Source organism: Stenotrophomonas sp. YJH_SMC_21 (genome assembly GCF_059369555.1).
This window is the reverse complement of the sequence record NZ_JCAFSU010000003.1, coordinates 273,293-329,630: the sequence shown is the minus strand read 5'-3', so window position 1 is coordinate 329,630 and position 56,338 is coordinate 273,293. Positions and strand designations below refer to the sequence as shown.

The 56,338-nt window shown below is 67.2% G+C and carries 47 protein-coding genes, 3 tRNA genes and 2 pseudogenes (2 of these 52 cut by a window edge); 22 read left to right on the top strand and 30 right to left on the bottom strand.

Annotation, left to right across the window (positions count from 1 at the left end; all coding sequences use genetic code 11):
* The 3 genes in view from AC5P67_RS07110 to AC5P67_RS07100 are tightly spaced (at most 7 nt apart) and all read right to left on the bottom strand, a layout consistent with a single transcriptional unit that may run on beyond the window.
* Positions 1-6 carry the 5' portion of a fimbria/pilus outer membrane usher protein gene (locus AC5P67_RS07110; protein WP_100438041.1) on the bottom strand. The gene continues 2,373 nt to the left of window position 1, outside the view, so only the first 6 of its 2,379 coding nucleotides appear in the window; the start codon lies at positions 4-6; its stop codon lies beyond the left edge, outside the window.
* Positions 7-13: 7 nt separating this feature from the next.
* Entirely contained in the window at positions 14-763 is a 750-nt protein-coding gene (locus AC5P67_RS07105) for a fimbrial biogenesis chaperone (protein WP_043034861.1), read from the bottom strand.
* Positions 763-1,293, bottom strand: a complete 531-nt coding sequence (locus AC5P67_RS07100; RefSeq protein WP_043034862.1) for a Csu type fimbrial protein — start codon at positions 1,291-1,293, stop codon at positions 763-765. Before AC5P67_RS07100 ends, AC5P67_RS07105 begins: the two co-directional genes overlap by 1 nt.
* A 173-nt stretch (positions 1,294-1,466) precedes the next feature.
* On the opposite strand from AC5P67_RS07100, the gene map reads away from it, so the two are divergent.
* The 6 genes and pseudogenes from map to dapE all read left to right on the top strand — a co-directional run bounded on the left by map (position 1,467) and on the right by dapE (position 7,930).
* Entirely contained in the window at positions 1,467-2,309 is an 843-nt protein-coding gene (map, locus tag AC5P67_RS07095) for a type I methionyl aminopeptidase (protein WP_005408754.1), read from the top strand.
* A 20-nt stretch (positions 2,310-2,329) separates the two neighbouring features.
* Positions 2,330-4,939 carry a [protein-PII] uridylyltransferase gene (locus AC5P67_RS07090; RefSeq protein WP_446001643.1) on the top strand — a complete coding sequence of 870 codons (2,610 nt, stop codon included), beginning with the start codon at positions 2,330-2,332 and terminating at the stop codon, positions 4,937-4,939.
* Positions 4,939-6,000, top strand: a complete 1,062-nt coding sequence (gene dapD / locus AC5P67_RS07085; RefSeq protein WP_005408756.1) for a 2,3,4,5-tetrahydropyridine-2,6-dicarboxylate N-succinyltransferase — start codon at positions 4,939-4,941, stop codon at positions 5,998-6,000. Before AC5P67_RS07090 ends, dapD begins: the two co-directional genes overlap by 1 nt.
* A 136-nt stretch (positions 6,001-6,136) precedes the next feature.
* Positions 6,137-6,403, top strand: a pseudogene (locus AC5P67_RS07080) (hypothetical protein); the annotation flags it as partial.
* Positions 6,404-6,434: 31 nt separating this feature from the next.
* A complete protein-coding gene (locus AC5P67_RS07075) occupies positions 6,435-6,806 on the top strand; it encodes an arsenate reductase (protein WP_172961840.1) in 372 nt (123 codons plus the stop codon).
* Positions 6,803-7,930, top strand: a complete 1,128-nt coding sequence (gene dapE / locus AC5P67_RS07070) for a succinyl-diaminopimelate desuccinylase (protein WP_099527848.1) — start codon at positions 6,803-6,805, stop codon at positions 7,928-7,930. The genes AC5P67_RS07075 and dapE overlap by 4 nt, the downstream gene beginning before the upstream one ends.
* A gap of 156 nt (positions 7,931-8,086) precedes the next feature.
* Here dapE and AC5P67_RS07065 read toward each other — a convergent pair.
* Positions 8,087-8,953: pseudogene (locus AC5P67_RS07065) on the bottom strand (tetratricopeptide repeat protein); the annotation flags it as partial.
* Between the two features lie 338 nt (positions 8,954-9,291).
* Here AC5P67_RS07065 and asnB point away from each other — a divergent pair.
* Positions 9,292-10,983 (top strand): asparagine synthase B, encoded by a 1,692-nt coding sequence (gene asnB / locus AC5P67_RS07060; protein ID WP_005408760.1) that lies wholly within the window; start codon positions 9,292-9,294, stop codon positions 10,981-10,983.
* Positions 10,984-11,082: 99 nt separating this feature from the next.
* Positions 11,083-12,471 (top strand): cation:proton antiporter domain-containing protein, encoded by a 1,389-nt coding sequence (locus AC5P67_RS07055; RefSeq protein ID WP_495204614.1) that lies wholly within the window; start codon positions 11,083-11,085, stop codon positions 12,469-12,471.
* An 82-nt stretch (positions 12,472-12,553) separates the two neighbouring features.
* Here AC5P67_RS07055 and AC5P67_RS07050 read toward each other — a convergent pair whose 3' ends face one another.
* Complete coding sequence (locus AC5P67_RS07050; protein WP_495214421.1) at positions 12,554-14,881, bottom strand: penicillin acylase family protein; 2,328 nt, start codon at positions 14,879-14,881, stop codon at positions 12,554-12,556.
* 123 nt (positions 14,882-15,004) lie between these two features.
* Between AC5P67_RS07050 and bfr the strand changes: the two genes are divergently transcribed.
* Positions 15,005-15,493, top strand: a complete 489-nt coding sequence (gene bfr / locus AC5P67_RS07045) for a bacterioferritin (protein WP_005408763.1) — start codon at positions 15,005-15,007, stop codon at positions 15,491-15,493.
* Positions 15,494-15,910: 417 nt separating this feature from the next.
* Here the strand turns inward: bfr and parC are convergent, their stop codons facing one another.
* Together parC and AC5P67_RS07035 are read right to left on the bottom strand one after the other, a co-directional pair.
* Positions 15,911-18,154, bottom strand: coding sequence for a DNA topoisomerase IV subunit A (parC, locus tag AC5P67_RS07040; RefSeq protein WP_005408764.1), 2,244 nt, complete (start codon positions 18,152-18,154; stop codon positions 15,911-15,913).
* A 59-nt stretch (positions 18,155-18,213) separates the two neighbouring features.
* Positions 18,214-19,095, bottom strand: coding sequence for a helix-turn-helix domain-containing protein (locus AC5P67_RS07035; protein ID WP_005408765.1), 882 nt, complete (start codon positions 19,093-19,095; stop codon positions 18,214-18,216).
* Between the two features lie 172 nt (positions 19,096-19,267).
* Between AC5P67_RS07035 and emrR the strand changes: the two genes are divergently transcribed.
* The 4 genes from emrR to emrB are packed head-to-tail and all read left to right on the top strand — an operon-like array spanning position 19,268 to position 23,988.
* Entirely contained in the window at positions 19,268-19,711 is a 444-nt protein-coding gene (gene emrR, locus AC5P67_RS07030) for a multidrug efflux system transcriptional regulator EmrR (RefSeq protein ID WP_005408766.1), read from the top strand.
* The gene (gene emrC / locus AC5P67_RS07025; protein ID WP_033834101.1) at positions 19,708-21,201 is read left to right on the top strand and encodes a multidrug efflux transporter outer membrane subunit EmrC; all 1,494 of its coding nucleotides are present in this window, start codon (positions 19,708-19,710) and stop codon (positions 21,199-21,201) included. Before emrR ends, emrC begins: the two co-directional genes overlap by 4 nt.
* Positions 21,202-21,212: 11 nt before the next feature.
* Positions 21,213-22,394, top strand: coding sequence for a multidrug efflux MFS transporter periplasmic adaptor subunit EmrA (emrA, locus tag AC5P67_RS07020; RefSeq protein ID WP_021204129.1), 1,182 nt, complete (start codon positions 21,213-21,215; stop codon positions 22,392-22,394).
* 7 nt (positions 22,395-22,401) lie between these two features.
* On the top strand, positions 22,402-23,988 hold the full coding sequence (emrB, locus tag AC5P67_RS07015) for a multidrug efflux MFS transporter permease subunit EmrB (RefSeq protein ID WP_005408769.1): 1,587 nt from the start codon (positions 22,402-22,404) through the stop codon (positions 23,986-23,988).
* Positions 23,989-24,099: 111 nt separating this feature from the next.
* On the opposite strand, the gene AC5P67_RS07010 is transcribed toward emrB, so the two are convergent.
* The 3 genes from AC5P67_RS07010 to AC5P67_RS07000 all read right to left on the bottom strand — a co-directional run bounded on the left by AC5P67_RS07010 (position 24,100) and on the right by AC5P67_RS07000 (position 25,734).
* The gene (locus tag AC5P67_RS07010) at positions 24,100-24,378 is read right to left on the bottom strand and encodes a hypothetical protein (protein ID WP_060380684.1); all 279 of its coding nucleotides are present in this window, start codon (positions 24,376-24,378) and stop codon (positions 24,100-24,102) included.
* A gap of 321 nt (positions 24,379-24,699) precedes the next feature.
* A tRNA-Leu gene (locus tag AC5P67_RS07005) sits at positions 24,700-24,784 on the bottom strand.
* A gap of 50 nt (positions 24,785-24,834) precedes the next feature.
* On the bottom strand, positions 24,835-25,734 hold the full coding sequence (locus AC5P67_RS07000; RefSeq protein WP_060380514.1) for a LysR family transcriptional regulator: 900 nt from the start codon (positions 25,732-25,734) through the stop codon (positions 24,835-24,837).
* 99 nt (positions 25,735-25,833) lie between these two features.
* Between AC5P67_RS07000 and AC5P67_RS06995 the strand changes: the two genes are divergently transcribed.
* Positions 25,834-26,580 carry a sulfite exporter TauE/SafE family protein gene (locus AC5P67_RS06995; RefSeq protein ID WP_049395410.1) on the top strand — a complete coding sequence of 249 codons (747 nt, stop codon included), beginning with the start codon at positions 25,834-25,836 and terminating at the stop codon, positions 26,578-26,580.
* A 49-nt stretch (positions 26,581-26,629) separates the two neighbouring features.
* Here the strand turns inward: AC5P67_RS06995 and AC5P67_RS06990 are convergent.
* Both AC5P67_RS06990 and AC5P67_RS06985 read right to left on the bottom strand, forming a co-directional pair.
* Positions 26,630-26,714, bottom strand: a tRNA-Leu gene (locus AC5P67_RS06990).
* 205 nt (positions 26,715-26,919) lie between these two features.
* Positions 26,920-27,004 (bottom strand) — tRNA-Leu (locus tag AC5P67_RS06985).
* A gap of 128 nt (positions 27,005-27,132) precedes the next feature.
* Here AC5P67_RS06985 and rnr point away from each other — a divergent pair.
* From rnr to rlmB, 3 genes are all read left to right on the top strand, one after another.
* Positions 27,133-29,592 (top strand): ribonuclease R, encoded by a 2,460-nt coding sequence (rnr, locus tag AC5P67_RS06980; RefSeq protein ID WP_060380821.1) that lies wholly within the window; start codon positions 27,133-27,135, stop codon positions 29,590-29,592.
* 94 nt (positions 29,593-29,686) lie between these two features.
* On the top strand, positions 29,687-30,169 hold the full coding sequence (locus tag AC5P67_RS06975; protein WP_005408774.1) for a GFA family protein: 483 nt from the start codon (positions 29,687-29,689) through the stop codon (positions 30,167-30,169).
* A gap of 151 nt (positions 30,170-30,320) precedes the next feature.
* Complete coding sequence (rlmB, locus tag AC5P67_RS06970; protein ID WP_005408775.1) at positions 30,321-31,064, top strand: 23S rRNA (guanosine(2251)-2'-O)-methyltransferase RlmB; 744 nt, start codon at positions 30,321-30,323, stop codon at positions 31,062-31,064.
* 163 nt (positions 31,065-31,227) lie between these two features.
* Here rlmB and AC5P67_RS06965 read toward each other — a convergent pair whose 3' ends face one another.
* From AC5P67_RS06965 to AC5P67_RS06955, 3 genes are read right to left on the bottom strand one after another with little or no spacing between them, the layout of a single operon-like run.
* Complete coding sequence (locus AC5P67_RS06965; RefSeq protein WP_495214420.1) at positions 31,228-32,667, bottom strand: efflux transporter outer membrane subunit; 1,440 nt, start codon at positions 32,665-32,667, stop codon at positions 31,228-31,230.
* The gene (locus tag AC5P67_RS06960; protein WP_495214419.1) at positions 32,664-34,622 is read right to left on the bottom strand and encodes a MacB family efflux pump subunit; all 1,959 of its coding nucleotides are present in this window, start codon (positions 34,620-34,622) and stop codon (positions 32,664-32,666) included. The genes AC5P67_RS06965 and AC5P67_RS06960 overlap by 4 nt, the downstream gene beginning before the upstream one ends.
* Positions 34,619-35,863, bottom strand: coding sequence for an efflux RND transporter periplasmic adaptor subunit (locus AC5P67_RS06955; protein ID WP_005408778.1), 1,245 nt, complete (start codon positions 35,861-35,863; stop codon positions 34,619-34,621). The genes AC5P67_RS06960 and AC5P67_RS06955 overlap by 4 nt, the downstream gene beginning before the upstream one ends.
* Before the next feature lie 204 nt (positions 35,864-36,067).
* On the opposite strand from AC5P67_RS06955, the gene AC5P67_RS06950 reads away from it, so the two are divergent.
* The 3 genes from AC5P67_RS06950 to AC5P67_RS06940 all read left to right on the top strand — a co-directional run bounded on the left by AC5P67_RS06950 (position 36,068) and on the right by AC5P67_RS06940 (position 41,416).
* The gene (locus tag AC5P67_RS06950; protein ID WP_005408779.1) at positions 36,068-36,796 is read left to right on the top strand and encodes a response regulator; all 729 of its coding nucleotides are present in this window, start codon (positions 36,068-36,070) and stop codon (positions 36,794-36,796) included.
* A 6-nt stretch (positions 36,797-36,802) separates the two neighbouring features.
* Entirely contained in the window at positions 36,803-38,212 is a 1,410-nt protein-coding gene (locus AC5P67_RS06945; RefSeq protein WP_005408780.1) for an ATP-binding protein, read from the top strand.
* A gap of 177 nt (positions 38,213-38,389) precedes the next feature.
* The gene (locus AC5P67_RS06940) at positions 38,390-41,416 is read left to right on the top strand and encodes a ligand-binding sensor domain-containing diguanylate cyclase (RefSeq protein WP_076739123.1); all 3,027 of its coding nucleotides are present in this window, start codon (positions 38,390-38,392) and stop codon (positions 41,414-41,416) included.
* Between the two features lie 191 nt (positions 41,417-41,607).
* Here AC5P67_RS06940 and rnt read toward each other — a convergent pair whose 3' ends face one another.
* The 15 genes from rnt to AC5P67_RS06865 form a co-directional block, all read right to left on the bottom strand.
* Complete coding sequence (gene rnt / locus AC5P67_RS06935; RefSeq protein WP_032965690.1) at positions 41,608-42,258, bottom strand: ribonuclease T; 651 nt, start codon at positions 42,256-42,258, stop codon at positions 41,608-41,610.
* Between the two features lie 169 nt (positions 42,259-42,427).
* Positions 42,428-42,949 carry an HvfX family Cu-binding RiPP maturation protein gene (locus AC5P67_RS06930; protein ID WP_005408783.1) on the bottom strand — a complete coding sequence of 174 codons (522 nt, stop codon included), beginning with the start codon at positions 42,947-42,949 and terminating at the stop codon, positions 42,428-42,430.
* A gap of 26 nt (positions 42,950-42,975) precedes the next feature.
* A complete protein-coding gene (locus AC5P67_RS06925) occupies positions 42,976-43,731 on the bottom strand; it encodes an HvfC family RiPP maturation protein (RefSeq protein ID WP_005408784.1) in 756 nt (251 codons plus the stop codon).
* Entirely contained in the window at positions 43,724-44,599 is an 876-nt protein-coding gene (locus AC5P67_RS06920) for an HvfB family MNIO-type RiPP peptide maturase (protein WP_005408785.1), read from the bottom strand. Before AC5P67_RS06920 ends, AC5P67_RS06925 begins: the two co-directional genes overlap by 8 nt.
* Positions 44,586-44,942, bottom strand: a complete 357-nt coding sequence (locus tag AC5P67_RS06915) for an HvfA family oxazolone/thioamide-modified RiPP metallophore (protein WP_005408786.1) — start codon at positions 44,940-44,942, stop codon at positions 44,586-44,588. Before AC5P67_RS06915 ends, AC5P67_RS06920 begins: the two co-directional genes overlap by 14 nt.
* A 258-nt stretch (positions 44,943-45,200) precedes the next feature.
* Complete coding sequence (gene phoU, locus AC5P67_RS06910; RefSeq protein ID WP_005408787.1) at positions 45,201-45,908, bottom strand: phosphate signaling complex protein PhoU; 708 nt, start codon at positions 45,906-45,908, stop codon at positions 45,201-45,203.
* Positions 45,909-45,969: 61 nt separating this feature from the next.
* Positions 45,970-46,800 (bottom strand): phosphate ABC transporter ATP-binding protein PstB, encoded by an 831-nt coding sequence (gene pstB, locus AC5P67_RS06905; RefSeq protein WP_005408788.1) that lies wholly within the window; start codon positions 46,798-46,800, stop codon positions 45,970-45,972.
* Between the two features lie 19 nt (positions 46,801-46,819).
* Positions 46,820-47,683: a phosphate ABC transporter permease PstA gene (pstA, locus tag AC5P67_RS06900; RefSeq protein WP_005408789.1), complete on the bottom strand. Its 864-nt coding sequence runs from the start codon at positions 47,681-47,683 to the stop codon at positions 46,820-46,822.
* Positions 47,683-48,651 carry a phosphate ABC transporter permease subunit PstC gene (gene pstC, locus AC5P67_RS06895; protein WP_005412771.1) on the bottom strand — a complete coding sequence of 323 codons (969 nt, stop codon included), beginning with the start codon at positions 48,649-48,651 and terminating at the stop codon, positions 47,683-47,685. The genes pstA and pstC overlap by 1 nt, the downstream gene beginning before the upstream one ends.
* 82 nt (positions 48,652-48,733) lie before the next feature.
* Positions 48,734-49,822 carry a phosphate ABC transporter substrate-binding protein PstS gene (pstS, locus tag AC5P67_RS06890; protein ID WP_005408791.1) on the bottom strand — a complete coding sequence of 363 codons (1,089 nt, stop codon included), beginning with the start codon at positions 49,820-49,822 and terminating at the stop codon, positions 48,734-48,736.
* A 686-nt stretch (positions 49,823-50,508) separates the two neighbouring features.
* Positions 50,509-51,525: a phosphate ABC transporter substrate-binding protein PstS gene (gene pstS, locus AC5P67_RS06885; RefSeq protein WP_012479636.1), complete on the bottom strand. Its 1,017-nt coding sequence runs from the start codon at positions 51,523-51,525 to the stop codon at positions 50,509-50,511.
* Between the two features lie 222 nt (positions 51,526-51,747).
* Positions 51,748-52,959 carry an OprO/OprP family phosphate-selective porin gene (locus AC5P67_RS06880; protein WP_005408793.1) on the bottom strand — a complete coding sequence of 404 codons (1,212 nt, stop codon included), beginning with the start codon at positions 52,957-52,959 and terminating at the stop codon, positions 51,748-51,750.
* Between the two features lie 196 nt (positions 52,960-53,155).
* Positions 53,156-53,845, bottom strand: coding sequence for an endonuclease III (nth, locus tag AC5P67_RS06875; RefSeq protein ID WP_012479638.1), 690 nt, complete (start codon positions 53,843-53,845; stop codon positions 53,156-53,158).
* Positions 53,845-54,198 carry a hypothetical protein gene (locus AC5P67_RS06870; RefSeq protein WP_005408795.1) on the bottom strand — a complete coding sequence of 118 codons (354 nt, stop codon included), beginning with the start codon at positions 54,196-54,198 and terminating at the stop codon, positions 53,845-53,847. The genes nth and AC5P67_RS06870 overlap by 1 nt, the downstream gene beginning before the upstream one ends.
* Positions 54,199-54,202: 4 nt before the next feature.
* A complete protein-coding gene (locus tag AC5P67_RS06865) occupies positions 54,203-54,985 on the bottom strand; it encodes an enoyl-CoA hydratase/isomerase family protein (protein ID WP_012479639.1) in 783 nt (260 codons plus the stop codon).
* Positions 54,986-55,152: 167 nt separating this feature from the next.
* Between AC5P67_RS06865 and AC5P67_RS06860 the strand changes: the two genes are divergently transcribed.
* Both AC5P67_RS06860 and AC5P67_RS06855 read left to right on the top strand, forming a co-directional pair.
* A complete protein-coding gene (locus tag AC5P67_RS06860; RefSeq protein ID WP_005408797.1) occupies positions 55,153-55,854 on the top strand; it encodes an FKBP-type peptidyl-prolyl cis-trans isomerase in 702 nt (233 codons plus the stop codon).
* 217 nt (positions 55,855-56,071) lie between these two features.
* Positions 56,072-56,338 carry the 5' portion of a CoA pyrophosphatase gene (locus AC5P67_RS06855; protein WP_049395294.1) on the top strand. It continues 537 nt past the right edge of the window, so 267 of the gene's 804 nt are visible here — the first part of the coding sequence; its start codon is at positions 56,072-56,074; its stop codon lies off the right edge, out of view.

Below are 56,338 nucleotides of genomic sequence, written 5' to 3'. Positions count from 1 at the left end.
GCCCATCAACGCCTCAGCGAGCCGGTGGCGGCGACAGCGGCGTCTGTTCCGACTCGCCATTGAGCTTGGCCGTGATCTGGTCGTTGTCGCGGTCGATGGCCGTGCGCTCGATCGGCCAGCGCATCACCTGCCCGGGCAGTACATAGCCCAGCAGGCCGGGGTGCACGATGCGCGGGCGCTGGACGCTGCCCAGCGCCAGGTCGGCGATCTGTGCATAGCTGTTGCCGGTGTTGGCCACCTCCACGCCGTTGCGTCCGTCCTGCAGCCGGACCAGGCTGGCCTGCAGGCGCGGCGCCAGCTTGCCGCCCGAGGGTTGCACGAACACCGGGATCGAATAGCGCAGCACGAACTGCATGCCGTTGGCGCGGGTCGCCAGATCAGGCACCTCGTCGACGATCAGCCGGTAGTACTGCTGTGTCGCAGGCGGTTCGTGGTTCGGGCGCATGACCCGTACCAGCTGCTGCTGGCCCGCGCCCAGTTCCTGCATCGGAGGGGTGGCCAGCAGTTCCTCGGTGGGCAGCAGTTGTTCCTGGCCATCCTGCTGTACCCAGCGGAAGACCCGCACCTGCAGCCTGACCGGCGAGGTGCCACTGTTGGTCAGCCACAGTTCGCCGGCGCGCTGGCGGGCCTCAAGCTGCAGGCTGGTGGGGGCGACCTGGAGGCTGGTGGCACCGGCAGGGGCTGCGGCCAGCAGGGAGAGGGCGAGCAGCGCCACGCCGGTGGCGCGCCACGGGCGGGGTCCGGCCATGCGGGCGTGCTCCATCAATAGGTGATCGTGGCGGTGACCGTATCCAGGTAGTTGCCGGTGGCCGGGTTGTTGGTGCTCAGGTTCAGGATCTGGCCGTAGACGATGTAGGGCACGGCCAGGCCAGTGCCGATGCCGGCCTGGGTGTTGGTGCCCGAGGTTGCACCCCAGACCAGGGTATGAGCGGCGTCCTGGTAGAGCTGGTAGCCAACGAAGTTGTTGGCGGTCACCGCGGCGTTGGTGTTCTTCATCCGGCGGGTGGTGACGTCGTTGGCGGTGCTGGCATTGGCGCCCGCGTTCAGCGAAATCGTGTACGGGGTCAGGGCCGAGCACTGGGCGGTCACCGTGCCCTGGCCCAGGGTGGGGGTCGCCGTGGTCGAGGCCGCCGTGCCGAAGTCAACGTTGGTGGCCGCCGCCGCCGTGATGGTGCAGGCCTTGGTGACCACCAGGGTCACGTTGAAGGTCGTGGTGTCGGCGGCCAGTGCGGGGCCGGCCAGCAACAGTCCGGTCAGGACCCAGGCGAGCGGTGAGCGGAGCGTGGATCGCATGGACAACCTCCCTGACCCGAAGGTCTGTTGAACAAGGCGAAGGCGGCAGGTTCGGGGCCGCTTTGACAACGGTCGTAGCCAGCTTCTGCGGGTAAGTGTCTGTAATCCGTGATAAACAGGCGTGCGAAAGGGTGGAGATCGTCACGCTTTCACTTTCCTTGCCGGAACCGTGCATGCCCCGGATCGCCAGTTGGGTGGCGTTCGTTCAGATTGCAGCGGGATCGGCGATAATGGGCGCCATGAGCGTGAATCTGAAAACCCCGCAGGAAATCGAGATGATGCGCATCGCCGGCCGCCTGGCCAGCGAAGTGCTCGACATCGTCACCCCCCACGTCAAGCCCGGTGTCACCACCGAGGAGCTGGACCGCATCTGCCACGACCACATCGTGAACGTGCAGGGCGCGATTCCGGCCAACGTCGGCTACCGCGGCTTCCCGAAGACCGTGTGCACCTCGGTCAACAACGTCATCTGCCACGGTATTCCCAGCGAAGGGAAGGTGCTGAAGGATGGCGACATCATCAATATCGACGTTACCGTCATCAAGGACGGCTGGCACGGCGACACCAGCCGCATGTACTTCGTCGGCACGCCGTCGGTGATGGCCCGCCGCCTGGTGGAAACCACCTACGAAGCGATGTGGCGCGGCATCCGTGCGGTGCGTCCGGGCGCAACCCTGGGCGACATCGGCCATGCCATCCAGAGCTATGCCGAAGGCGAGCGTTTCAGCGTGGTGCGCGAGTACTGCGGCCACGGCATCGGCAAGGTCTACCACGACGAGCCGCAGGTGGTGCATTACGGCCGCCCGGGCCAGGGCCTGGTGCTGCAGCCGGGCATGACCTTCACCATCGAACCGATGATCAACGAGGGCACCCGTTACAACAAGGTGCTGCCGGATGGCTGGACCGTGGTGACCAAGGACCGCAAGCTGTCGGCGCAATGGGAGCACATGATCGCGGTCACCGAGACCGGCGTCGACGTGCTGACGCTGTCGCCGGGCGAGTCGCAGGTCTCCTGAGGATGCTGCCGGCGAGTTCGCTGCTGGACACGCCGGCCGCGTCGCTCAACGACCCGGACTGGGCTGCTGCCGCGCGCCAGGCGCTGCAGCAGGCTGACGCGCGCCTGTACCGCCGTTTCGACCAGGGCGACAACATCGAGCGCCTGCTGGCGTTGCGCGCGCGTGCCGCCGACCATCTGATCCGCCTGGCGTGGCAGCGCTGCCTGCCAGTCGAGAGTGGCCTGTCGCTGTTCGCGGTGGGCGGCTATGGGCGCGGTGAGCTGTTCCCTCGCTCGGACATCGACCTGCTGGTGTTCGGCGGCCCGCCGGCACAGCTGGCGCACGAAGCGGCACTGGCGCGCCTGTTTGCGCTGCTGTGGGATTGCGGGCTGGCGGTCAGCCATGCGGTGCGTTCTGCATCCCAGTGCCGCGAGGCGGCGACGGACCAGACCGTGCTGACCGCGCTGATCGAGGCGCGCCCGATCCTGGCTGATGATGCGGCGCGCCGCGCGCTGCGCGAGGCCATCGACGACCGCGAACTGTGGCCGGCACGCGCGTTCTTCCTGGCCAAGCTGGAAGAGCTGCGCAACCGGCACCAGCGTTTCGGCGATACCGCCGACAACCTGGAGCCGGACCTGAAGGATGGCCCCGGTGGCCTGCGCGATCTCAACACGCTGGGCTGGATGGCACTGCGCGCCTTCGGCGTGCGCGACCTGGAAGCCCTGGTCGGGCTCGGCCATCTGGGTGCCGACGAAGCCGCGGCGCTCAAGCGCGAACGTGCGGTGCTGGCGCGGTTGCGCTTCGGCCTGCACCTGGTAGCACGTCGCCCGGAAGAGCGCCTGCGTTTCGATTACCAGAAGACCCTGGCCGCGCGCCTGGGCTTCGAAGACGACGCCGAGAACCTCGGTGTCGAGAAGATGATGCAGGGCTTCTACCGCGCCGCGCTGGTGGTGCGGCGGATCAGCGACCGCCTGCTGCAGCGCTTCGAGGAACAGTTCGATGGCGAAGCGCAGCCGGAACCGCTGACCGTGGGCTTCTCCCTGCGCCGCGGCTACCTGGCCGCCAACGAGGCCGACTGGCCGCGTGGCGATATCGGCCAGGTGTTTGCGCTGTTCTCCAGCTGGGCCAACAATCCGCAGGTACGCGGCCTGCATTCGCTGACCGCGCGCGCGCTGGCCGAAGCGCTGCCGCTGCTGCCAGCCTACGACCAGGCCGACACCGACGCGCGCGAGCAGTTCATGACCCTGCTGCGTGGTCAACGCCCGGTCGATACGCTTTCGCGCATGGCGCGGCTGGGCGTGCTCGGCCAGTGGATTCCCGCGTTCGCCCAGGTCAGCGGGCGCATGCAGTTCGACCTGTTCCATGTCTATACCGTCGACCAGCACACGCTGATGGTCCTGCGCAACATCGGCCTGTTCGCCAGCAGCCGTGCCGACGAACGCTTCTCGATCGCCCATGAAGTCTGGCCGCGCCTGCGCAAGCCGGAGCTGCTGCTGCTGGCCGGCCTGTTCCATGACATTGCCAAGGGCCGCGGCGGCGACCATTCCGAACTGGGCGCGGTCGATGCGCGCGCGTTCTGCCAGGCGCATGCGCTGAGCACGTCCGATACCGAACTGGTGGCGTGGCTGGTCGAACAGCACCTGCGCATGTCGGTGACCGCGCAGAAGCAGGACATCGCCGACCCGGTGGTAATCCATCGCTTCGCCACCCTGGTGGGCAGCCGCGACCGCCTCGACTATCTGTACCTGCTGACCTGCGCTGATATCGCCGGCACCAGCCCGAAACTGTGGAACGCGTGGAAGGACCGCCTGCTGGCCGATCTGTATTTCGCCACCCGGCGCGCGCTGCGCGAAGGGCTCGAGCACCCGGTACCGGCGGCCGAGCGCGTGGCCGAGGCGCGTGACAGCGTGCGCGCACTGGTGCGCGAGCAGGGTTACGACGACGCCACCATCGACCGCCAGTTCGCCGTGATGCCGGATGAGGGCTTCATTCGCCTGCGCCCTGAGCAGCTGGCCTGGCAGGCCGCGGCGCTGGTACCGGTGAAACAGGGCCAGACGCTGGTGAAGGTGCGCCGCATCAGTGTCGACGACCCGGCACTGGAAGTGTTCGTGCATTCGCCGGACCGCGACGGCCTGTTTGCCGCCATCGTGATGACCCTGGACCGCAAGGGCTACGGGATCCATCGCGCGCGCGTGCTGGATGGCCCGGCCGACACCATTTTCGATACCTTCGAAGTGAACCCGGCCGACAGCTTCGCCGATGGCAGCAGCGCCAACCTGGAGGCCGCGCTGCGCGAGGCACTCAGTGGTGACCTGTCGCGCCTGCGCCCGTCGCGTCGGGTGGTGCCACGCCAGCTGCGCCATTTCCGCTTCGCGCCGCGCATCGAGTTCCGCGATGAACCGGGCGCAACCCGTTTTGCCCTGGTCGCACCCGACCGCCCCGGCCTGCTGGCCGACGTGGCGTTCGTGCTGCGCAACCAGGGCCTGCGCGTGCATGATGCACGCATTGCCACGTTCGGCGAACGCGCCGAAGACACCTTCGTGATCAGTGACGAACACGACCTCCCCCTGACTGAACCTGCCCGGCAGCAGCTGCATGACGCGATGCTGGCCTGCCTGGACCCTGATCGAAACGCCGGAGACCCCGCCTGATGGCCACCAAGCCTGTTAAGAAGACTGCTGCCACCGCCAAGAGCGCAGCGGCCAAGAAAACTGCCGCCGTGCCGGCCGCGAAGAAGGCTGCCGCGCCGAAGAAAGCCGCGGTGGTGAAGGCGCCGGCGAAGAAGGTGGCGGCACCGAAGAAGGCCCCGGCCAAGAGCGCAGAAGCCGCACGCGCCGAAACCATCGCCCGCAAGTCGCTGCGCAAGCCGGCCGCGCCGGGCGTGGAAGAACTGAAGTTCGGCATCGAAAGTGCCTTCGAACGCCGCGCCACGCTGACCCTTCACGAACTGGAAGGCTCGACCAGGCCGCTGGTCAACCGTGTGATCGATGGCCTGGAAAGCGGCGAATTCCGCGTTGCCGAACCGGACGGCCACGGTGGCTGGAAGGTCAACGAGTGGCTGAAGAAGGCCGTGCTGCTGTATTTCCGCGTCAACGACATGGCCGTGGTCGACGCACGTCCGGCGCCGTTCTGGGACAAGGTCGAATCGCGTTTTGCCGGTTATGACGAAGCGAAGTTCCGCCGTGGTGGCGTGCGCGTGGTGCCGGGCGCCATTGCCCGCCGCGGTACGTACTTCGGCAAGGACGTGGTGCTGATGCCGAGCTTCACCAACATCGGTGCCTATGTCGGTGAGGGCACCATGGTCGATACCTGGGCCACCGTGGGTTCGTGCGCGCAGATCGGCCAGCACTGCCACCTGTCCGGCGGTGCCGGCATTGGCGGCGTGCTGGAACCCCTGCAGGCCAGCCCGACCATCATTGAAGACCACTGCTTCATCGGTGCGCGTTCGGAAGTGGTGGAAGGCGTGGTGGTCGGACACCACAGCGTGATCGGCATGGGCGTGTTCCTCAGCCAGAGCACCCGCATCTACAACCGTGCCACCGGCGAGATCACCTACGGCTACATCCCGCCGTACAGCGTGGTGGTGTCCGGCTCGCTGCCGAGCAAGGACGGTACGCATTCGCTGTACTGCGCGGTGATCGTCAAGCAGGTTGATGCCAGGACCCGCAGCAAGACCAGCGTCAACGACCTGCTGCGCGGCCTGGCCGACTGAAGGTGGCTGCGCCGGAGGATCTGGCGCAGTCCGCGATCTACCGGCATCCGTCCGACACCCTGTTGGGGCGGATGCTGCCGCGCCTGCTGCACGCCATGCGCTGGACCCGACTGCGCCGCGCACTGTCGCGGCGCTGGCCGATGCCGGCGCCGCCTTCGGTGGCCATCAGGCCCTCCTGCGTTTCCTCACCTGCCAGGACGAGGCCATCGCCCGCACCTGCGACTGTCGCTGGGCCAGCACCCGCGTCGCGCTGCCGGTAGACCTCGACAACCTGCAGCCGCTGCGCCTGGAACGCGACCTGCAGTGCCCGCGCCTGCAGGCGATGGGCGTGGCGCTTGCATCGGGCCTGGCCTTCCGCTTGCCGAGAGTGCCGTTCCGGGTCGTGTCCGAGCGCCTGTTGTGAGATTCTGGCCCTCTGTTTTCCAGCATCACAGATGGCCATGAGCACCACTGTCTACGGTTTAAAGAACTGCGATACCTGCAAGAAGGCGACCAAGTGGCTGGACCGCTTCGGCGTGCCGTACACCTTCGTCGACTACCGCGAGAACAAACCCAGCCCGGAAATGCTGCTGGAATGGGCCGCGCAGCTGGGGGGGCTGGCGGCGATGGTCAACAAGTCCTCCACCACCTGGCGGCAGCTGCCGGACAACCGTAAGGCTGCGGACTCCGAGGCCGAATGGAAGCTGCTGCTGCGCGAGTATCCGCAGTTGATCAAGCGCCCGCTGGTGGTCACCGCCGACGGCACGGTCAGCCAGGGTTTCAGTGACAACGGCTTCAAGGCCCGCTTCGGCGTGGGTGCCGCGTGAGCGCGGTCCTCGACCTGACCTGCGAGCTGATCGCGCGACCTTCGGTAACGCCGGACGATGCTGGTTGCCAGGCGCTGTTGGCGGCGCGGCTGAAGCAGGCCGGATTCCAGTGCGATCATCTGCGTCTGGGCGACGTTGACAATCTGTGGGCGACCCATGGCCAGGGCGCGCCGGTGCTGGTTCTGCTGGGCCACACTGACGTGGTGCCCACCGGCCCGCGCGAGACCTGGACCAGCGACCCGTTCACCCCACAGATCCGCGATGGCGTGCTGTATGGGCGCGGTGCCGCCGACATGAAAGGCAGCGTGGCGGCGTTCGTGGTGGCCGCCGAGCAGTTCGTCGCCGACCATCCCGACCATCCCGGCACGCTGGCGGTACTGCTGACCAGCGACGAGGAGGGCGATGCCATCGATGGCGTGCGCCACGTTGCACGCCTGTTCGCCGCACGCGGGCAGCGCATCGACTGGTGCATCACCGGTGAGCCGTCGTCGACCGCGACGCTGGGCGATCTGCTGCGCGTGGGACGTCGCGGCAGCCTGTCGGCCAAACTGCGCGTCCAAGGCGTGCAGGGCCACGTGGCGTATCCGGAAAAGGCACGCAACCCGATTCACCAGGCGGCGCCGGCCCTGGCAGAACTATGCGCGCGGCGCTGGGACGAAGGCTACGAGAGTTTCCCGCCGACCAGCCTGCAGATCTCCAACATCCACGCCGGCACCGGTGCCAACAACGTGATTCCCGGTGAGCTCGACGTGGATTTCAACATCCGCTACAACCCGCACTGGGATGCGCCGAAGCTGGAGGCGGAGATCACCGCACTGCTGGAACGGCATGGCCTGCAGTACACGCTGAAGTGGCATCGCAGCGGCGAGCCGTTCTACACCCCGGAAGGCACGCTGCGCGCCATCGCCCGTGCGGTGCTGGCCGAGCACATCGGCCGCGCGCCAGAAGAAAGCACCGGCGGCGGCACCTCCGATGCACGCTTCATCGCGCCATTGGGCGCGCAATGCATCGAAGTAGGCCCGGTCAATGCCAGCATCCACCAGGTGGACGAGAATGTGCGCGTGGACGATCTGGAAGCGTTGCCGGGGCTGTACCAGCGGCTGGTGGAACGGCTGCTGGTGTGAGGAGGGCGGGTGCCGACCGTTGGTCGGCACGACTTTCGCCGGCATTGCTTTCCTGTAGGGCCGAGCCATGCTCGGTTGGCTTATCCCGGCAGGAGCAGCCGAGCATGGCTTGGCTCTACAGAACTGCAGCCGGGCCCTACTCAAAAATGAAGAACGGGGCTTGATCGCTTTTTCCCAGTAGCTCGGTGCCGCCATGTAGAAGCGCTGCGCCTCGGCCCGGGCGAACCAGCGTGCGGCTGCGTCGGTGTCCTTCTCCACGCCCGGTGCACCGCGGCCCAGCAGCAGTCCGGCGAAGTACTGGCCGAACACATTGCCCTTCTCGCCGGCACGCTGGTACAGCTGCAGCGCACGTGCGGGATCGCGCGGCAGTCCCATGCCCTTTTCCAGCAGCGCGCCCAGGTCTACCTGCGCTTCGGCATCGCCACGTTCGGCGCGACGCTGGATCTGCGCAACCCGCGGATGCACGGTGTCACCCTGTGCGGCCACCGCATCCGGTAGCCGTGACGATGAACTCGGGTAGCGCTCGTAGATCATTCCGCGCAGGTCCCAGCGCAGTGCCTGTTGCGCGTCGCCACGCTGACGATAGGCCTTGGCGAGTTCGTAGAACGCATAGGGATTGCCGTGGTAGGCCGCCGCCAGATAGGCGCGTTCGCCACGTCGCCAGGACGCGCGCAGCACCGGTGCCGGATTGATGTGGGGGCTGTCGGCATACCGCAGCGTGCCGGAGATCCAGATCCGTCCCAGTGCTTCTTCCGCCTTGGTGTTGTGGAAGGTCCAGGGTGTGACCGCGGCGGCACGCTCGTAGTAGGCGATGGCACGTGGATCGTTGAAGCGCTCGAAGGTTTGCGCAGTGTCAAAGGCACCCTCGAAGCTGCCGTCGGTGCCGCGTTGTTCCAGGCCCTGCAGCTGGGCCGGCGGCAGGGCCGGCGGCAGGGGCGACGGTGGGGGCAGGGTCCGGCAGGCGGCCAGGCCCAGGCTGAGCAGGGCGGCCAGCGCCGCGTTGCGTCCAGTGCGGTGTTGCATTTCCATTACACGTTTCACGGCGCGCCATTATGCGCGCCGGGGAGTGGTTGCCAACGCAACGGTTGCACCATGCCGGAAACCGGGGTAGGGTCAATGCCATGTCGATCCGCCTGGCCACCGCCGTCAACAACAACAACCGCAATAATCTGCGCGCGAATAATCGTGCGCGGCCGATGCGGGACTGCGCCCTGGGTAGATAGACAGCAACACACGCCCGGACACCAGAAAACCCGCATCAGCCGATGCGGGTTTTTTTGTGCCCGGGCGCAGCCTACCCGGGCCTGGATGGCCGGTCGAACACCTTCCCACCCGTGAAATTCCCCAACAGGAGCTCCCTCATGTGTTCGATCTTCGGAATCTTCGGCCTGCAGGCCGGTGACGATCTTCCCACCCTGCGCCGCCACGCGCTGGAACTGTCGCAACGCCAGCGCCACCGTGGCCCGGACTGGAGCGGCGTGTACCTCGACGAAGGTGCGCTGCTGGTCCATGAACGGCTGGCCATCGTCGATCCGGCCGGTGGTTCGCAGCCGCTGCTGTCGGCCGATGGCCAGCTGGCGCTGGCGGTGAACGGCGAGATCTACAACCACCAGGCGTTGAAGGCGGCGCTGACCACCACCTACGACTTCCAGACCGGCTCGGACTGCGAGGTGATCAACGCGCTCTACCGCCAGGGCGGCGCGCCGGCGCAGTGGCTGGAACAGCTCAACGGCATCTTCGCCTTCGCGCTGTGGGACCGTGACAGTGGACGCGTGCTGGTGGCGCGCGACCCGGTCGGTGTGGTGCCGCTGTACTGGGGCCACGACGCCCAGGGGCGCTTGCGCGTGGCCTCGGAAATGAAGGCGCTGGTCGATACCTGTGCCGATGTCGCGCAGTTCCCGCCGGGCCACTATTTCGACAGTGCCAGCGGTGAACTGGTGCGCTACTACCAGCAACCGTGGCGTGACTATGCCGACGTGCAGGGTCGCCAGGCCGATCTGGCCGAACTGCGCCAGGCCTTCGAGCATGCAGTGGAACGCCAGTTGATGAGTGACGTGCCGTACGGCGTGCTGCTGTCCGGTGGCCTGGACTCGTCGCTGGTGGCGGCGGTAGCCGCGCGCTATGCACGTCGCCGCATCGAGGATGGCGGGCAGACCGAAGCCTGGTGGCCGCGCCTGCATTCGTTCGCGATCGGCTTGAAGGGCTCGCCCGATCTGGCTGCCGCTGCCATTGCTGCCGAAGCGCTGGGCACCGTGCATCACGGTTTCGAGTACACCTTCGAGGAAGGCCTCGATGCGCTGCCGGAAGTGATCCGCCACATCGAAACCTACGACGTCACCACCATCCGCGCCTCCACGCCGATGTTCCTGCTGGCGCGGCGGATCAAGGCGATGGGGGTGAAGATGGTGCTCTCCGGCGAGGGCAGCGACGAGATCTTTGGTGGCTACCTGTATTTCCACAAGGCACCGGATGCGCGTGAATTCCACGAGGAGCTGGTGCGCAAGCTCGACGCGCTGCACAACTACGACTGCCTGCGTGCCAACAAGTCGATGATGGCCTGGGGCGTGGAGCCGCGCGTGCCGTTCCTGGATCGTGAATTCCTCGACGTGGCGATGCGCTTCGATGCCGCGCACAAGATGGTGGGCGCCGGGTTCGGTGGCCGTCGCATCGAGAAGGCGGTGCTGCGCGAGGCGTTCGACGGCTACCTGCCGGACAGCATCCTGTGGCGTCAGAAGGAGCAGTTCAGCGATGGCGTCGGCTATGGATGGATCGACGGCCTGAAGGCGCATGCCGAGGCGCAGGTGAGTGACCGCGTGCTGGCGGCGGCCGACAAGCGCTTCCCGCACAACCCGCCGCAGACCAAGGAGGCGTATTACTACCGCCACCTGTTCGAGCAGTTCTTCCCAAGCCGTGCGGCAGCGGAGACCGTGCCGGGCGGCAAGTCGATCGCCTGCTCGTCGCCGGCGGCCATTGCCTGGGACGCCAGCTTCGCCGCAGCTGCCGACCCTTCGGGACGCGCGATCGCCGGCGTGCACGAGCAGGCACTGGCCTAAGCCCCAAAAAGGGGACGGAGGGGATTAAGTCGTAAGTGGCATAAACGACTTAATCCCCTCCGTCCCCTTTTTGTATGATCGCCCCCTGCGCATTGGGGAATGTTCATGGACGTACAGGCAGGCGGCAACGCGCCGCCCACGAAATGGGGATGGCGTTATCTGGCGTGGGCCGGGGTGCCGTTGCTGGCCGGGGTGCTGCTGGCGCGGTATGCCGGGCCGGCGGCCCCCGAGATGGTCGCCCGTGCCACGGTTGCTGCCGAAGGCAGCTGGGCGCAGCATCTGGCGTCTCCGCTGGGCCTGTTCCTGCTGCAGCTGCTGGTACTGCTGCTGGTAGCCAAGGGCGCCGGTGCGCTGCTCAAGCGCTTTGGACAACCGGCGGTGATTGGCGAGATGGCGGCCGGCCTGATGATGGGCCCGCTGGTGCTCGGCAGCCTGCTGCCGCAGTTGCATGGTGCGTTGTTCCCGGCCAGCTCGTTGGGGCCGCTGGGCATGCTCAGCCAGCTGGGCGTGCTGATGTTCCTGCTGGTGGCCGGTGCCGAGCTGGACCTGGCGGCACTGCGCGGCCGCCGGCGTTTCGCCTTCACGGTCAGCCATGCCGGCATCGCGGTGCCGTTCGTGCTCGGCGTCGCGTTGGCGATCTGGCTGTATCCGCAGCACGGCCCGCAGGGCGTGGGCTTCACTGCCTTCGCACTTTTCGTCGGCATCTCGATGAGCATCACCGCGTTCCCGGTGCTGCTGCGCATCCTTGCCGACCGCGGCATCGCGCAGACGTCGCTGGGGCAGACCGCCATCGCCTGCGCGGCATTGGGCGATGCCACCGCATGGTGCCTGCTGGCATTGATCGTCGCGGCTGCACAGGCCAGTGGATGGCTGCCGGCCAGCCTCAACCTGCTGTGCGTGGTCGCCTTCGTGGCGCTGATGCTGGGGCTGGTGAAGCCGTGGTTCGCCCGCCAGCAGATCGCGCCGGGCCGTGAGGGGCGCTGGCTGCTCGGCATCCTGCTGCTGTCGCTGGGTAGTGCCCTGATCACCGAAATGCTGGGCATCCACGCGCTGTTCGGTGCCTTCGCTGCGGGCGTCGCGGTATCGTCCAACGTGCAGCTGCGCGACCTGTTGATGGCCCGCGTCGAACCGTTTGCGGTGACCCTGCTGCTGCCGTTGTTCTTCGCCATGACCGGCCTGCGCATGCGTGCCGATTCGCTGCAGGCCAGCGACATCGTGTTGTGCGGGGTGGTGATCGTGGTGGCTACGGCCGGCAAGCTGCTGGGCACCTTCAGTGCTGCACGCAGTGCCGGCATGCCCACGCGCGAGGCGTGGCGGTTGGGCGCGTTGATGAACACCCGTGGCCTGATGGAGCTGATCGTGCTCAACCTGGGTTACGAGCTGGGCCTGCTCGGCGACCGCCTGTTCGCGGTGCTGGTGGTCATGGCGCTGGTGACCACGGCGATGACCGGGCCGCTGCTGAACCTGATCGAGCGTCGCAGGGCTTGAGCGTTGAACGGTGGTGCCGGCCGCTGGCCGGCATCCACGCAGGTGTGCTCAGCAGCAAGAGGTTGCCGGCCAGCGGCCGGCACTACCGCGCCGGCACCAGTGTCATCACGTGCTGTGCCTTGCCAGGCAGGAAGGGCGTCGGCCGTCCATGCACCCAGTCCTCGTGGCCGGCGCCCCAGTAGGGTGACAGTGGATGGCCGCTCTGGCCGCCCGGCATGTGCACGATGCCGTCGGCCTCGTGGCCGGGCGAGACCACCATGCGCTCGGAAGCACCGAAGTTCGGCGTCTGCACGCGTGGCATGTCACGGTCGCCGGGCAGCTGGTCGGCGGGCATGCACAGCCAGCGCTTGGCGATGCCCGGCAGCGCCCGTGCGATGGGGTGGCAGATCGCCGCAGTGTTGCGTTCGCCCCAGGTGCGCTTGGACAGCGGTCCCTGCTTGGCCAGCTCGCTCTCGGTACGGCGTGCCGCGTCGATCAGCAGCGCATCCCAGCTGTCGAAGGCCGGTGGCAGCAGATGGGCCGGACGCTGTTGCAGCATCGGCCAGGCCACGCCTTCCAGCTGCGCCAGTCGCGGGTCGAGGTAGTCATCACCCAGCTGCGCATGGGCCGGTGCCAGCAGTGCATCGGACAACGTCTCCATCACCTGGGTGCGGAATTCACGTACTACCCGGTAGCTGACCGAACTGGCCGCGGCACGACCGCCCCATTGATGGCTGACTTCCCTCAAACGCTTCAGTGCAGGGTCGTCACTGCGCTCGATGACGTCGTGCAGCAGGGCCCACCAGCGCTGCAGGAACACCGCGCGATCGTCGAGCTGGATCGCCAGCAGGTCGTGCTCGTCGAAACGGTCCTGGATGGCGAGCAGATCGCGGATCTGCCGCGCGCGGGCGCCAAGGTCATAACCACCGTTGCCGACATTGGCCAGTGCCTCGCCGTCGAGGACGCGGCCGTTGGCGGTCCACAGGCGATGGTTCGGTGGGTCGATCAATGCCGGCGAGGCGTCGCTGCGGATCGGCCAGGGGGCGCAGTCCTGGTTGTGGGCGGCGGTGAAGCCGGCCGGTGCACAGCCCGGACCGCGGTCGGGGCGGGCGCCGATCAGGCGCCAGGCGATGCGTCCGCTGCGGTCGCCGACCACCAGGTTCTGTGCGGGGATGCCGGCGTGGTCGGCGAATTGCAGGGCACTGTCCAGGTCACCGGCGCGGGCCAGGTCACCGAAGTCCAGGCGCACCGCGCCGGGCAGGTGGGCGACCCAGCGCAGCGCGTCGCCGCTGCCATCGGCATGCGTGTGCAGGATCGGCCCCCAGTCGGTTTCGCGCACCGGGAACAGCACGTCGGCCTGGCCGGCCACCGCAATCCGCTCTTCATGCACGGTCACTGCGGCGTTGGCTGGTTCAGTGCGGTAATCGGCGGTATCGATGTAACTGTTGGTGAAGCCCCAGGCGACGTGGCCGTTGCTGCCGACGATCACCGCTGGCAGGCCGGGCAGTGAGAAGCCGGTGACGTCAACCTGTCCGCCCGCGGCCTGCGGGTCGGGGTAGCGCAGGCGCACGCGGAACCACAGACCCGGCGCGCGCAGGCCGAGATGCATGTCGTCGGCGACGATCGCGCGACCGTCGGCGGTGAGCGCGCCGGCCACGGCGAAGTTGTTGCTGCCGATGACATCGGCCTCTTCCTGCTCGGTGCCCGGTTTCGCGTGCAATGTGCGCAGATCCAGCTGGCTGGCATCGGGCAGGGCAGCGTTGCCGGTGGGTTCGCCGAACAGCGGCGCATCCCATTCGGTGCCGTCGTGGGCGATCAATGCGTACAGCGCCGGCGGCACCACTGCGCGGATGCGGCTCAGTGCAAGCTCGGTCTGGTTGCCGGGGTCCTGCAGGTCGGCGTACATGGCCAGCCCGGTCAGCACGCTGTCGCTGGCCTGCCACGGTTGCGGCGACTGCCGCAGCAGCAGGTAGGCCCATGGCCGCACGGAGAGGCCGGCCAGGCCCTCATTGACCCCACCGACATAGGCGCTCACGGCTTCGACGTTGTCGCCCAGCGCAGCCTGCATGTTCGCCTCGGTGCGCGCGCGCAGCCGATGCACGCGCATGCGCTTGTCGGCATCGATCGCCTTCGGGCCAAACAGTGCGGACAGTTCGCCGGCGGCGCTACGGCGCATCAGGTCCATCTCGAAATAGCGTTCCTGCGCATGCACGCGGCCCAATGCGCGCATCGCGTCGGCCTGGCTGGTGGCGGTGATGGTGACCACGCCCAGCGCATCGCGCTCGATGGTGACCGGCCTGGCCAGGCCGGGCAGCGCATGCTCGCCGTCCAGGTCGGCCAGGCTGCCGCGCAGCAGCAGCCACAGGACCAGTGCGGTGACCAGCACGATGGCGACCAACACGCCCAGCACCCAACGCCATGTACGTCGCATCGCACGTCCTTTCCGAACTCGTGGGCCGATTGTAGCCGCAGGCGCAACTGCGACTGATTCCGATTAGATCACCGTATTTTGAAATGCGGCACCCTATGCCGCATCGATTCACAGGAGCCCCCCATGAAAGGCAACCCGGACGTCATCGCCTGCCTGAAGGAACTGCTGCGCGGCGAGCTTGCTGCCCGCGACCAGTACTTCATCCATTCCCGCCGCTACGAGGACCAGGGCCTGTTCGCGCTGTACGAACGCCTGAACCACGAGATGGAAGAGGAAACCCAGCACGCCGATGCGCTGCTGCGCCGGATCCTGTTCCTGGGCGGCGACCCGGACATGCGCCCGCATGCCACCGAGCCGGGCAAGACCGTGGAAGAGATGCTGCAGAAGGATCTCGACACTGAATACGCGGTTCGGAACAATCTCGCCGCCGGCATGAAGCTGTGCGAGGAGAAGGGTGACTACGTGAGCCGCGACATCCTGCTGGCCCAGCTGAAGGACACCGAGGAAGACCACGCCTGGTGGCTGGAACAGCAGCTGGGCCTGATCAAGCGCATCGGCCTGGAGCTGTACCAGCTGAGCAAGATCGACGGCAACGGCGCCCCGGCGCACTGAGCCGGAGGTGGCGCCGGGCAATTCCCGGCGACCACCCGGTAGAGCCGACCGCTGGTCGGCTGCTTTTCGGTAGAGCAGCCGACTGACAGTCGGCTCTACCAGGAGCAAAAGAGCAGCCGACCAGCGGTCGGCTCTACCAGCAGCACAGCGTTCTGTCGCCCGCCAGCACCGGAGCACCGCCAGCCAGCCTTCGCCAGCCAGCTGCTCCATCGCCCGCCAGCCGACAACGAAAAAGCCGGGGAATTCCCCGGCTTTTTCGTGTCCGGGGTCGGATCCGTTTTCAACGAAAACGGCTCTGACCCCATTGGGATCGAAAACGCCAACCGAGGTTGGCGTTTGCCGGGGGTAATGCGTGTCAACCAAGGTTGACACCCACCTCAACCAAGGTTGACACCCGCCAGGGGCAGGGCCCAGCCCTTATTCCACCGACAACCCTTCCACCTTCTGCCAGCCGCGCGGCAGCAGGTGGCCGCGGGTGGCGCGGGCGCCGAGGTAGGCGTCGAGCTCGTTGAACTTCAGCCCCATCGTGCGCTGGCCGCTGCGCACCTGCAGGGTCTGCCCCGGGCTGATCGCCACGATGGCGACCACGCGTTCAGTGGCGAGCTTGGCCTTCGGGATCTCGATGATCTTGTTGCCCTTGCCCTTGTCCAGTTCCGGCAGGTCGTTGGCGGCGATCGCCAGCAGGTTGCCGGAACTGGTCACCGCCACGATGCGGTCGGTGGCCACGTTGGCGACCATCGACGGGGTGAGCACCGACGAGCCGGACGACAGGTTCAGCATCGCCTTGCCGGCCTTGTTGCGGCCGATCAGGTTCTCGAAGCGGGTGACGAAGCCGTAGCCATGGCTGGAGGCCAGCACGAAGCGGGCATCCGGCTCGGCACTGGCCAGGGTCACGAAGCTGGTACCCGCTGCCGGCGAGAAGCGGCCGGTCAGCGGCTCGCCGTTGCCACGCGCGGAGGGCAGGGTGTGCACCGGCGTCGAGTAGGCGCGGCCCTCGCTGTCGAGGAACGCGACCTGCTGGGTGCTGCGCGCACGCACCGCGCCCTGCAGGGCATCACCGTCGCGGTAGGAGAGGGCGGACGCATCGACGTCATGGCCCTTGGCGGCACGGATCCAGCCCTTTTCCGACAGCACCACGGTCATCGGCTCGCTCGGCACCAGCTCGGTCTCGTCGATGGCCTGCGCGGCCTGGCGCTGCACCAGCGGCGAACGGCGCGCGTCGCCGAACTTCTTGGCGTCGGCCGTCAGTTCGTCGCGGATCAGCTTCTTCAGCTTGGCCTTGCTGTCGAGGATGCCGAGGATCTTCTCACGTTCCTTGGCCAGCTCGTCCTGCTCGCCGCGGATCTTCATCTCTTCCAGGCGGGCCAGCTGCTTCAGCTTGGTTTCCAGGATGTACTCGGCCTGTTCCTCGGACAGGCCGAAGCGCGCGATCAGCGCCGCCTTCGGTTCGTCCTCGGTACGGATGATGTGGATCACCTCGTCCAGGTTGAGGAAGGCGACCAGCAGGCCTTCCAGCAGGTGCAGGCGGCGCTCGACCTTCTGCAGGCGGTGCTGCAGGCGGCGGGTGACGGTGTTGCTGCGGAAGGTCAGCCATTCGCTGAGCAGCATCTTCAGGTTCTTCACCTGCGGACGGCCGTCCAGCCCGATCACGTTGAGGTTGACGCGGTAGCTGCGCTCCAGGTCCGTGGTCGCGAACAGGTGGCCCATCAGCTGGTCGGCGTCGACGCGGTTGGAACGTGGCACCAGCACCACGCGCACCGGGTTGGCGTGGTCGGATTCGTCGCGGATGTCTTCCAGCCACGGCAGCTTCTTGGCGCGCATCTGCGCGGCGATCTGCTCGATCACCTTCGACGGCGACACCTGGAACGGCAGCGCCGTCACCACGATGTTGTTGGCTTCCTTGTTGAAGGTCGCACGCGCACGCACGCTGCCGTTGCCGGTCTCGTAGATGTTCCGCAGATCGTTGGCGGCGGTGATGATCTCGGCGCTGGACGGGTAGTCCGGGCCCTGCACGTGCTCGCACAGGTCGCGCACGGTCGCATCGGGGTTGTCCAGCAGGTGCAGCAGTGCGCTGACGATCTCGTTGAGATTGTGCGGCGGCACGTCGGTGGCCATGCCCACGGCGATGCCGGTGGTGCCGTTCAGCAGCAGGTGCGGCAGCCGCGCTGGCATCCAGGTCGGTTCCTGCAGGGTGCCGTCGAAGTTCGGTGCCCAGTCGGTGGTGCCCTGGCCCAGCTCGCCCAGCAGTACTTCGGCGATCGGGGTCAGCTTGGATTCGGTGTAACGCATCGCCGCGAACGACTTCGGGTCATCGCTGGAGCCGAAGTTGCCCTGGCCCTCGATCAGCGGGTAGCGGTACGAGAACGGCTGCGCCATCAGCACCAGCGCCTCGTAGCACGCGCTGTCGCCGTGCGGGTGGTACTTACCGATGACGTCACCGACGGTGCGCGCGGACTTCTTCGGCTTGGACGCAGCATTCAGGCCCAGCTCGCTCATCGAATAGATGATGCGGCGCTGCACCGGCTTCAGGCCGTCGCCGATGAACGGCAGAGCGCGGTCCAGGACCACGTACATCGAGTAGTCGAGGTAGGCGCGTTCGGCGTACTCGCGCAGCGGCAGTTGTTCGAATCCGTGGAACACGGGGCGGGCAAGTTCGGTCATGCGGCGTTGTTACCTATGTCGGGAGGCGGCGACGGCGGTCGCCGCTCGCAATCCTGTGATTATCCGGATGCGGCGGGGGATGCCAAGCCACGTGCAGGGTCCAGCCCGGTTTCCAGGCCGTGGCCGGCCCGCGCCAGGTAGCGCCCCGGTGGCAGCCCGAAGTGGCGGCGGAACACGGTGACGAAGGCACTGGCGCTGCTGAAGCCCAGTGCATGGGCGATGTCGGCCACGCTGCGGCCATCGGTCAGCTGGCGCAGGGCTTCGGACAGGCGGGCCTGTTGCCGCCACTGGGCGAAGCTGAGCGTGGTCTCGTCGCGGAAGTGACGGGTCAGGCTGCGCGGCGACAGGCCGGCCCAATGCGCCCATTCGGCCAGGCTGCGCTCGTCGGATGGGTCGGCCAGCAGCTGCGAGGCGATCTTCAGCAGGCGCCGGTCGTGCGGCATCGGCAGGTGCATGCGCTGGCGCGGCGCGGTGCGGATCTCGTCCAGCAGCACCTCGATGATGTGCTGGCGCTCGGGCGTGGTGTCATAGCCCAGCGGCCATTCGCAGATGCGGTCGGCCAGCGCCTGCGCCAGCTTGGACAGGCCCAGTACGCAGGGATCGGCGGGCAGGGTGGCGCAGGCCGGCGCGGCCAGCGCCATGCCCCAGCCGCGCAGCGGACCGTCCAGGGTCACCGTATGCGGCTCCAGCGGCGGCATCCAGCCGGCCGAACCCGGCGCCAGCGACCACGTCCCGTGCGAGGTGCGGGTGGTCAGCAGGCCACGCTCGACACAGATCAGCTGGGCGCGCTGGTGGTGGTGCCAGTCCACCTCCCGGACCAGCCCCTGCGGGCTGTCAAAGCGGAAAGCGACCACCGGTGGGCCATCGTTGCGCTCGAACCAATCCAGTGCGTCGTCCCTGAGCAGGCGCTTGGGAGCGGGAATTTCTGCCTTGTTCATCATGTCCGCTGGCTGAAATGTGTCATCCATTGGCTGAATTGTACTACCGGGCCACCTGACCAGATCATTAAGGTAGGCGCCTTCATTGATCCAGCCCACTGCTGCAACACAGCATTCGATGCCAGATCGAATATTTCCATTGAGAAATATTTTTTTTGGAAGAGAATGCTCCCCCATGATCTGTCCTGCAACCACTCCCCCCAGTTTCGGCCTGCTGCTGCGCCAGGTGCGCGACGGCCTGGTCCGGCAACTCGACGCGTCCATGGCTGAAGAAGACCTGGGTATCGGCTTCACCCACTACATCGGGTTGAAGGTGCTCTCGCACATGGCCCCGTGCACGGCCAACGAACTGGCCCAGGCCATCGACCAGGTACCCAGCGCAGTCACCCGCCTGCTGGACAAGCTCGAGGCACTGGGCTGCGTCCGCCGCGAACCGCATGCGCAGGACCGGCGTGCGCTGCAGATCGTGCTGACCGATGAAGGCCGCGCATTGTGGGCGCGGTTGAAGCTGCGTGGCGACGCGGTGATGGATTACGCCCTGCGTGATCTTTCCGCCGACGAGCGCACGCTGCTGCTGTCCCTCCTTACCCGAATCCGCGATTCCCTGACGACCCCATGAACCCGATCCCGCATTCCACTCTCCGCCGGTCCGGGCGCGCGCTGCTGGTGTCAGCGCTGGCCCTGGCCCTGGCCGCCTGCGCCAGCAGTCGTGGTCTCAACCCGCAGGGCCACGTGCTTGACGTGGACAGCCTGCACAGCGAACGCACCCTGGCCGACACCGACCTCAGCGCCACCGGCTTCCCGGCGCAGGACTGGTGGAAGGCGCTGGGCGATGCGCAGCTGGACGCGCTGGTCGCCGAGGGCCTGGCCGGCCACCCGAGCCTGGACGCCGCCGACGCGCGCCTGCGCCAGGCCCAGGCCCAGGTCGGCACCGCACGTGCCGATGAGCTGCCCAGCCTGTCGGTGTCCGGTGGATATACCGGGCTGCGCCTGCCTGAGTCGATGGCAGGCAGCGAGATCGGTGGCCATTACGCCGGCAGCAGCCAGGTCGCCTTCGACTTCAGCTATGGCGTGGACCTGTGGGGCGGCAAGCGCGCCGCTTGGGAAGCGGCCGTGGACGGCGCGCATGCGGCCACCGTCGAGGCCCAGGCCGCACGCCTGAACCTCTCCACCGGCATCACCCAGGCCTATGCCGACCTGGCCTACGCCTGGCAGCTCAACGATGTGGCCGAGGAAGAGCTGGCCCGTTCGCAGAAGTCGCTGGAACTGACCCGCCAGCGCCGCCGCGCCGGCATCGACAGCGATCTGCAGGTGCGCCAGGCCGAGGCCCGCGTACCGGCCGCGCAGCAGCAGGTGCAGGCCGCACAGCAGCGGATCGACGCGGCCCGCACCGCACTGGCCGCGCTGGTCGGCAAGGGCCCGGACCGTGGCCTGTCGATCCAGCGCCCGCAGCCGCTGAACCCGGTGGCGCTGCAGCTGCCGGGCGTGCTGCCCAGCGAACTGCTGGGCCGTCGCCCCGACATCGTTGCCGCACGCTGGCGCGTTGAAGCGGCCGACAAGCAGATCAAGGTTGCCAAGACCAGGTTCTACCCGAGCTTCAACCTGACCGCGCTGGCCGGCGTGGTCGCCCCGAACGTGGGCGACCTGCTGAAGAGCAGCTCCACCTTCGCCTACATCGGCCCGGCGCTGAGCCTGCCGATCTTCGAAGGCGGCAAGCTGCGCGCCAACCTCGCCAACACCGATGCGCAGTACGACCTGGCGGTGGCCAACTACAACCAGGCCGTGCTCGACGCACTGCGCGACGTCGCCGACCAGGTCAACGCGGTGCGCTCGCTGGCGCAGCAGGCGCACTCGCAGCAGCAGGCGGTGGATACCGCACGCTCGGCCTTCGACCTGGCCCAGCAGCGTTACCGCGCCGGCATCGGCAGCTACCTGGACGTGCTGACCGCGCAGTCCACCCTGCTGCAGTCGCAGCAGCAGCTGGCCGGCCTGCAGTCGCAGCAGGTGCAGTCCTCGGTGCGCCTGAGCAAGGCGCTGGGCGGTGGTTTCCAGCCCGCTGACGCCGACCGCGCACCGATCGCCTCCCATTCCGATTCCTCGCATTCCTGAAGATCTCCGACATGAGCCAGACCCAAGACACCGCGGCCCCGGCCGCCCCCAACCGCCGCGGCAACCTGCTGCGCGGCCTGTTCGTGATCGTCGTGCTGCTGCTTGCCGCTTTGGCGCTGTGGTACTTCATGTTCGGCCGTTGGTTCGAAGAGACCGACGATGCCTACGTGCAGGGCAACCAGGTGCAGATCACCCCGCTGGTGGCCGGCACCGTGGTCGCCATCAATGCCGATGACGGCATGCGCGTGGAGCGCGGCCAGCTGCTGGTGCAGCTGGACCCGTCCGACACCGCAGTGGCGCTGCAGCAGGCCGAAGCCAACCTGGCCAAGACCGTGCGCCAGACCCGCGGCCTGTACCGCAGCGTGGAAGGCGCGCAGGCGGACCTGAACGCCCGCCAGGTGACCCTGAAGCGCGTGCGCGAAGACTACGCCCGCCGCAAGGACCTGGCCGCCACCGGCGCCATCTCCAACGAAGAACTGGCCCACGCCCGCGACGAGCTGGCCGCGGCCGAAGCCGCCGTGGCCGGTTCACGCGAGACCGTCGAGCGCAACCGCGCGCTGGTCGACGACACCGTGATCGCCACCCAGCCGGATGTGCAGGCCGCCGCTGCGCAGCTGCGCCAGGCCTTCCTCAACAATGCCCGCGCCGGCATCGTTGCGCCGGTCTCCGGCTACGTCGCCCGTCGTTCGGTGCAGGTCGGCCAGCGCGTGCAGCCGGGCAATGCGCTGATGGCCGTGGTGCCGACCGAGCAGATGTGGGTCGAGGCCAACTTCAAGGAAACCCAGCTGCGCCACATGCGCCTGGGCCAGGAAGTGGAGCTGAAGTCGGACCTGTACGCCGGCGACGTGAAGTACAAGGGGCGCATCCAGAGCCTGGGCCTGGGCACCGGCTCGGCGTTCTCGCTGCTGCCGGCGCAGAACGCCAGCGGCAACTGGATCAAGATCGTGCAGCGCGTACCGGTGCGCATCGCCATCGATGCCAAGCAGCTGGCTGAACACCCGCTGCGCATCGGCCTGTCGATGAAGGCTGAAGTGAGCCTGCGCGACCAGAAGGGCGAAGTGCTGCCGAGCACTCCGGCCAAGGGCACGGTGTTCGACACCGACGTGTATGCCAAGCAGCTGCATGATGCCGACGAGGTGATCCACACGATCATCCAGGGCAACTTGCCGCAGCAGCAGGCGAAGGTGGGCTGAGGTCGCCATGTCCGCACAAGCTCCAGCCGCGCCCGGCGCTCCGGGCGCACCGGCGGCGCCGGGTGCGGCCTCCGGGTTCCTGCCGCCCAGCGTCGCACTGTGCACTGTGGGCCTGGCGATGGCCTCGTTCATGCAGGTGCTCGACACCACCATCGCCAACGTCTCGCTGCCGACCATCGCCGGCAATCTCGGCGCCAGTTCGCAGCAGGCGACCTGGGTCATCACCTCGTTCGCGGTCAGCACGGCCATCGCGCTGCCGCTGACCGGCTGGCTCAGCCGCCGTTTCGGCGAACGCAAGCTGTTCGTCTGGGCCACGCTGGCCTTTGTCATCACCTCGCTGCTGTGCGGCCTGGCGCAGAGCATGGGAATGCTGGTGCTGTCGCGTGCGCTGCAGGGGTTCGTGGCCGGCCCGATGTACCCGATCACGCAGTCGCTGCTGGTCTCGATCTATCCGCGCGAGAAACGCGGGCAGGCATTGGCACTGCTGGCGATGATCACGGTGGTTGCGCCGATCTGTGGCCCGATCCTCGGTGGCTGGATCACCGACAACTACAGCTGGGAGTGGATCTTCCTGATCAACGTGCCGCTGGGCATCTTCGCTGCGCTGGTGGTGGGCAACCAGCTGAAGGGGCGCCCGGAGCAGATCGAGAAGCCGAAGATGGACTACGTCGGCCTGGTCACCCTGGTGATCGGCGTCGGTGCGCTTCAGCTGGTCCTCGACCTGGGCAACGACGAGGACTGGTTCTCGTCGATGAAGATCGTGGTGCTGGCCTGCGTGGCGGTGGTGACACTGACGGTGTTCCTGATCTGGGAGCTGACCGACAAGGATCCGATCGTTGACCTGAAGCTGTTCCGGCACCGCAACTTCCGCGCCGGTACGCTGGCGATGGTGGTGGCCTACGCAGCGTTCTTCAGCGTGGCGCTGCTGATCCCGCAGTGGCTGCAGCGTGACATGGGCTACACCGCGATCTGGGCGGGCCTGGCGACGGCGCCGATCGGCATCCTGCCGGTGATCATGACCCCGTTCGTGGGCAAGTATGCGTCGCGCTTCGATATGCGCATGCTGGCCACGGTCGCGTTCATCGTGTTGTCGATGACCAGCTTCCTGCGATCGAACTTCAACCTGCAGGTGGACTACATGCACGTGGCCGGCGTACAGCTGATCATGGGCATCGGCGTCGCGCTGTTCTTCATGCCGGTGCTGCAGATCCTGCTGTCGGACCTGGATGGACGCGAGATCGCGGCGGGCTCCGGCCTGGCCACGTTCCTGCGTACGCTGGGTGGCAGTTTCGCGGCGTCGCTGACGACGTGGCTGTGGGCGCGGCGCACCCAGGTGCACCATGCCGACCTGACCGAGCATATCTCGGCCTATCAGCCGGGCATGCAGGACCAGGTCACCGCGATGGGGCAGGGCGACCTGCAACATGGCGCAGCGGTACTGAACAACATGATCAACCACCAGGCATCGCAGATGGGCTTCAACGACATCTTCTTCCTGCTGGGCTGGATCTTCCTGGCGATCATTACGTTCCTGTGGCTGGCCAAGCCGCCATTCGGCGCAGGCGCAGGTGCGGCCGCCGGTGGTGGACACTGAAACTCCCTGGAAACACCGTGCTGTATTTTGACCCCGCCGCGAGGCGGGGTTTTTGTTGGGGTGACGCTGGTCGCACGGGCATTGCCATCGGGCTGGTGCAGCGGCGCAGGTTCAGCGCGTGCGATAGACGCGCTTGAACACCAACCGATCACGGAACAATCGGGAAATGGCCCACATGCCCGCCACAAGTACGGCGCCACACGTGAGCCAGCCGGCAGTGGCCTGCAATCGGCTGCCGACCAGGGCGCCGCAGATGATGGCGGCGACAAAGACCAGCATTACGGCCTCCTTCGATGCGCCGTAGTGGACCTCGGCCTGGCATCCCACGCATACGCGTACGCCGTGATTCGAGCCGGTGTGGCAGTGAGGGCAGATGATATTGCGCTGCATGGAGGCATCCTTTTGGGGAAGGGGGCGCTGGTCAGGTCGTGGCGATAGACCTGCAACCGGCTCCCGTAAATCTGCCTCCCGCCGAAAAGGAATCGGGTGGATCTCGACTAGGAAAAGTACGAATTGAACGGGGAACGTGAAGTGCGCCCCAAAAGGGGGCCGTTCAAGGTCTGGTGACGACGCGCCGGGAGGAGGTATGCACCAGCAGGCGACGCCTGGGTGGTGCGAGATACGACAGTCCGAGTGGCGGTTGCGATGCCAGGATCGCCAAACCCCGGAAACGAAAAAACCCGCTTTCGCGGGTTTGATCATCTTGAGTCGTGGTGCCCAGGAGAGGACTCGAACCTCCACGGTTTTACCCGCTAGTACCTGAAACTAGTGCGTCTACCAATTCCGCCACCTGGGCGACTCAGGAGATGAATTGTGCGGGACGGCAGAGAGTGTGTCAACAACATTTCACACTTTTTTCTGAGGCTGCACGCCCAGGTGATGCAGCAGGCTGCGCATCGCCGGTGACAGCTGCGGCCACTCGGCGAAACAGGCGCACAGGCGGCGTTGTGCCCACGCATCTGCAAGCGGCACCGCAATGGTATGCGTACTGCGTCGATGCTGGCGCGCAATGGTACGCGGCACGATACCGACACCAATGCCGTGGCCGACCATGATGCAAACGCCGTCGAAGGTCTTCATGCGGATGCGCACGTCCAGCCGGCGACCGATGTCGTGCGCCTGGTCTTCGATGTAGGTCTGCAGTGCATTGCCATCGGCCAGGGCAACGAAGGTCTCGCCGGCAACATCGGCGAAGGCCACGCTGCGCCGCGATGCGAAGCGATGGTCTGCGGGCAGCAGCATCACCAGCGGATCTTCGGCGACCACATGCTGCTGCAGGCCGGCAGCGTCGACGGCATCGCTGATGATGCCGGCCTCGGCCTGGCCAGCACTGATCGCACGCACGACTTCAGGGCTGGTGCGCTCCAGCAGTTCCACGTGCAGGCGCGGGCGTTCGGCCAGCCATGGCGCGAGCCGCGAGGGCAGGTAGTTGGTCAGCGCTGCGGTGTTGGCATACAGATGCAGGGTGCCGCGCGCACCGTGTGCAAACGCCTGCAGTTCACCGCGCAGCTGTGCCTGCTGCTGCAGGATCAGGCGTGCATGGTGGGCGAGGGCGGCACCGGCTTCGGTCAGGCTGACACCGCGCGGATGCCGGTTCAACAACGCGGTGCCGGCATCGGCTTCGATCGTGCGCAGGCGTTCGCTGGCCGACGCCAGTGCCAGGTTTGCCTGCGCTGCGCCGGCCGTGATGCTGCCCGCCTCGGCAATCGCCAGGAACAGGCGCAGGTCGGCGATATCCATCCGCATGTGATGCCCTCATCGCAACGGCTGCGCCTTCGGATCAGCCGAAGGCGAGGCCGGGAAGACCGCATTGTGCGCCTGGCTACGGCCCGATCCAATGACGGCATGAATGAATCGACGTACTTCTATCTGTTGCTGGTGGTGGTGTTCGTGCTGGCCGGTGTGGTCAAGGGTGTGACTGGGATGGGGTTGCCGACGGTGGCGATGGGGCTGCTCGGCAGTACGCTGTCGCCGGTGGCGGCGGCGTCGATGCTGTTCATTCCCACCTTCGTCACCAATGCGTGGCAGCTGTTGTCGGGGCCGTCGCTGGGCCACATCGTTCGGCGGCTGTGGCCGATGATGCTGGCGGTGGTGATGGTGACGCTGGGCTCGGCCGCGCTGCTGGTGCGGGTCGATCGCACCTGGTCGCGCGTTGCGCTGGGCGTGGCATTGGTGGTCTATGCCGCCTATGCGTTGCTTGCGCCGGTGTTCCGCGTGCAGCAGCGGCGCGAGCGTTGGCTGGGGCCGCTGGTGGGGGCGTTGTCGGGCGTGGTGACCGGCGCCACCGGCGTGTTCGTGATGCCGGCGGTGCCGTACCTGCAGTCGCTGGGGTTGCAGCGCGAGGAGCTGGTGCAGGCGTTGGGGCTGGCGTTCACGGTGTCAACGATTTCGCTGACCGCCGGCCTGGTGCTGCATGGCGCATTCGGCATCCAGCAGCTGGGGCTGAGTGCGCTGGCGGTGCTGCCGGCATTGCTGGGCATGTGGCTGGGGCAGGTGATCCGGCAGCGCATCAGTGCGCGGGTGTTCCGGGGCTGCTTCCTGGGTTTCCTGCTGCTGCTCGGGCTGGAACTGGTGCTGCGGCCGCTGCTCTGATGCCGGGCATGAAAAAACCCGCTCTCGCGGGTTTTTCTCATTCTCGACGTGGTGCCCAGGAGAGGACTCGAACCTCCACGGTTTTACCCGCTAGTACCTGAAACTAGTGCGTCTACCAATTCCGCCACCTGGGCGTCGAGGAGCGAGATTATGGGGTGTTGTTACGGGGGTGTCAACACTTTTTCTGGATCCGGTGTCGGACGTCGTTTCGCCTGCGGAGCGGGCTCTGACCCCATCTCACTCGCTTGGGGTCGGAGCGCTTTCCTTCGGAAAGGAATTCGGCCCCGTTGCTGGATTGCAGGCAAAAAAAATCCCCGCCGAAGCGAGGAGTTTTTTCGTTGGTGCCCAGGAGAGGACTCGAACCTCCACGGTTTTACCCGCTAGTACCTGAAACTAGTGCGTCTACCAATTCCGCCACCTGGGCGTTCCAGAGGCGCAATTGTGAAGATGAATCCGCAGGCTGTCAACGACTTCCTGAATATTTTTCACGCAAGGCCTTCAGGACGGCCACTGACCCGTTCTGCACGCCGTCAACGGCTACCATGTAGGGCGATGACTACCAAAAAACCAAGCAAGGGCGGGAGCACCTCCCGCGGCCAGGCCCCGAAGAAGGGCGCCAAGGCGGGCACGGCCCGCGCCACCAAGCCGGGCAAGCCGTTGCCGGGCTGGTTCCCTGAATTGAATGAAGGCGGCGCACCGCCGCGTGGCCGCAAGGTCCGCAGCAGCGACGCACCGGGCCCGGCCCCGGGCCGCAAGTTGCCGCCGACCGGCAAGGTGATCGACGATCCCTATGCCGCCCGCGAAGCAGAGAAGTACGAACAGCCCATCGCCAGCCGCGAAGCCATCCTGGCCCTGCTGGAGCGTTGCGAAGGGCCGCAGACGGCAGAGGAACTGGGCGCACGCCTGGGCCTGACCGCCCCGGACCGTGCCGAAGCACTGTCGCGCCGGCTCGGCGCCATGGTCCGCGACGGCCAGCTGGTGCAGAACCGCCGCGGCGGCTTCGCCCCTATCCAGACCCTGAACCTGGTCACCGGCGTGGTGATCGCCAACCCGGAGGGGTTCGGCTTCCTGCGCCCGGTCGAGGGCGGCGACGACCTGTTCCTGCCGCCGTATGAAATGCGCAAGGTCATGCACGGCGACAAGGTGCTGGCCCGCGTGACCGGCATCGACCACCGTGGCCGCCGCGAAGGCAGCATCGCCCGCGTGCTGGAGCGCGGCATGACCCGCCTGATCGGTCGCTTCAGCATCGAGATGGGCATCAACTATGTGGTGCCCGACGACAAGCGCGTGCAGCGCAACGTGCAGGTGCCGCCGGACCAGACCGGTGGTGCGCGCGACGGCCAGCTGGTGGTCTGCGAACTGACCCAGGCGCCGGACAGCCGTCGCCCGCCGATCGGCCGCATCATCGCCGTGCTCGGCGACAAGCTGACCGCCTCGCTGGTGGTGGAGACCGCCATCCACGGCCATGAACTGCCGTTCGAGTTCCCGCAGGAAGTGCTGGACGAAGCCGCCTCGGTGCCGCTGGTGGTCGAGCCGGCGATGATCGGCGACCGCGTGGACCTGCGCAGCATGCCGCTGGTCACCATCGACGGTGAAGATGCCAAGGACTTCGACGACGCGGTGTACTGCGAGCCGAACGCCGATGGCTTCCGGCTGGTGGTGGCGATTGCCGATGTCTCCAACTACGTCCGGCCCGGCACGCCACTGGACGAAGAGGCGCAGAAGCGTGCCACCTCGGTGTACTTCCCGGGCTTCGTAGTGCCGATGCTGCCGGAGACGCTCTCCAACGGCATCTGTTCGCTGATGCCGAAGGTCGACCGCATGTGCTTCGTCTGCGACATGCAGATCGACCGCGACGGCCTGGTCACGCATTCGCGCTTCTACGAAGCGGTGATGAACTCGCATGCGCGCCTGACCTACACCCAGGTGTGGAAGGCGGTGGGTGAGGACGATGCCGATACCAAAGCCTGGATGGGCGACCTGCTGCCGCAGGTGCAGCGCCTGCACCAGCTGTACAAGGTCCTGTCCAAGGCGCGTGCCAAGCGTGGCGCCATCGAGTTCGAAAGCAGCGAAGTGCGCTTCGTGCTGGACAACCGAGGTGAAGTGACCCAGGCCGGCATGCTGGTGCGCAATGACGCGCACAAGCTGATCGAGGAATGCATGATCGCGGCCAATGTGGAGGCGGCGAAGTACCTGCTGTCGCGCCATGTGCCGGCCCCGTACCGCATCCACGAAAAGCCGCCGGAAACCAAGTACGCCGACCTGCTGGAATTCCTCAAGGAGTTCAAGCTGAGCCTGCCGCCATGGTCGAAGGTGCGCCCGGGCGATTACACCAAGCTGCTGAAGAAGATCCGCGACCGCCCCGATGCCACGCTGCTGGAATCGGTGCTGCTGCGCAGCCAGAGCCTGGCGATCTACAGCCCGGAAAACCACGGTCACTTCGGCCTGGCGCTGGAGGCGTACGCGCACTTCACCTCGCCGATCCGCCGTTACCCCGACCTGCTGGTGCACCGCGCGATCAAGCACGCGCTGTCCGGCAAGCCGCTGGACAAGTTCACCTACAACGCGCGCGAAATGGCCGCGCTGGCGCTGCAGTGCTCCGAGCGCGAGCGCCGTGCCGATGAAGCCGAGCGCGAGGTCGACGAACGTTACCGCGCGGCGTGGATGGAAAAGCACGTGGGTGGCCAGTTCGATGGCGTGATCAGCGGCGTGACCAGCTTCGGCCTGTTCGTGGAGCTGGATGAGTCGAAGGTGCAGGGCCTGGTGCACGTGACCCAGCTGCCGCAGGACTATTACAAGTTCGACGCCACGCGCAAGACGCTGACCGGCGAGCGCCGCGGCAGCAGCTACCGGCTGGGTGACCGCGTGCGGATCCTGGTACTGAAGGCCAGCATGGAAGAGCGCAAGATCGACTTCCGCCTGGTCGAACACAAGGGCGAGGACGAAGGCGATGGCCTGCCGCCGCTGCCGGAGCGTGGCAAGCCGGCCAAGCGGAAGAAAGAGAAATACTGATGACCGTGGTAGTGCCGGCCGCTGGCCGGCATCCATGGCACCCTCGGCACCGACGGGTTGCCGGCCAGCGGCCGGCACCACCAGGAGACATCGCATGCAAGGCCAACCCGAATACAGTGGCGGCTGCCAGTGCGGCGCGATCCGCTTCCAGGTGCGTGGCGCGCTGACCGACAGTTCGATCTGTCATTGCCGGATGTGCCAGAAGGCCTTCGGTGCCTACTACGCACCGCTGGTGTCGGTGCGTGGCGTGCAGTTCAGCTGGACCCGTGGCCAGCCGCGCTATTTCCAGTCCTCCAACGTGGTGCGCCGGGGCTTCTGTGCCGACTGCGGTACGCCGCTGAGCTACGAGGCGCCGGACGGCGTGGCGGTGGCGGCCGGCGCCTTTGACGAACCCGAGCGCCTGCCGCCGACGATCCAGTACGGGGTCGAGCGCAAGCTGCCGTTCGTCGATACGCTGGCCAGCCTGCCGGCCCGTCGTACCGAGGAAGACATCGCGGCGCTGGAGTTCCTGGCCACCATCGTGTCCCATCAGCACCCGGACCACGACACGCCGCACTGGCCGCCGCGCAGCCGGTAACGCCCCTGTAGCGCCGAGCCCAGGCTCGGCTGGCAGGTCGCCGCGGCCTCAGCCCGGCAGCGAGCGCAGGCTCGGCTCAACAGGGGCCCCGCCGCAGCGCCCGGCCCGCCGATGCTCTACCATAGCCACCCCCTTTCCGGTCCCCGCCCGCATGAGCAAGAACAGCCAGTGGATCGTCGGCGTCAACGCCGTCGCCTCCTCCATCGAGAACGACGCCGAGAACGTCCGCGAAGTGCTGGTCGAGGCCGGTGCGAAGAACCCGCGCCTGACCGAGATCGAGGAAAACGCCCGCCGCAAGGGCATCGACGTGCGCAAGGTGAACAGCCAGGCGCTGGACGGTGTCGGCGGTTCGGTACGCCACCAGGGCGTGGCCGCGCGCTATGCCGCCGCCCGCACTTACAGCGAGAACGAGCTGGAGGGCCTGGTCACCGCAGCCGAGGGCAAGGCCCTGCTGCTGGTGCTGGACGAAGTGCAGGACCCGCACAACCTTGGCGCTTGCCTGCGCTCGGCGGCTGCCGCAGGCGCCACTGCCGTGATCATCCCCAAGGACAAGTCGGCCACGGTGAACGCGACCGTGCGCAAGACTTCGGCCGGTGCCGCCGATCTGATCCCGGTGGTGGCGGTGACCAACCTGTCGCGCTGCCTGAAGGACCTGCAGAAGCAGGGCGTGTGGATCTACGGCCTGGCCGGCGAAGCCACCGCTTCGCTCTACCAGCTGGACCTGAAGGGCAACATTGCCCTGGTGCTGGGTGGCGAGGCCGATGGCCTGCGCCGCCTGACCCGCGAGAACTGCGATGGCCTGGTCAAGATCCCGATGCCGGGCGAGATCGAGAGCCTGAATGTTTCCGTCGCCGCGGGCGTCAGCCTGTTCGAGGCCGTGCGCCAGCGCGGTTGATTTCGGGGTCGGATCTCTTTTCCATGTGCCGTGTCGACCAAGGTCGACACCTACCGGGCCGTTGCCGTGTCGGCCAAGGTCGACACCTACCGGGTCGTTGCCGTGTCGACCAAGGTCGACACCCACCGGGTAGTCGCCAACCCGGGTTGGCGCCCTTGCCGCCTCACCCCGCGCTGCCGCCCAGTGCCTTGAACAGGGTGACGTCGTTGTTCAGCTGGCCCTGGCGCACGCGCGCCAGCGACAGCTCGGCATCACGCCGGGTCTGCTGCGCTTCCAGCCAGGTGCGCAGGTCGGTGGCACCTACGCGGTAGCGCACTTCCTGCGCGCGCTCCACTTCCACTGCTTCGTCGTACGACGCCTGCGAGGCCGCCACCTGGCGCGCCAGCTGCTCTCGTGCCGACAGCGCGTTGTCCACTTCCGACAGCGCGGTGTACAGCGTCTTGCGGAAATTGGTCGCGGCGATCTGATAGCTGGTGCCGGCGATGTCGGTATCCAGCTGTGCGCGCTGCAGGTTGAGGAACGGCAGCGACAGGCCGGCGCCCAGCGTGGCCACCGGGTTGCGCAGCACGTCACCCAGCGACGTTGCACTGGAGCCGAGGCTGCCGGTCAGGCTCAGCGCCGGGTAGTACTGGGTAGCGGTCACCTTGATGGTCTTCAGGCTGTTGCGCAGGCGAAGTTCGGCCGCGCGCAGGTCGGGACGGCGGCCGAGCAGCTCGGCCGGCAGGCCTTCGTTGATCCCGGGGCTGCGTGCGCCCAACAGGTCCTGCGGTTCGTCCTGCTGCGGCCAGGGCGTGCCGTCCAGCAGCACGGTCAGTGCATTGCGCACCTCCACCCGCTGCTGTTCCAGCGCGCTCTGCGAGGAGCGCTGCGACTGCAGGTTCTGCAGCGCCTGGCGCACTTCCAGGCGCGATACCGCACCAGCATCGAAGCGGGCCTGCACCAGGTCGCGGGTGCGCTCCAGCCGCTCCAGGTTGGCCTGGCCGGTGGCGATGGACTGGTTGAGATAGGCCAAGTTCCAGTACTGGGTGATGGTGTCGCCGATCACCAGCAGCGCGGTGTTCTGCCGGTCTTCCTCGCTGGCCTCGGCTTCCCAGCGGGCGATGTCGCGCTGGGTGCGCAGACGGCCCCACAGATCGACCTCCCAGCCCAGCGAGACGCCGGTGGAATAGCTGCGGCGCCAGTCGTCGGCCTGATCGGTGGCGCGGCTGGCATTGCCGCTGACGCCGGACGACGAAGGCTGCGGCCACAGCGCATTGCTGGCCAGGCCGGCCTGCAGGCGCGACCGCTGCACGGCCAGGCCAGCGGCGGCCAGATCGCTGTTGGCGGCCAGCGCCTGCGCCACCAGGCGGTTCAGTCGTTCATCGCCGAAGCCCGTCCACCAGCTGTCCTGGCGGATGTCGCGGCCCGGTGTATCCAGGCTGCTGCGCGGGTCGTTGGCCGGTGCGTTGAGGGTGGCATCGCCACGGCCGTAGCTGGCCGCCACGTCGGGGGCCTGCACCGGGTAGCGGCCCACCGAGGCACAGCCTGAGAGGGCAAGCAGAACAGCGCCCACCAGCAGCAGGCGCGAGGGAGCAGGGAAGGGCAGTCGGGTCATCATCTTCATTCGCGGGCCAGGGCCTCCACCGGGTCCAGCTGCGCGGCGTTGCGCGCGGGCAGGAAGCCGAATGCCACGCCGATCAGGGTCGAGCAGGCGAACGCGGCAATGATCGAGGCGGTGGAGAACAGCACCTGGAAGTCACTGGCGAAGCGGCCGATCATCGAGCCCAGCAGCAGGGCCAGGCCGATGCCGAGCAGACCACCGAGCAGGCACACCAGCACCGCTTCGATCAGGAACTGCTGGCGGATGTCACTCTGCCGTGCCCCCACCGCCATGCGCACGCCGATTTCGCGGGTGCGCTCGGTCACCGAGACCAGCATGATGTTCATCACGCCGATGCCGCCGACCAGCAGCGCGATGGCGGCGATGGCGCCGATCAGCAGGGTCATCGTGCGCGTGGTCTGCTCGATGGTCTGGCGGATCTCGGCGCTGTTGCTGAGGAAGAAGTCCTCGGTGCCGTGGCGCAGGGTCAGCAGGCGGGTGATCGCTTCCTGCGCCGCATCCATCGGCGTGTCGTCGTCCACGCGCACGGTGATGCTGGAAACGTGGCTCTGGCCGAGCATGCGCGACATCACCGTGGTGTAGGGCACCCACACGCTGAGGCTGGTGCTGCCACCAAAGCCGAAGCTCTGGCGCTTGGCCACGCCGACCACGCGTGCCGGTACGTTGCCGAGCAGGATCACCTGGCCGACCGGATCGACATCGGGGAAGAACTGGGTCTGGGTGTTCTCGTCGATCACCGCCACCTGGCCGAGGCCCTTCACCGCATCGGTATCGAAGAAGCTGCCGCTGAGCAGGGTCACGCCCTTGACCCGGAAGAACTGCTCGCCGACGCCACTGACCTGGGCGGTGGAGGACTGGTTGCGGTAACGCGCGGTGACCGAGGTCGACACGCTGGGGGTGGCGCTGTCCACGTAGCTCTGCTTTGCCAGTGCATCGGCATCGCTGGCCTTGAGCGTCTGTACCCGCGCTGAGCGCATGTCACCGAAACCACGGCCGGGATAGACGTCGATGGTGTTGGTGCCGAGCGCGCTGATGTTCTGCAGGATCTGCTGCTGCGAGCCATTGCCCAGCGCCACCACCGAGACCACCGAGGCGATGCCGATGATGATGCCGAGCATGGTCAGGAAGGTGCGCAGCCGATGTGCGTTCATCGCCAGCAGGGCCATGCGGAACGCTTCGGTGAAGCGGTCACGGGCCGCCCGCCAGCTGTTGCCGCGGGCCACGCCGGTGCTGGCCTCGCGCTGCGCGCGGTAGGTCGGTGCGTTCGGATTGGTGCGGTCGGCGATGATCTCGCCATCGCGGATTTCGATGATGCGCTGCGCGTGTTCGGCCACGCTCATGTCGTGGGTGACGATGATGATGGTGTGGCCTTCGGCGTGCAGCTCGCCGAGGATCGCCATCACTTCCTCGCCGGATTTCGTGTCGAGCGCGCCGGTCGGTTCGTCGGCCAGGATCACCTCGCCGCCGTTCATCAGCGCACGTGCGATCGACACGCGCTGCTGCTGGCCACCGGACAGCTGGCCCGGCTTGTGGTGCATGCGGTCGCCCAGGCCCAGCCGCTGCAGCAGCTGCTCGGCGCGCGCGTTGCGCACTGCGCCCGGGCTGCCGGCATACACGGCCGGTACCTCCACGTTGCCGCGCGCATCCAGGTCGCCCAGCAGGTGGTAGCGCTGGAAGATGAAGCCGAAATGCTCGCGGCGCAGTTCGGCCAGTTCATCCGGCGCCATCCTGCCGGTTTCGCGGCCGGCCACCTGGTAGCTGCCGCGGGTAGGGCGATCGAGGCAGCCGAGGATGTTCATCAGCGTCGACTTGCCCGAGCCGGACTGGCCGACGATCGCCACCATCTCGCCGGCGTGGATATCCAGGTTGACGTCGCGCAGGACGGCGATCACATCATCGCCTGCCGGGAATTCGCGCCGCAGGTCGCGCAGGCGCAGCAGCGGCGCCTTCGTGCTCATCGGCGCGGACCCATGCCCGGGCCGCCGACCCGCATCTGCATGCCGCCGCGGTTGCCGCCGCCGGCGCTGGCACCGGCCGCACCGGCTTCGCCCACCACCACGCGTTCGCCTTCCTTCAGCCCGGACAGGATTTCGGCCGAGGCGCCGTTGTTGATGCCCACGGTGACCTTGCGCGGTTGCGGCTGGCCCTTGTCGTCCAGCACCCTCACCATGCGCTCGTCGCCGCGGCGCTTCGGTCCCAGCGCCACCGCCGGCACCATCAGCACGTCCTTGGCCTGCTTGAGCAGTACCGAGACCTGCGCGGTCATGTCGATGCGCAGGGTGCCGTCCGGGTTTTCCACGTCGAACAGCGCGTTGTAGTAGACCGCGCTGCTGGAACTGGAGCTGGACGAACTGCTGGAGCTGGACGAGTTCTCGTTGGCGATCGAGGCCGGCGCCGGATTGATCTGGCGCAGCGTGGCGTGGTACTTGCGGTCGGGGTCACCCAGGGTGGTGAAGTACACCGGCATGCCGGCCTTGATCTTGACCACGTCGGCCTCGGAGATCTCGGCGTTGACCGTGACCACGTCCAGCCGCGCCAGCATCACGATGGTGGGCGCGGTCTGGTTGGCGTTCACGGTGCGGCCTTCCTCGGCCACCACCGCCACCACGGTGCCATCCATCGGCGCGGTGATGCGGGTGTAGGCCAGGTTGGCGCGGGCGGTGCCCAGCTCGGTCTGGCGGCCCTTGATCTGCGCCTCGTAGGACTGCAGCTGGGCGCGGGCAGTTTTCAGCTGTGCTTCGGCGGCATCGTATTCCTGGCGCGAGGTGGCCTCGGCCGCCAGCATCTGCTGCTGGCGTGCGAACTCCAGTTCGGCCTGGCGCAGGGTGGCCTGCTGCACGGCGCGCTGGGCGGTGACCTGGTCCAGCGAAGCCTGCGCGTTGAGCACCTGGTTCTGCTGGGTGGTGGCATCGATCTCGGCGATCAGGTCGCCTTCCTTCACGGTATCGCCCAGCTGTACCTTCAGCGACTTGATCTGGCCCGAGGCCTGCGCGCCGACGCTGACCAGCTTGTAGGCGTCGATCACGCCGGTGGCTTCCACGGTCTGCTCGATGTCGCCGCGGCTGACCGGCGTGGTCGCCACCGCCGGGGCGGCGGGTTTGCGCAGCAGCCACCAGGCGGCGACGGCCACGATGAGGGCGAGCAGGGCGATCAGTATCAAGCGACCACGGCGGGTCGCGGGCAACAGGCGGAACGTCACGTCGTGGCTTCACTCTCGGGGCCGCGGCGGCGGCGTTGGTGGGCATTGTGAAGACCGGGCGACAGGCGGCTCAATCCTCGGGGTATGTCTCTATGTAACACTGTCGGTGAATACGCGTAACCACAGGTATCCCGCTCATGGCTGGATACACTGGTACGCATTGCCCCGGATGCGGTTCAGCTGCCGACACGGGATGATCGCGACATGGAGACTGAAAACACGATGCATCGACTGCTGATCGTCGACGACGACAACGACATCCGCACCCTGCTGGCCGAGCAGCTCGGCCGTGCCGGCTACCAGGTGAGCACGGCCGCAGACGGCACCGCCATGCGCCAGCTGCTGGACCGCGAGCACGTGGACCTGATCGTGCTCGACCTCAACCTGCCGCGCGAGGATGGCCTGACCCTGTGCCGCGACCTGCGGGCGCGCTCGAACACCCCGGTGATCATGCTGACCGCGCGCGCCGAGCCGATCGACCGCGTGCTCGGCCTGGAAATGGGCGCCGACGACTACCTGGCCAAGCCGTTCGAACCGCGCGAGCTGCTGGCGCGCATCCGCAACGTGCTGCGCCGGACCGAGGCGCTGCCGGCCAACCTGGAGCCGCTGGCGGTGCGCCGTGCGCGTTTCTCGCGCTGGGTGTTCGACCTGGAGCATCGCCACCTGGTCGATCCGGACGACCGCGTGGTGGTGCTGTCCGGTGCCGAGTTCCGCCTGCTGCGAGTGTTCATCGCCCATGCCAACAAGGTGCTGTCGCGCGAACAGCTGGTCGCGCTCAGCAGCGGCCGCAACTACGAGGCGCAGGATCGCGCGATCGACCTGCAGGTCAGCCGCCTGCGCAACAAGCTGGGCGATGACGGTGGGCCGGATGGCTTGATCAAGACCGTGCGCAACGAAGGCTACGTGCTGGCCTCCTCGGTGAACCTGGAATAAGCCGTCATGAAGCGCCTGCGCCATTTCCTGTCCTCGATGGTCGGGCGGTTGTTCGTCATCCTGCTGTTGGGCATGAGCGTGGCTGCGATCGGCGCGACCATGCTGGCCACCTCCAAACGCCAGCAGGAGTTCGAGCGGCAGAACCTGAACCGCATCGCCGACCGCCTGCAGGGCTACGTCAACCTGCTCGATGGCAATCCCGAACTGCGCGAGCGACTGCTTGAGATCGGTGGGCCCAGCGTGCGTGCGCTGCAGCCCGGCGCGCGCCTGGGGCGGGCGGATACCGCACTGATGGAAGTCCTGGATGACCGGCCCGGCCCGGTGTCGCGCGCGCATGTGCATTTCACCTCGTTCCGTTCCTGCATTCCCAAGCTGCAGGATCTGCTGCCGCCACCGCCGCCGGGGCACCGACGGCATCCGCGTGAGCGCGATCCGGCCTTCATTCCGCCCAAGTGCCGCGCGGTTGATGTGACGCTCAACGACGGTACGCTGCTGAAGCTGGCGCTGGATTCGCCAGCAGTGGCCCACAACGGCATTCTGGCCGTGGACCCGTGGTTCCTGACCCTGCTGGTGCTGGCGATTGCCGTGCTGGCCTATATCGTTGCGCGCATGGCCAGTGCGCCGCTGCAGGAGCTGGCGGCGGCCGCGGAGGATCTCGGCGACGATCTGCAGCGCGATCCACTGCCGTTGCGCGGGCCGCGCGAGGTGCAGCGCGCCGCCGAGGCCTTCAATGCCATGCAGCACCGCCTGCAGCGGCACCTGGCCGAACGCACGCAGATGCTGGCGGCGATCACCCATGACCTGCAGACCCCGTTGACCCGCCTGCGCCTGCGCCTGGAGAACGTCAGCGACGAGGTGCTGCGCGAGCGCCTGATCGGCGATCTGGCGGCGATGCAGGCACTGGTGCGCGAAGGCCTGGAGCTGGCCCGCAGTGCCGAGAGCGCCGAGCAGCGCGCCGCGCTGGATCTGGATTCGCTGCTGGAAAGCATCGTGGAAGACGCCGCAGAGGGTGGTGCCGACGTGGTCTTCGAGGGCGGCACCGGTGCGGTGCTGATGTTGCGCCCGCTGGCCATGCACCGGCTGTTCTCCAACCTGGTGGATAACGCCGTGATGTATGCCCACCGCGTGCGCGTGCGGGTGGAACGCAGCGGCGGCACGATCACGGCGATGGTGTCCGACGATGGCCCGGGCCTGGCGGAAGACCAGCTGGAGGCCGTGTTCGACCCGTTCGTGCGGGTGGAAACCTCGCGTTCGCGGGAAACCGGCGGCGCCGGGCTGGGCCTGACCATCGCGCGCGCCCTGGCCGAGAAGGATGGCGCGCGGCTGTGGCTGCGCAACCGTGCCGAGGGCGGTCTGGAGGCGGTGGTGCAGTGGCCGGCCAGTGCGCAGGTGGTGCCGCCTGGCCGGCCCGGCTGAGCCCCGCCGGACGCACGCGATGACGCCGGGGCCAGGGTTTGGCCTATCATCTGCGCATCTCCCCAGTTTCTCCCCGATGAGTCAGCCCGTTCCTGACGGCACGCCGTTCCGCGTTGCCCGGTCGTTCCCGCTTGCTGTCATGCCCTGCAGCCGCTACCGGCCACTGCCGCCGAGCTGATGGGCAGGTCAGGGGACAACGGGTGCTGGGTGGAGCGCCGCGTTTCGAAGGCCAGGCAGGCACTGCAGCGCGGTCTGCTCTGGCTGTTGCTGGTGCTGGCGTTGCCGCTGGCCGCGCAGGAGGGCGCGCCGCCGCTGCGCGACTACGCCATCGACGTGTGGACCTCGCGCAATGGCCTGCCGCACAACTCGCTGCGCGATATCGCGCAGACTCCCGAGGGGCACCTGTGGTTTGCCACCTGGGAAGGCCTGGTCCGCTACAACGGCCTGGATTTCACCGTGTTCGACCGCAGCACCCGCCCGGGGCTGCGCGACAACGGCATCGGCGCACTGCTGGTCGATCGGCAGGGAGGGCTGTGGATCAGTGATTCGCGCGGTAACGTCAGCCATCGTGGCAACGACGGCCAGTGGCGGGTCTGGGAGCATCAGGCCGACACCCCGCAGGTGCTGATCCAGTCCATGCAGATGGACAGCCAGGGGCGCCTGTGGCTGCTGTACGAAGGCAAGGGCATCGGCTATCTCACGCCGGACAAGGGCATCGTCTACCAGGCGCCGGCGGCCGACCTGCCGATGGCGATGAGCTTCACCAAGCTGGTGGTCGATGCGCAGGACCGGGTCTGGGTTGGCACGCTTGACGGGCTGGTGCTGCGCGACAACGACGGCGTGCTCAAGCGCGCGCCCGCGGCGTGGGGCCTGGGTGCCGGCACCGGCCTGTCCTGGCCGTACCGGGCTCCTGATGGCGCGCTGTGGATCGTCGCTGGCGAGCGCCTGTACCGCGTGGAGGACGATCAGCTGGTGCTGGTGCACCGGCTGCCGGGACAGCTGCACATGACCTCGATGCTGCAGGACCGGCACGGCGACCTGTGGCTGGGAACCGAGAACCAGGGCCTGCTGCGGATCTCGGCGCATGGCCTGGAACGATTGCCGGCCGGCCTGAACCTGCCGGGCGGGCGCGTGGTCAGCCTGCGCGAGGATGCCGAAGGCAGCATCTGGGTGGGGGCCAACGGTGGCCTGTACCGCCTGCGCGAAACACTGTTCAGCAGCTACACCGAGCGCGATGGCCTCAGTGGCGACTATGTGCGCACGGTGCTGGAGGACCGCGACCGCCAGTTGTGGGTCGGTAGTGCCAGTGGTCTCGACCTGCAGACACCCGATGGCCGCTTCCGCGCGGTTCCCCTGCACAACCGCGGCGGCAAGGCGCCATCGGTATTGAGTCTGGCGCAGGGGCCGGACGGCGACCTGTGGGTCGGTACGTTCGGCGACGGCGTTTACCGGCTGGACCGCGATGGCAGTCTCCGCCACAACTATGCGGCAGCCGACGGCATGCCGGGTGGCAACATCCGCGCGATCAGTGTCGATCCGCAGGGCAGGGTCTGGGCGGGTACGCAGAAGGGCGTGGTACGCATCGACGGCGACCGAGTGCAGGTGTCGACTGCCCCGGGCATGCCCGGTGGCCTCATCACCGCACTCGAGCATGACCACCAGGGCAACCTGTGGATCGGCACCATCGAGGGCATCCGCGTGCTGCGTGGCGACCACGTCCAGTCGATCGACCTGGCACCGATGGGCGGGGGCCGCAGTGTGTTCGGTTTCCACCAGCTGGGCGACGCGATGTGGATCAGCAGCGACCGCGGCCTGTACCGTTGGCTCGACGGAAAGCTGGCGCGCGTCGGCCTGGAGCAGGGCATGCCGGTGGATGCGGTGTTCCAGCTGGTGCCGGATCGTCTTGGCAACGTGTGGATCAGCAGCAACCGCGGCGTGCTGCGCACCGACATGGCGACCCTCAATGCCGTGGCAGATGGCCGCGCACCACGAGTGGTGGTGGAGCGCTACAACGAGATCGACGGCATGGCCAACGCGCAGGCCAACGGCAGCTCCGGGCCATCGGCCATCCTGCGCCAGGACGGCACCTTCTGGGTGGTCACCGCCGGAGGCCTGAGCACCGTCGACCCGCAACGCCTGCAGCGCTTCCGCGAGCGCCCATCACCGCCGGCAGCGATCGAGAGCGTGCAGGTGGATGGCGCACCCGTGCATTGGGAGGGCCCGGATCGCAACTACATTCCCGGCGGCCGACGTCTGGCGGTGAGCTATGTGGGCCTGAGTTACCTGATGTCGGACCGGATCCGCTATCGCACGCGGCTGGATGGCCTGGACACCGGCTGGGTCGAGCGCGGCCCGCAGCGCAGCGTCGAGTTCGTCGGCCTGCCTCCGGGTGACTACACCCTGCACGTGTCGGCGGCGCATCCAGGCGGGGCCTGGGGCCAGCAGGAAGCCGTGTGGAGCTTCACGGTGGAGCCGTTCTGGTGGCAACGCCGCAGCGTGCAGCTGCTGGGCGGGTTGTTGCTGCTGGCTGGGCTGGTGGTGCTGTACCGCCTGCTGCTGCAGCAGCTGAAGGCCAGCAACCTGCGCCTGGCACGGCGCGTGGACGAGGCAACCTTCGACCTGCAGGCCAAGACCGTGCACCTGCAGGCGCTGAACCAGGAAAAGACCGAGCTGGCCGAGCGCCTTGCACGGCAGGCCGAGGCCTTTGAGCGGCAGGCGCGCGAGGATGCGCTGACCGGGCTGGCCAATCGCCGTGCCTTCGATGAAACGCTGGCGCGCGACTTCGCCCGTTCACAGCGCAGCGGCCACCCGCTGTGCCTGGTGGTGCTGGACATCGACCACTTCAAGGACGTCAACGACCGCCACAGCCACAGCATCGGCGATGCGGTGCTGGTGCAGGTGGCCAGGCTGATCGCCGCGGCCTGCCGTGACTCGGACCTGCCCGCGCGTACCGGTGGCGAGGAGTTCGCGCTGCTGCTCAACGACACCCGCCTGGAAGAAGCCGCGCAGCTGTGCGCGCGCCTGCGCGGCCTGTTCCATGACCACCCCGACTGGGCCGGTGTAGCGGGCCTGCGCGTGACCTTCAGCGCAGGCCTGGTGGAACTGGATGCCGATGACCGCACCCCGGCGCTGCTGTACCAGCGCGCCGACCGCGCGCTGTACCGCGCCAAGAGCGACGGCCGCGATCGTACGAGTATTGGTTGATCGCATCCACGCATGGCGTGGATCTACTGGTGTTGTCGTACCAACCGGCGGTGCCGACCAACGGTCGGCACCCACCAGAGAAGTGCGGCTAAGCCCCCAGGGGCGGGTTCACGGCGTCCCCCGCGAACCCACCTTGTCCGGCCCGACCGCTGATTTGCTTCACGCCACGAGGGGCTCCGCCGCTGGCTGTCTTACCGCGGCCAGGCGTTGGCGATGGTGCAGAACAATCGTGCGGTCTGTTCGGTGTCATACACCGCGCTGTGTGCTTCGTTCGCATCCCAGCCCAACCCGGCGGCCGTGGCTGCACGCGCCAGCACCGTCTGCCCGTAGGCGATGCCGGCCAGGGTGACGGTGTCGAACACGCTGAACGGATGGAACGGATTGCGCTTGTGGCCGGTCCGGGCCACGGCGGCGTTGACGAAGCCCAGGTCGAAATGGGCGTTGTGGCCGACCAGGATCGCGCGCTGGCAGCCGTACTTCTTCATCGCCGCGCGTACCGGGGTGAAGATGTGGTCCAGTGCGGCCTTCTCTTCCTTGGCCAGCCGGAACGGGTGGTCGAGGATGATGCCGGTCACTTCCAGCGACTTCGGGTCGATCTCCAGGCCCTCGGCCGGCACCACATGGGCACTGGCGGTCTGGCCGGGGTAGAGCAGGCCGTTCTCGTCCATCTCGATCGGCACCGCGGCGATTTCCAGCAGGGCGTTGCGCTGGCTGTCGAAGCCGCCGGTTTCCACGTCCACCACCACCGGCAGGAAGCCGCGGAAGCGTTGTGACATCGCGCGCTGCGCCTGGGGGATTGCGGAATCGGAGGCGGCGGCAGGTGCGGGAGTGGGGTCATTCATGCGTGAATTCTAGCAGAGCGGCCTCGAGCGCCCGGCCAGCCTGTGACGCACGGGCTCCCTGCGCAGGAGCGTGTCGACCAAGGTCGACACCTACCGGTGCACCGCGCGCCCAGGATTCCGGTAGGTGCCAACCTGGGTTGGCACGATGCGCGCCGACCAGGGTCGGCATCTACCGGACTGCTGGCCGCGCAGGCGTGCCCGATGGCTGCCACCGTGCCAACCACGCATCCACGCTCAGCCTACCGGCGCCGCTGAAGATCAGTGGCAGCAGCATCGCCATAAAGAGCACCGGCAGCTTGAAGTTGCCGAAGCCCTGGTCAGTGATCGCATAGCCCATCGCGAGGTCGCCCAGCGAGTCCCATTGCATCGGCCAGTGCACGGCGTAGGTGGCCACCACGGTCAATACCAGCAGGCTGGCGGCGGCGAAACGCGTACCGAAACCCAACAGCAGGCAGGCCGCGCCGACCAGTTCGAACCAGGTCGCCAGCTGCCAGTTCAGCGTGCTCGGCAGCTGATCGAACGGGAACGGAAAGGCATCCTGCAGGTCGGCGAACCAGTTCTGGCCGTGCAGTTTCTCGCGGCCGGATTCGAAGTACTCCCAGGCCAGCAGCAGGCGCAGGCCGAGCGGGGCCAACCAGGGGGCGAGACGGTCCAGCTGGCCACGCGCGGTGGCCAGGGTCGGAAGGTTCATCAGGGGGTCTCCGCGAATGAGGTGTGTCAGGGAGGGGCTGTGAGCGGGCCGATCACGCCGGCCTGCAGGAACTGCCGCAGCAGCGCGGCACCGGGTTCGGCCAGCGCATCCTCGGCCAGCCCGTGTCCACTGGCCAGCTGCTGCAGGTAGGTTTGTCCTTCCAGCCCAGGCTGTTCGCCGATGCTGGACAGCAGGAACACCGCCAGAGGGCTGAGCGTGGCGAATCGCACCTCGCCGTCGGCATCGCGGCGCACCAGAAGGCCAGTCGGCTCGGCCGGCGGCTCGGTCGGTGCGTCCTCAGCGCCGAGCCGGTGCACCGGCCACTGATACAGCAGCGGCCATGCCAGCGGCGAGCGCTGCAGCGGCACCCGAACCGGGTCGGTGTCGTCCTGCGCCGGCAGCGGTTCGGCATCCAGCTGGTACAGCGCGGTTTCCACCCATTCGTAGTGGGCCAGTTCGGCCAACGCCGGATGCGGCAGCTGTGGCTGAGCCTGCAGCCACTGCACGAATTCGGCGGCCAGTTCGGTGAACAGCGGTGTCTGGCAGCGATGGGTCGCGAAGTACTGGCGCACCAGTCCGCTCCAGGCCGGTTCGCCGAGCAGGCGCACGCAGACCGGGAAGCCGTTGCTCAACAGACCGAGCAGGTTGTTGAACAGCAGTCGTTGGTATACCGCGACCCGGCGTGATTCCAGCCCGGCCGGTGGCGGCACGCCCTGTGGATCACGCAGATGGGCAGTGAATGCGTGCTGCTGCGCGCGCAGCGTGTCGGGAGCATCAGCCATGTGCGCCCCCGGCGTGCGTCGCCTGCAGGCGGCGGATGGTCTGCAGCTCGCCCTGCAGTTCGGCGTAGGGCGGGAAGTTGAAATCGCGCTCAAGCAGGGTGGGGCGTGCGCCGATGCGTGCATAGGTGCGTGCCAGCAGCGCCCAGACCGGGTCGATCACCGCACTGCCATGGGTATCGATCTTCAGGTCCGGTGCCTCGTCCAGGTGCCCGGCCACGTGCAGGCAGACGATGCGTTCTGCGGGCAGCCCGGCAATGAAGGTGTCGGCGTCGTAGCCGTGGTTGCAGGCGTTGACGTAGACGTTGTTGACGTCCAGCAGCAGGTCGCAGTCGGCCTCGGCGAGCACGGCGTTGGTGAAGGCCAGCTCGTCCATCGCCGGCTCCGGCGCCACGTAGTAGGACACGTTCTCCACTGCGATGCGGCGACCCAGCAGGTCCTGCACACGGGCGATGCGTGCGGCGGTATGGCGCACCGCTTCGTCGGTAAATGGAATCGGCAGCAGGTCGTACAGGTGGCCGTCGTCGCTGCAGTAGCTCAGGTGCTCGCTGTACAGCGGCACGCGGTGCTTTTCCAGGAACTGGCCGACCTGTTCCAGCAGCCGGGTATCCAGCGGCGCACTGCCGCCCAGCGACAGGGACAGGCCGTGGCAGCTGAGCGGATGGCGCTGTGCCAGCTCGGCCAGTGCATCCCCGGCAGGACCACCGACATGGATCCAGTTCTCCGGCGCGCATTCGAGGAAATCGAAGTCGCCCGCCGGTGCATCACGCAGCTCCTGCAACAGCGCCCGGCGCAGCCCCAACCCGGCGGCCGCCGCACGAAGCGGCGACCGCGGGCTGACGACGCTGGCGCGGACGTCAGTGCTTGCCACCGCACTTGCCTTCGCCACACTTGCCTTCGGCCGCCTTCTTGTCGCCGGACGTGGCCTTGGCGCCTGCCGCAGCGCCGGCAGCCTTGCCCTTGTCGGCGCCGCACTTGCCTTCGGCGGTCTTGCCGTCGGCGCCACACTTGCCTTCGGCATGCTTGGTCGCGTCAGCGGCCATCTTGGTGTCGGCGGCCTTGGCGTCGGTACTGGCCTTGGCTGCCTGTCCGGCAACCAGGTAGCCCTGGGCGAGGTCGCTCATGCTCAGGGCCGAGGCACTGGCGGTCATGCCCAGGCCGGCGGCCAGGGCGGTAGCAGTCAGCAGGGACAGGGTCTTGTTGGAACTGCTCATCGGTCGTGCTCCTGGGTGGTGTGGGCGGGTGCCCGGATGGCCGGCAGGGATGCCGGTGGAAACGATGGTGCAGCGATCCTACTCAACGAATCCTCGCCAAGAACTCAAATTTTCGTGAGGTTTGTTACAGAAGCATCCGGAAGGTTCGCACCGGGCAAGCCCGGCGCCCACAACGCGGGTGGAACACCCCAAAAAAGAAGGCCGCTGTCACCAGGACAGCGGCCACCTTGGAGTCGACTCCGGTGTTGCAGTGCAGCGTCAGGGCTGGCCGGTGCTGGAGGTCTCGTCGCGCTTCTCGCGCGGCGGCAGCGGCTGCTCCCCGTGCACCAGGAACCACACGTTCTCGGCGATGTTGGTGGCGTGGTCGCCCACGCGCTCCAGGTTCTTGGCCATGAACAGCAGGTGCGTGCACGGGGTGATGTTGCGCGGGTCTTCCATCATGTAGGTCAGCAGCTCGCGGAACAGCGCGGTGTACTGCGCGTCCAGGCGAGCGTCGTCCTCGCGCAGTTCCAGTGCGGCGTCGGCGTCGTTGTCGCGGTAGGCGGCAATGGCACGACGGACCTGCTGCGCGGCCAGGCGGCCCAGCGCACGCAGGCCCTGGATCTGCGGCAGCGGCGGCACCTTGCCCAGCGCGATCGAACGCTTGGCGACGTTGGCCGCGTAGTCGCCGATACGCTCGATGTCGGCCGGGATGCGCAGGCCGGCGAGGATCTCGCGCAGGTCGCGCGCCATCGGGCCGCGCAGGGCCAGGCGCATCACGTCATGGCTGATCTGCTGCTCCAGCGCATCAATGGCTTCGTCGTTGGCGATGATGCGATGGGCGGCGTTCTCGTCGCGCTTCTCGATTACGTCCATCGACGCTTCGAGCTGGGCGACGGCCATCTCGCCCATGCGCACGATTTCGGCCACCAGGCGCTGCTGCTCTTCGTCGTAGCTCTTGACGATGTGGTCGTTGGGAAGGTTCATGGTCTGCAATCCGGGTAGAGCCAGGCCGTGCCTGGGACATGTGGCGAAGGATCAGCGTCGATCAGCCGAAGCGACCGGTGATGTAGTCCTCGGTCTGCCGCTGCGACGGCTGCGAGAAGATCACTTCGGTGCGGTCGTGCTCGATCAGGTCGCCCAGGTACATGAAGGCGGTGTAGTCGGAAACGCGCGCGGCCTGCTGCATGTTGTGGGTGACGATGACGATGGTGTACTCGTGCTTGAGCTCCTCCACCAGCTGCTCGATGCGGCTGGTCGAGATCGGATCCAGCGCCGAGGTCGGCTCGTCCAGCAGCAGCACCGACGGGCGCAGCGCCACGGCACGGGCGATGCACAGGCGCTGCTGCTGGCCACCGGACAGGCCCAGCGCGCTCTGCCCCAGCTTGTCCTTCACTTCGTCCCACAGTGCGCCCTGGCGCAGTGCCTGCTCGACGCGGTCGGCCATGTCGGCCTTGCTCAGTTTCTCGTGGTGGCGGATGCCGTAGGCCACGTTCTCGAAGATGGTCATCGGGAACGGCACCGGCTTCTGGAACACCATGCCGACCTTGCTGCGCAGGCGGTTCATCGGGTACTTCGGCGACAGGATGTTCTCGCCGTCCAGCAGCACTTCACCGCGCGCTTCCAACTTCGGGTACAGCGCGTAGATGCGGTTGAAGATGCGCAGCAGGGTCGACTTGCCGCAACCGGAGGGACCGATCAGCGCGGTCACGCGCTTTTCCGGAATCTCCAGGTTGATGCCCTTCAGGGCGTGGAACTTGTCGTAGTAGAAGTCCAGTCCACGCGCAGCCAGCTTCACCGGCGACGGCGTGTGCAGGCTCTCGTGCGAGGACGGCACGGCGATGCGCTGCATCGGCACGGCGTTGGAAAGGTCGTTCATGGCGTTGTCCACGGAAAGGTCAGTCATGGGAGATACGGTTGCGCAGCAGGATGCCGCGGGCGGCAAGGCTGACCAGCAACACGAAGACAGTCAGCACCAGGGCACCGGCCCAGGCCAGCACCTGCCAGGATTCATACGGGCTGCCGGCGAACTGGTTCATCACCACCGGCACCGAGGCCATCGGCTGGAAGATGTTGTTGTTCCAGTACTGGTTGCCGAAAGCGGTGAACAGCAGCGGAGCGGTCTCGCCGGAGATGCGGGCCAGCGCCAGCAGGATGCCGGTGATGATGCCGGCCGAGGCGCTGCGGTACAGCACCTGCACGATCACCTTCCACTGCGGGATGCCCAGCGACAGGGCCGCTTCGCGCATCTGCGAGGGCACCAGCCGCAGCATCTCGTCGGTGGTGCGCACCACCACCGGCAGCACGATGAAGGCCAGCGACAGGGCACCGGCGAACGCCGAGAAGTTGCCGCCGGTCTGCATCACGTACAGGGTGTAGACGAACAGGCCCAGCACGATCGACGGTGCCGACAGCAGGATGTCATTGACGAAGCGGACCACGGTGCCGGCCTTGCGGGCGTTGCCGTACTCGGCCAGCCAGGTACCGGCCAGCACGCCCAGCGGCGTGCCGATGCCGATCGCCAGCGCACACATCACGGCACTGCCGAAGAAGGCGTTGGCGAGGCCACCGTCCTGCATCGGCGGCGGCGTCATCTTGGTGAACAGGTCCCAGTTGATGCCGGCCAGGCCTTTCGAGGCCAGGGTGAACAGGATCCAGCCCAGGAAGAACAGGCCGAACAGCGCGGTGGCGCAGGAGGCGGTGATCGCAACGACGTTGCCGATGCGGCGGCGCAGGTACAACGAATCAGCGGTGGTGGACATCAGTTGCCCTCCTTGCGGGACAGGCGCATCAGCATCAGGCGGGCGATGGCCAGCACCACGAAGGTGACGATGAAGAGGACGAAGCCGAGCAGCAGCAGGGCCGAACGGTAGGTTTCAGTGGCTTCGCCGAAATCGTTGGCGATCAGCGCGGCGATGGTGGTGCCCGGCTCCAGCAGCGACGGCGACAGGCGCACGCTGTTGCCGATCACGAAGGCCACCGCCATCGTCTCGCCCAGGGCGCGGCCGAGGCCGAGGAAGATGCCGCCGATCACTGCCGAGCGGGTGTAGGGCAGGACGATGTCCCAGCTCACTTCCCACTTGGTGGAGCCCAGCGCGTACGCCGACTCCTTCAGGCGGGTCGGCACGGTCAGGAACACTTCGCGCATCACCGAGGAGATGAACGGAATGACCATGATGGCCAGCACGAAACCGGCGGTGAGCATGCCGATGCCCAGCGGCGGGCCCTGGAACATCGGGCCGATGATCGGCCATTCGCCCAGGGTCTCGTTGAGGAACGGGGTGACGTACTCGGTCATCACCGGCACCAGCACGAACAGGCCCCACATGCCGTAGATGATCGAGGGAATGCCGGCCAGCAGTTCGATGGCGGTACCGACCGGGCCACGCAGCCAGCGCGGCGCGACTTCGGTGAGGAAGAAGGCGATACCGAAGCTGACCGGCACGGCGATGACCATCGCGATGACGGCGGTGACCAGGGTGCCGTAGATCGGGGCGAGCGCACCGAACTTGTTTTCGACCGGATTCCAGTCGGCGGAGAAGAAGAAGCTCAGGCCCTGCATCTGCAGGGCATGGCGGCCGCCCCACAGCATCGACAGCGCGGCGCAGGCCAGGGCGATCAGGACGAAGATGACGGTGCCGACCAGCACCCATCGGAACAGTTTGTCGTTGCGGGCATCACGCGCATCACGCGTGGACGGGGCGGCTACAGGCTGGGCGATGGCATTCATGGGGACGGCAGGGCCAGGAAGGGGCGGGGCGGCACGGCGTGGAAGAAGCGGTGCCCGCGTGGGGCGGGCACCGTCGTGTCCATCACTTCAGGTCGGTCGCCCAGTAGGCCTCGATCTGCTTGACCAGTTCGGCCGGCAGAGGCACGTAGTGCAGCTCGTTGGCCTGCGCCTGGCCGTTTTCGAAGGCCCACTTGAAGAAGGCCAGGGTGTCCTGGTTGCGCTTGGCGTCCTTCGGCTTCTTCTGCATCAGCATGAAGTTGGTGGCGGTGATCGGCCACGCCTGCTCGCCCGGAGCGTTGGTGATGACCAGGTTGAAGTCCTTGGCGCTGGCCCAGTCGGCGCTGGCGGCCGCGGCGGCGAAGGTTTCCGCGCTCGGCTCGACCCAGTTGCCGGCCGCGTTCTGCATGGCGGTGTACGGCATGCCGTTCTGCAGCGCGTAAGCCAGTTCGACGTAGCCGATCGAGCCCTTGATCTGCTTCACGTAGGAAGCCACGCCTTCATTGCCCTTGCCACCGACGCCGTCCGGCCACTGCACCGAGGTGCCTTCGCCGACCTTGCTCTTCCACTCCGGGCTGACCTTGGACAGGTAGTTGGAGAAGTTGAAGGTGGTGCCCGAACCGTCCGAACGGTGGACCAGGGTGATCTTGCCGTCCGGCAGCTTCACGCCCGGGTTGGCGGCGACGATGGCCGGGTCGTTCCAGGTCTTGACCTTGCCCAGGAAGATGTCGGCCAGCAGGGCGCCGCTCAGGCGCAGCTTGCCGGCTTCCAGGCCTTCGATGTTGACCACCGGCACCACGCCGCCGATGGCGGACGGGAACTGCGCCAGGCCGGCCTGGGCCAGCTCTTCGCTGCTCAGCGGCTTGTCGGAGGAACCGAAGTCGACGGTGCCGGCCTTGATCTGGGCAATACCGCCGCCGGAGCCGATCGACTGGTAGTTGATCTTGGCGCCGGTGCTGGTGTTGTAGTCAGCCGACCACTTGGAGACCAGCGGGAAGATGAAGGACGCGCCCGCGCCGGACACTTCGGCGGTCACCTTGGCACCGGCAGCGGCCGGGGCGGCGGCGCCGTCGGCAGCCGGCTGCTGCGCGGCCTGCTTGTCGCCACCGCAGGCCGACAGGCCCAGGGCGATGGCCAGGGAAAGGGCGGCGAGGCCGGCCGAGTGCAGTTTCATGGTCACTCCATAGCGGGGAAGAGCCGACGTGGTCGGCGGATGCGGCTATGAAATGATGTTTTTGTTACAGCCGTATTACGACCATGACAGGGGTGTCCTGGATCACGTTCTGACAAGGGTTTCACAGGATTGGCGCCGATCCGGCAGGTGCCCGGAAACCCCCGATCTGCGCACCGATATGACGGTCGGTTGGCCCTTGTAGAGTTGAGCCATGCTCGACTGCTCCCTGTTCTCGGTAGGTGCGGACCGTTGGTCCGCACGCTCCAGCACCCAGCCGAGCGTGGGCTCGTCTCTACAAACGCTCCTGCCTTTGCTCCTGCCTTCCATGACCCCACCGCGCCCCCGATGAACAGTCGAGAGGCGGTGGGCCAGGGCGTGCAGGACCGTCCACGGCATGGATGCCGTGGACGAGCCCCCAAGGGTGAGGGCGGTTTGCCTGCGAGGCACTGCCTCGCAAGCGCCCGAACGCACAGCCGCCAGCGGCTGGGCCGGACCGCGGAGCGGGGTTTACGGCGTGTCCCGGGCTGGGCCCTGCGCCGACTCCGGGCAGTAGATTGGAAGCGCAGCGCTCTTCACGACCCATCCCCCAAAAACAAGAAGAGCGCGAGATCTCGAGGATCTCGCGCCCGGGTGGGAGCGGCGGGGGAGAGAGGACCCGCCGCCCCCGTTCCTGCGGGGGAACGCGCTTACTTCAGGTTCTGCGACCAGTAGGTCTCGATCTGGCGGACCAGGCTGTCCGGCAGCGGCACGTAGTCCAGCTGGCGGGCCTGGGCGTCGCCATTCTTGTAGACCCAGCGGAAGAACTCCTGGGTCGCCTTGCCATTGGCAGCATTCTTCGGCGTCTTCTGCACCAGGATGAAGTTGGTGGCGGTGATCGGCCAGGACTCGGCGCCCGGCGCGTTGGTCATCACCAGGTAGAAGTCGCGGGCGTTGGCCCAGTCGGCGCTGGCGGCAGCGGCTGCGAACGAGGCGTCGCTCGGCTGCACGAACTTGCCGGCGGCGTTCTTCATCGCGGTGTAGGAGAGCTTGTTCTGCAGCGCGTAGGACAGTTCGACATAGCCGATGCCGCCCTTGATCTGCTTCACATAGGCGGCAACACCTTCGTTGCCCTTGCCGCCGATGCCGGCCGGCCACTGCACCGAGGTGCCTTCACCGACCGAGCTCTTCCACTCCGGGCTGACCTTGGACAGGTAATTGACGAAGTTGAAGGTGGTGCCCGAGCCGTCCGAACGATGCACCACGGTGACCTTGGCGTTGGGCAGGGTCACGCCCGGGTTCAGCGCGGCGATGGCCGGGTCGTTCCAGGTCTTGATCTTGCCCAGGAAGATGTTGGCCAGCACCGCGCCGTCCAGCTTCAGCGCGCCCGGCGCGATGCCGGCCACGTTGACCACCGGCACCACGCCGCCGATCACCGACGGGAACTGCGCCAGGCCCGCAGCAGCCAGGTCTTCCGGCTTCAGCGGCGCGTCGGAGGAGCCGAAATCAACGGTCTTGGCCTTGATCTGGGCAATGCCGCCGCCGGAACCGATGGACTGGTAGTTGACCTTGTTGCCGGTTGCGGTGCTGTAGTCGGCCGACCACTTGGACATGACCGGGTAGATGAACGATGCGCCCGCGCCGGTGATATCGGCGGCGTTGGCGGCGAACACGGACGATGCGGCCAGGATGGCGACAGCGGCGCGCGACTTGAAGGCGTGGATCACGGGGAGACTCCTGGGGTGGTGGTCGAAGGGCGGTTGCCCGACGTTTCGGTGCACATTCCATAACGGTTGCGTGACACCCCCGCGTCTGTCATATGACGCGGGCGTGACACGCGTCATGAGCGATGTCACGTCCGCTGCGCCGGCAGGGCAGCGCGGCTACCGATGCAACGACGAAGGCACGGCCGGGGCCGTGCCTTCGCGGGTCAACGCAGGGGGCTGGACTTACCAGAAGAACTGCGCGCGGGCTTCCAGGATGTTGGGATCATCATTGACGAAACCGCGCGCCGTGGAGCTGTACTTCTTGCTGTCGACCATCACGTAGTTGAGCATCAGCTTGAAGTTGGAACGCAGGTACCAGTTGGCGCCCACGGTCCAGATGTCCATCTTGCCACCCAGCACGCCATCGACGATCGGCGGGCGACCGGCAACCGGGTTGGCGGCGAGGTTGCCGTCATTGAGGTCCATGTGGTCGTAGCGCACGCCCAGCTGCCACTGGCCGCCGGCCGGGTTGTTCGGCAGGCCGGTGCCCGGGGTGCCGCCCTTGTAGCTCCAGGTCTCGCCGGTGACGTTCCACACGCCGCTGATGTAATAGCCGTCGCTGGTGTAGTTGTCGTGGTCGTAGCGCTTGGCCTTGCTGGTGTAGTACTCGGCCTGGGCCTTGAACGGGCCCTGGAAGTACATCGCTTCGGCACCGATGGTGCTGACGCGGTCGGTGTCGGTCAGGTTGCCACTGTCGACCAGGCGGGCCGTGGCGAGGTCGGCATTCGGACGTGCACGCACGCGCAGGGTGTCGGCGTCGGTGTCGTAGTTGACGTAGCTCAGGCCGAAGTGCAGGACCTGGCCCTTTTCATTGATCGGGGCCCAGGTGCCACGCGCGCCGTAGCCGCTGCCGTGGGCCAGGTTGCGGGTCAGCTCGCGGCCGAAGGCGCTGGCAGTCACCGACCAGTTGTCCTGGCCGTAGCTGTACGCGCCGCCCAGGCGGCGGGCGATGGCATAGGTGTTGGTGACCGCTGCCTTGGAAATGAAATCGTTGTTCTTGGTGCTGGACAGTTCTTCCAGGCTGTTGGGCTGCTTGAACTGGCCCAGCTGCAGGAAGTGGTTGGCGTTGCCCAGCAGCTTGTACTTCACGTTGGTGTCGAGGAACTTGTCGGCCTTGGCGTCATAGCCGACCACCCACTCCACGTTGCCCGGGCCCTTGCCCTTCAGCACCAGCTCGGCGCGACGCAGTTCGAATTCGCTGTTCTTGCCGTTGCCGGCGTCGCCACCGTTGAGGTCGACCACATCGTTGTGGAACCAGTTGCCATCGGCCTGGACCAGGCCTTCGAAGGTGATTTCCGAACCGCCGATCACGTCGATGGCGACTTCGGCGTGTGCAGCCGGCACATACAGCGCAGCAGCCACGGCCACCGTAAGGAGTTGGTGATGCAGTTTCATGGAGAGGAGCCTTGCAGGCAGGTGGGAAGATGCGCGCAGGCTAGAAGGTAAAGATTGCGTAAATGTGACAGTTCACGCGCGGCAGACATCCACCGCAGGCCCCGTCACGACAGGGCCTGCCATTGAACCCGCTTGCGTATGACGCCCGGATTGCGCCTTGGTTGCAGTCGATCCACGCCCTGCATGGATGCGGCCGTCACTCGGCTGGGGTCTTGTCCTTGAACCGGCACAGATCGGCGATCACGCATCCCGGGCAATCCGGCTTGCGCGCCTTGCACACATAACGTCCGTGCAGGATCAGCCAGTGATGCGCGTCGAGCAGGAATTCGGCGGGGATCACCTTCACCAGCTTGTCTTCCACTTCGCGCACATTCTTTCCCGGGGCCAGGCCGGTACGGTTGGAGACGCGGAAGATATGCGTGTCCACCGCCATCACCGGCTCGCCGAAGGCGGTGTTGAGCACCACGTTGGCGGTCTTGCGGCCCACGCCCGGCAGTGCTTCCAGCGCATCGCGATCGCGCGGCACTTCACCACCATGCTTTTCCAGCAGGATCGCGCAGGTGGCGATCACGTTCTTCGCCTTGGCGTTGAACAGGCCGATGGTGGCGATGTACTGCTTAAGTCCTTCTTCGCCAAGCGCGAGGATCTTCGCCGGCGTGTTGGCCACCGGGAACAGGCGGCGCGTGGCCTTGTTGACGCCGACGTCGGTGGCCTGCGCCGACAGCGCCACCGCCACCAGCAGCTCGAACGGCGAGCTGTACTCCAGTTCGGTCTTCGGGTGCGGGTTGAGTTCGCGCAGGCGGGTGAACATCTCCACCACGTCGGCGCGCGGCATCGTGCCGCCACGCCGCGCCGGGGCGCGTGCGGTTTTCTTCGTGGTCGCCATTACTGCTCCTTGCCGCTGGCGCGGGCCTTGGCCCGGGCGAGGATGGCGGCGGCTGCGGCGGGCAGGGCGGGCTTCACGTCCGGCGCCGGGGCGGGCGTGCGCCGCGCGTCGCGTTCGGCTTCGCGGCGGGCCAGTCGCACCGCACGGGCGCGGTAGCGTTCGCGTGCCGCCCAGGCGGCCTGAAGCTGCTGCTGGGCCTGCTGCAACCGCTGCGGGAGTTCCGGGTGGCCGGGCAGCAACTGCGCGTCGTCGGCGCGGGCGACATAGTCCATCAGCCCGGCCTGCAGGGCGCCGTCGAGATCGTCTGCCTGGACCCGGGCAAACAGCTGCGCGGGGTTGGGTCGGGATGCCATGGCGTCAGCGGTTCTGGAAGGCCGGCGGGCGGCGCTGCAGGAAGGCGCTGGTTCCCTCGCGCATGTCCTCGGTGGCGAACAGCAGGCCGAACTGTGCGCTTTCGTATTCCAGCCCGGCTTCCAGGCTGCATTCGCCGCCCACGTGCACCGCATCGAGCAGGCCGCGCAGGGCCAGCGGCGCCGAGCGTGCCAGCTGCCGGGCGATGTCCTGCACGCGGTTGTCCAGCGCGTCGGCCGGTACCACCTCGTTGACGATCCCCAGTTCCAGCGCACGTGCGGCATTGATCGGTGCACCCAGCAGGCATAGCTCCAGGGTGGCGGCGCGGCCGCACAGGCGCAGCAGGCGCTGGCTGCCGCCGAAGCCGGGAATCAGCCCGAGATTGATTTCCGGTTGGCCGACTTTGGCGGTATCGGCGGCAATGCGCAGGTGGCAGGCCATGGCCAGTTCCAGGCCGCCGCCCAGGGCAAAACCGTTGACGCGGGCGATGACCGGTTTGGGCATGCGCTCGATCTGGCGCATCAGGGCCTGGCCCAGCAGCGAGAAATCACGTCCCTGAACCGCGCTGAGTGTGTTCATCTCGGCGATGTCAGCGCCAGCCACGAACGCCTTCGGGCCGGCACCGGTCAGCACCACCACGCGGATCTCCGGGTCTGCGGCGGCGGCGCTGAAGGCCTCGGCCAGGGCCTGCAGGGTCGCGGCGTTCAGGGCGTTGAGCTTGTCCGGGCGCTGGACGGTCACGGTGCGGATGGCGCCGTCGTCGGTGACAGCGATCAAGGCATCGGCCACGGGGAAACTCCTGGAACGTTAAAAAAAAGTGATATTGAACTCCGCGAACGCAGACGGGTCATAGCCTGCATCGTGAGTAGCGGTTACACGTTGCGCCCGTTATCCTAACCCGTCGCCTCAGGGCGGCGCAGAACGTCCCTGAGTTACCACCCCTGGAGAACTGTTTGATGAAGTTGCGTTCTATCGCGGTCGCCGTCGCGGCCCTGGCCCTGACGGGCAATGCCTTCGCCCAGGACGTCTCGTCCGAAAAGGGCAAGCTGAGCTACTACTTCGGTTACGACTACGGCAACAACCTGGCGGAGCTGACCGGTCGTGGTGAGCAGCTGGACATCAACTCGGTGGTGAAGGGCCTGCAGGATGCCTACGCCAAGAAGCAGCCGGCGATCACCGCCGAGCAGCTGAAGCCGGCCGTTGAAGCGTTCCAGAAGCGCGAGCAGGGCCGTGCCCAGGCTGCCAAGGCCGAGTACGAGAAGGCTGCTGCCGAAAACAAGACCAAGAGCGATCAGTTCATCGCGGCGAACAAGGCCAAGGCCGGCGTGCAGTCGCTGCCGAGCGGCGTCCAGTACCGCGTGATCGAAGCCGGCAAGGGTGCCAAGCCGACCCAGGCCAGCACCGTGCAGCTGGAAGTGGCCGGTCCGTTCCCGTACGGCCAGCGCCCGACCGAAGCCCGCCCGGCCCAGCAGATCCCGTCGATCAAGGTCAGCGAAGTCGAAATGAAGGCCATGCGCGAGACCCTGCTGCAGATGCCGGCCGGCTCGAAGTGGGAAGTCACCCTGCCGCCGGACCAGGCCTACGGTGCGGACCCGCGCACCCCGTTCCCGCCGAACGTGGCTGTGCAGTTCGAGATCAAGCTGGTCAGCGTCAAGTAAATCGAAGCAGTAAACCAAACGCGCCGGTGATCCCACCGGCGCGTTTTTGTTTGCGCAGTGCCTGACGGTAGAGTCGACTGTCAGTCGACTGCTCTTGGGTCACATCGGGGAAACGCCCGCGCTGCGCGCGCGAGTCGACTGACAGTCGACTCTACCGTCCGACCGGCCGACCCGCGCAAATTCAGCCCGTTCGCGCTACTGTTGCCGGGTGCAAACAATGGAAGAAACGGCGCGTGTTGTCGCAAGTCCCTGCATCGGAGTGTGCACGCTGGATCCGCACCGGCGGTGCACCGGCTGCGGACGTCATATCGATGAAATCGCACGGTGGCCGTCGATGAGCAACGACGAACGCAGTCGCATCCTGCATCGCGTGCAGCCGTTGCGGGCGCAGCTCCAGCAATCACTGCGCGGCTCGCTGGCCGACCACGAACGTTTGATGCGCGCGCTGCATCCGTTGGCCGATCCGCCGGCCGGCGATGGCTGG

What these genes read in the sequence shown, in the direction of transcription:
- AC5P67_RS06945 (WP_005408780.1), top strand. Translation starts at nt 36,803, where the DNA reads ATGAAGCGCCTGCGCCATTTCCTGTCCTCGATGGTCGGGCGGTTGTTC.
- asnB (WP_005408760.1), top strand. Translation starts at nt 9,292, where the DNA reads ATGTGTTCGATCTTCGGAATCTTCGGCCTGCAGGCCGGTGACGATCTT.
- dapD (WP_005408756.1), top strand. Translation starts at nt 4,939, where the DNA reads ATGGCCACCAAGCCTGTTAAGAAGACTGCTGCCACCGCCAAGAGCGCA.
- AC5P67_RS06880 (WP_005408793.1), bottom strand. Translation starts at nt 52,959, where the DNA reads ATGAAACTGCATCACCAACTCCTTACGGTGGCCGTGGCTGCTGCGCTG.
- pstB (WP_005408788.1), bottom strand. Translation starts at nt 46,800, where the DNA reads ATGAACGACCTTTCCAACGCCGTGCCGATGCAGCGCATCGCCGTGCCG.
- AC5P67_RS07050 (WP_495214421.1), bottom strand. Translation starts at nt 14,881, where the DNA reads ATGCGACGTACATGGCGTTGGGTGCTGGGCGTGTTGGTCGCCATCGTG.
- AC5P67_RS07000 (WP_060380514.1), bottom strand. Translation starts at nt 25,734, where the DNA reads ATGCGGATGGATATCGCCGACCTGCGCCTGTTCCTGGCGATTGCCGAG.
- bfr (WP_005408763.1), top strand. Translation starts at nt 15,005, where the DNA reads ATGAAAGGCAACCCGGACGTCATCGCCTGCCTGAAGGAACTGCTGCGC.
- AC5P67_RS06860 (WP_005408797.1), top strand. Translation starts at nt 55,153, where the DNA reads ATGAAGTTGCGTTCTATCGCGGTCGCCGTCGCGGCCCTGGCCCTGACG.
- AC5P67_RS06960 (WP_495214419.1), bottom strand. Translation starts at nt 34,622, where the DNA reads ATGAGCACGAAGGCGCCGCTGCTGCGCCTGCGCGACCTGCGGCGCGAA.
- phoU (WP_005408787.1), bottom strand. Translation starts at nt 45,908, where the DNA reads ATGAACCTTCCCAACGACCACATCGTCAAGAGCTACGACGAAGAGCAG.
- AC5P67_RS06925 (WP_005408784.1), bottom strand. Translation starts at nt 43,731, where the DNA reads ATGGCTGATGCTCCCGACACGCTGCGCGCGCAGCAGCACGCATTCACT.
- AC5P67_RS07075 (WP_172961840.1), top strand. Translation starts at nt 6,435, where the DNA reads ATGGCCATGAGCACCACTGTCTACGGTTTAAAGAACTGCGATACCTGC.
- parC (WP_005408764.1), bottom strand. Translation starts at nt 18,154, where the DNA reads ATGACCGAACTTGCCCGCCCCGTGTTCCACGGATTCGAACAACTGCCG.
- AC5P67_RS06965 (WP_495214420.1), bottom strand. Translation starts at nt 32,667, where the DNA reads ATGAAGATGATGACCCGACTGCCCTTCCCTGCTCCCTCGCGCCTGCTG.
- map (WP_005408754.1), top strand. Translation starts at nt 1,467, where the DNA reads ATGCCCCGGATCGCCAGTTGGGTGGCGTTCGTTCAGATTGCAGCGGGA.
- emrA (WP_021204129.1), top strand. Translation starts at nt 21,213, where the DNA reads ATGAGCCAGACCCAAGACACCGCGGCCCCGGCCGCCCCCAACCGCCGC.
- emrB (WP_005408769.1), top strand. Translation starts at nt 22,402, where the DNA reads ATGTCCGCACAAGCTCCAGCCGCGCCCGGCGCTCCGGGCGCACCGGCG.
- AC5P67_RS06915 (WP_005408786.1), bottom strand. Translation starts at nt 44,942, where the DNA reads ATGAGCAGTTCCAACAAGACCCTGTCCCTGCTGACTGCTACCGCCCTG.
- AC5P67_RS06975 (WP_005408774.1), top strand. Translation starts at nt 29,687, where the DNA reads ATGCAAGGCCAACCCGAATACAGTGGCGGCTGCCAGTGCGGCGCGATC.
- nth (WP_012479638.1), bottom strand. Translation starts at nt 53,845, where the DNA reads ATGGCGACCACGAAGAAAACCGCACGCGCCCCGGCGCGGCGTGGCGGC.
- emrR (WP_005408766.1), top strand. Translation starts at nt 19,268, where the DNA reads ATGATCTGTCCTGCAACCACTCCCCCCAGTTTCGGCCTGCTGCTGCGC.
- pstA (WP_005408789.1), bottom strand. Translation starts at nt 47,683, where the DNA reads ATGTCCACCACCGCTGATTCGTTGTACCTGCGCCGCCGCATCGGCAAC.
- rlmB (WP_005408775.1), top strand. Translation starts at nt 30,321, where the DNA reads ATGAGCAAGAACAGCCAGTGGATCGTCGGCGTCAACGCCGTCGCCTCC.
- AC5P67_RS07105 (WP_043034861.1), bottom strand. Translation starts at nt 763, where the DNA reads ATGGAGCACGCCCGCATGGCCGGACCCCGCCCGTGGCGCGCCACCGGC.
- rnt (WP_032965690.1), bottom strand. Translation starts at nt 42,258, where the DNA reads ATGAATGACCCCACTCCCGCACCTGCCGCCGCCTCCGATTCCGCAATC.
- AC5P67_RS07055 (WP_495204614.1), top strand. Translation starts at nt 11,083, where the DNA reads ATGTTCATGGACGTACAGGCAGGCGGCAACGCGCCGCCCACGAAATGG.
- AC5P67_RS06870 (WP_005408795.1), bottom strand. Translation starts at nt 54,198, where the DNA reads ATGGCATCCCGACCCAACCCCGCGCAGCTGTTTGCCCGGGTCCAGGCA.
- AC5P67_RS07010 (WP_060380684.1), bottom strand. Translation starts at nt 24,378, where the DNA reads ATGCAGCGCAATATCATCTGCCCTCACTGCCACACCGGCTCGAATCAC.
- AC5P67_RS06950 (WP_005408779.1), top strand. Translation starts at nt 36,068, where the DNA reads ATGGAGACTGAAAACACGATGCATCGACTGCTGATCGTCGACGACGAC.
- AC5P67_RS07100 (WP_043034862.1), bottom strand. Translation starts at nt 1,293, where the DNA reads ATGCGATCCACGCTCCGCTCACCGCTCGCCTGGGTCCTGACCGGACTG.
- pstC (WP_005412771.1), bottom strand. Translation starts at nt 48,651, where the DNA reads ATGAATGCCATCGCCCAGCCTGTAGCCGCCCCGTCCACGCGTGATGCG.
- AC5P67_RS06995 (WP_049395410.1), top strand. Translation starts at nt 25,834, where the DNA reads ATGAATGAATCGACGTACTTCTATCTGTTGCTGGTGGTGGTGTTCGTG.
- AC5P67_RS07035 (WP_005408765.1), bottom strand. Translation starts at nt 19,095, where the DNA reads ATGATGAACAAGGCAGAAATTCCCGCTCCCAAGCGCCTGCTCAGGGAC.
- pstS (WP_005408791.1), bottom strand. Translation starts at nt 49,822, where the DNA reads ATGAAACTGCACTCGGCCGGCCTCGCCGCCCTTTCCCTGGCCATCGCC.
- rnr (WP_060380821.1), top strand. Translation starts at nt 27,133, where the DNA reads ATGACTACCAAAAAACCAAGCAAGGGCGGGAGCACCTCCCGCGGCCAG.
- emrC (WP_033834101.1), top strand. Translation starts at nt 19,708, where the DNA reads ATGAACCCGATCCCGCATTCCACTCTCCGCCGGTCCGGGCGCGCGCTG.
- AC5P67_RS06930 (WP_005408783.1), bottom strand. Translation starts at nt 42,949, where the DNA reads ATGAACCTTCCGACCCTGGCCACCGCGCGTGGCCAGCTGGACCGTCTC.
- AC5P67_RS06940 (WP_076739123.1), top strand. Translation starts at nt 38,390, where the DNA reads ATGGGCAGGTCAGGGGACAACGGGTGCTGGGTGGAGCGCCGCGTTTCG.